The sequence below is a fragment of the Alsobacter soli genome (assembly GCF_003004785.1).
Taxonomy (GTDB): domain Bacteria; phylum Pseudomonadota; class Alphaproteobacteria; order Rhizobiales; family Beijerinckiaceae; genus Alsobacter; species Alsobacter soli.
Genome location: NZ_PVZS01000005.1, coordinates 55,235 through 110,035, shown reverse-complemented (window position 1 = coordinate 110,035; position 54,801 = coordinate 55,235). Strand labels below are relative to the sequence as shown.

Annotated in this window: 54 protein-coding genes, 1 tRNA gene and 1 pseudogene (1 of these 56 running past the window's edge); 31 read left to right on the top strand and 25 right to left on the bottom strand. The window is 69.3% G+C overall.

Annotation, left to right across the window (positions count from 1 at the left end; translation table 11 throughout):
* Positions 1-73: 73 nt before the first annotated feature.
* Together SLNSH_RS06050 and SLNSH_RS06045 are read left to right on the top strand one after the other, a co-directional pair.
* Entirely contained in the window at positions 74-490 is a 417-nt protein-coding gene (locus SLNSH_RS06050; protein WP_106335776.1) for a hypothetical protein, read from the top strand.
* Positions 491-559: 69 nt separating this feature from the next.
* Positions 560-799, top strand: coding sequence for a hypothetical protein (locus SLNSH_RS06045; protein WP_158266691.1), 240 nt, complete (start codon positions 560-562; stop codon positions 797-799).
* Between the two features lie 594 nt (positions 800-1,393).
* Here the strand turns inward: SLNSH_RS06045 and SLNSH_RS06040 are convergent.
* A tRNA-Ser gene (locus tag SLNSH_RS06040) sits at positions 1,394-1,483 on the bottom strand.
* 350 nt (positions 1,484-1,833) lie between these two features.
* Here SLNSH_RS06040 and rplU point away from each other — a divergent pair.
* The 4 genes from rplU to SLNSH_RS06020 all read left to right on the top strand — a co-directional run bounded on the left by rplU (position 1,834) and on the right by SLNSH_RS06020 (position 4,112).
* A complete protein-coding gene (rplU, locus tag SLNSH_RS06035) occupies positions 1,834-2,238 on the top strand; it encodes a 50S ribosomal protein L21 (RefSeq protein WP_106335774.1) in 405 nt (134 codons plus the stop codon).
* Positions 2,239-2,353: 115 nt separating this feature from the next.
* Complete coding sequence (gene rpmA / locus SLNSH_RS06030) at positions 2,354-2,620, top strand: 50S ribosomal protein L27 (protein WP_106335773.1); 267 nt, start codon at positions 2,354-2,356, stop codon at positions 2,618-2,620.
* A gap of 194 nt (positions 2,621-2,814) precedes the next feature.
* Positions 2,815-3,456, top strand: a complete 642-nt coding sequence (locus tag SLNSH_RS06025) for a GNAT family N-acetyltransferase (protein WP_106335772.1) — start codon at positions 2,815-2,817, stop codon at positions 3,454-3,456.
* Positions 3,457-3,578: 122 nt separating this feature from the next.
* On the top strand, positions 3,579-4,112 hold the full coding sequence (locus tag SLNSH_RS06020) for a DUF3833 family protein (RefSeq protein WP_106335771.1): 534 nt from the start codon (positions 3,579-3,581) through the stop codon (positions 4,110-4,112).
* A gap of 67 nt (positions 4,113-4,179) precedes the next feature.
* On the opposite strand, the gene SLNSH_RS06015 is transcribed toward SLNSH_RS06020, so the two are convergent.
* The gene (locus tag SLNSH_RS06015; RefSeq protein ID WP_106335770.1) at positions 4,180-5,406 is read right to left on the bottom strand and encodes a vWA domain-containing protein; all 1,227 of its coding nucleotides are present in this window, start codon (positions 5,404-5,406) and stop codon (positions 4,180-4,182) included.
* 291 nt (positions 5,407-5,697) lie between these two features.
* Between SLNSH_RS06015 and purL the strand changes: the two genes are divergently transcribed.
* From purL to grxD, 3 genes are all read left to right on the top strand, one after another.
* Positions 5,698-7,923 (top strand): phosphoribosylformylglycinamidine synthase subunit PurL, encoded by a 2,226-nt coding sequence (purL, locus tag SLNSH_RS06010; protein WP_196240217.1) that lies wholly within the window; start codon positions 5,698-5,700, stop codon positions 7,921-7,923.
* Between the two features lie 14 nt (positions 7,924-7,937).
* Positions 7,938-8,174 (top strand): BolA family protein, encoded by a 237-nt coding sequence (locus SLNSH_RS06005; protein ID WP_106335769.1) that lies wholly within the window; start codon positions 7,938-7,940, stop codon positions 8,172-8,174.
* A gap of 148 nt (positions 8,175-8,322) precedes the next feature.
* A complete protein-coding gene (gene grxD, locus SLNSH_RS06000) occupies positions 8,323-8,661 on the top strand; it encodes a Grx4 family monothiol glutaredoxin (RefSeq protein WP_106335768.1) in 339 nt (112 codons plus the stop codon).
* A 168-nt stretch (positions 8,662-8,829) separates the two neighbouring features.
* Here the strand turns inward: grxD and SLNSH_RS25555 are convergent, their stop codons facing one another.
* The 3 genes from SLNSH_RS25555 to SLNSH_RS05985 form a co-directional block, all read right to left on the bottom strand.
* A complete protein-coding gene (locus SLNSH_RS25555) occupies positions 8,830-10,401 on the bottom strand; it encodes a L,D-transpeptidase family protein (protein WP_280954457.1) in 1,572 nt (523 codons plus the stop codon).
* 84 nt (positions 10,402-10,485) lie between these two features.
* Positions 10,486-11,439, bottom strand: a complete 954-nt coding sequence (locus SLNSH_RS05990; RefSeq protein WP_196240216.1) for an acetyl-CoA carboxylase carboxyltransferase subunit alpha — start codon at positions 11,437-11,439, stop codon at positions 10,486-10,488.
* 107 nt (positions 11,440-11,546) lie between these two features.
* Positions 11,547-12,317 carry a class I SAM-dependent methyltransferase gene (locus tag SLNSH_RS05985; protein ID WP_106335766.1) on the bottom strand — a complete coding sequence of 257 codons (771 nt, stop codon included), beginning with the start codon at positions 12,315-12,317 and terminating at the stop codon, positions 11,547-11,549.
* A 139-nt stretch (positions 12,318-12,456) separates the two neighbouring features.
* Here SLNSH_RS05985 and gloB point away from each other — a divergent pair, with 139 nt between their 5' ends.
* The 3 genes from gloB to SLNSH_RS05970 are packed head-to-tail and all read left to right on the top strand — an operon-like array spanning position 12,457 to position 14,474.
* Positions 12,457-13,224, top strand: a complete 768-nt coding sequence (gene gloB / locus SLNSH_RS05980; RefSeq protein WP_106335765.1) for a hydroxyacylglutathione hydrolase — start codon at positions 12,457-12,459, stop codon at positions 13,222-13,224.
* 9 nt (positions 13,225-13,233) lie between these two features.
* Positions 13,234-13,686, top strand: a complete 453-nt coding sequence (locus SLNSH_RS05975) for a cupin domain-containing protein (RefSeq protein WP_106335764.1) — start codon at positions 13,234-13,236, stop codon at positions 13,684-13,686.
* A 20-nt stretch (positions 13,687-13,706) separates the two neighbouring features.
* The gene (locus SLNSH_RS05970; protein ID WP_106335763.1) at positions 13,707-14,474 is read left to right on the top strand and encodes a GNAT family N-acetyltransferase; all 768 of its coding nucleotides are present in this window, start codon (positions 13,707-13,709) and stop codon (positions 14,472-14,474) included.
* Here SLNSH_RS05970 and yddG read toward each other — a convergent pair.
* Positions 14,459-15,346: an aromatic amino acid exporter YddG gene (gene yddG, locus SLNSH_RS05965; RefSeq protein ID WP_280954456.1), complete on the bottom strand. Its 888-nt coding sequence runs from the start codon at positions 15,344-15,346 to the stop codon at positions 14,459-14,461. The two genes, SLNSH_RS05970 and yddG, sit on opposite strands and share 16 nt — an antisense overlap.
* A 336-nt stretch (positions 15,347-15,682) precedes the next feature.
* On the opposite strand from yddG, the gene SLNSH_RS05960 reads away from it, so the two are divergent.
* Positions 15,683-16,162 (top strand): hypothetical protein, encoded by a 480-nt coding sequence (locus tag SLNSH_RS05960; RefSeq protein WP_106335762.1) that lies wholly within the window; start codon positions 15,683-15,685, stop codon positions 16,160-16,162.
* Position 16,163: 1 nt separating this feature from the next.
* Here the strand turns inward: SLNSH_RS05960 and phbB are convergent, their stop codons facing one another.
* Positions 16,164-16,889 carry an acetoacetyl-CoA reductase gene (gene phbB, locus SLNSH_RS05955; protein ID WP_106335761.1) on the bottom strand — a complete coding sequence of 242 codons (726 nt, stop codon included), beginning with the start codon at positions 16,887-16,889 and terminating at the stop codon, positions 16,164-16,166.
* Positions 16,890-16,993: 104 nt separating this feature from the next.
* Entirely contained in the window at positions 16,994-18,172 is a 1,179-nt protein-coding gene (locus SLNSH_RS05950) for an acetyl-CoA C-acetyltransferase (RefSeq protein ID WP_106335760.1), read from the bottom strand.
* 251 nt (positions 18,173-18,423) lie between these two features.
* Here SLNSH_RS05950 and phaR point away from each other — a divergent pair, with 251 nt between their 5' ends.
* Entirely contained in the window at positions 18,424-19,017 is a 594-nt protein-coding gene (gene phaR / locus SLNSH_RS05945; protein WP_106335759.1) for a polyhydroxyalkanoate synthesis repressor PhaR, read from the top strand.
* A 24-nt stretch (positions 19,018-19,041) separates the two neighbouring features.
* On the opposite strand, the gene SLNSH_RS05940 is transcribed toward phaR, so the two are convergent.
* Complete coding sequence (locus SLNSH_RS05940) at positions 19,042-20,781, bottom strand: bifunctional diguanylate cyclase/phosphodiesterase (RefSeq protein ID WP_158266690.1); 1,740 nt, start codon at positions 20,779-20,781, stop codon at positions 19,042-19,044.
* A gap of 446 nt (positions 20,782-21,227) precedes the next feature.
* Positions 21,228-21,413, bottom strand: a complete 186-nt coding sequence (rpmF, locus tag SLNSH_RS05935) for a 50S ribosomal protein L32 (RefSeq protein ID WP_106335757.1) — start codon at positions 21,411-21,413, stop codon at positions 21,228-21,230.
* A gap of 200 nt (positions 21,414-21,613) precedes the next feature.
* On the opposite strand from rpmF, the gene SLNSH_RS05930 reads away from it, so the two are divergent.
* Positions 21,614-22,756, top strand: coding sequence for a glycosyltransferase family 4 protein (locus SLNSH_RS05930; RefSeq protein WP_106335756.1), 1,143 nt, complete (start codon positions 21,614-21,616; stop codon positions 22,754-22,756).
* Complete coding sequence (locus SLNSH_RS05925) at positions 22,753-23,430, top strand: class I SAM-dependent methyltransferase (RefSeq protein ID WP_245422086.1); 678 nt, start codon at positions 22,753-22,755, stop codon at positions 23,428-23,430. The genes SLNSH_RS05930 and SLNSH_RS05925 overlap by 4 nt, the downstream gene beginning before the upstream one ends.
* Positions 23,431-23,484: 54 nt before the next feature.
* Here the strand turns inward: SLNSH_RS05925 and SLNSH_RS05920 are convergent, their stop codons facing one another.
* Positions 23,485-23,697 (bottom strand): Rdx family protein, encoded by a 213-nt coding sequence (locus tag SLNSH_RS05920; RefSeq protein WP_146140197.1) that lies wholly within the window; start codon positions 23,695-23,697, stop codon positions 23,485-23,487.
* Positions 23,698-23,774: 77 nt separating this feature from the next.
* Positions 23,775-24,812: a patatin-like phospholipase family protein gene (locus SLNSH_RS05915; protein ID WP_106335754.1), complete on the bottom strand. Its 1,038-nt coding sequence runs from the start codon at positions 24,810-24,812 to the stop codon at positions 23,775-23,777.
* A 112-nt stretch (positions 24,813-24,924) separates the two neighbouring features.
* On the opposite strand from SLNSH_RS05915, the gene SLNSH_RS05910 reads away from it, so the two are divergent.
* Both SLNSH_RS05910 and ispG read left to right on the top strand, forming a co-directional pair.
* The gene (locus SLNSH_RS05910; protein ID WP_106335753.1) at positions 24,925-25,476 is read left to right on the top strand and encodes a Fur family transcriptional regulator; all 552 of its coding nucleotides are present in this window, start codon (positions 24,925-24,927) and stop codon (positions 25,474-25,476) included.
* 56 nt (positions 25,477-25,532) lie between these two features.
* The gene (gene ispG, locus SLNSH_RS05905) at positions 25,533-26,819 is read left to right on the top strand and encodes a flavodoxin-dependent (E)-4-hydroxy-3-methylbut-2-enyl-diphosphate synthase (protein WP_106335752.1); all 1,287 of its coding nucleotides are present in this window, start codon (positions 25,533-25,535) and stop codon (positions 26,817-26,819) included.
* Positions 26,820-26,935: 116 nt separating this feature from the next.
* Here the strand turns inward: ispG and SLNSH_RS05900 are convergent, their stop codons facing one another.
* On the bottom strand, positions 26,936-27,646 hold the full coding sequence (locus SLNSH_RS05900) for a DUF1345 domain-containing protein (protein ID WP_245422084.1): 711 nt from the start codon (positions 27,644-27,646) through the stop codon (positions 26,936-26,938).
* A complete protein-coding gene (locus SLNSH_RS05895; RefSeq protein ID WP_106335751.1) occupies positions 27,643-28,563 on the bottom strand; it encodes a polyprenyl synthetase family protein in 921 nt (306 codons plus the stop codon). The genes SLNSH_RS05900 and SLNSH_RS05895 overlap by 4 nt, the downstream gene beginning before the upstream one ends.
* A 211-nt stretch (positions 28,564-28,774) precedes the next feature.
* On the opposite strand from SLNSH_RS05895, the gene mtgA reads away from it, so the two are divergent.
* Complete coding sequence (gene mtgA, locus SLNSH_RS05890; protein ID WP_425352981.1) at positions 28,775-29,506, top strand: monofunctional biosynthetic peptidoglycan transglycosylase; 732 nt, start codon at positions 28,775-28,777, stop codon at positions 29,504-29,506.
* Between the two features lie 301 nt (positions 29,507-29,807).
* Here mtgA and SLNSH_RS05885 read toward each other — a convergent pair whose 3' ends face one another.
* The 7 genes and pseudogenes from SLNSH_RS05885 to SLNSH_RS05855 form a co-directional block, all read right to left on the bottom strand.
* The gene (locus SLNSH_RS05885; RefSeq protein WP_106335749.1) at positions 29,808-30,665 is read right to left on the bottom strand and encodes a CHAD domain-containing protein; all 858 of its coding nucleotides are present in this window, start codon (positions 30,663-30,665) and stop codon (positions 29,808-29,810) included.
* Positions 30,666-30,716: 51 nt separating this feature from the next.
* Complete coding sequence (locus SLNSH_RS05880) at positions 30,717-30,956, bottom strand: hypothetical protein (RefSeq protein ID WP_146140195.1); 240 nt, start codon at positions 30,954-30,956, stop codon at positions 30,717-30,719.
* Positions 30,957-31,079: 123 nt separating this feature from the next.
* Positions 31,080-31,553: pseudogene (locus SLNSH_RS05875) on the bottom strand (GNAT family N-acetyltransferase); the annotation flags it as partial.
* Positions 31,554-31,792: 239 nt separating this feature from the next.
* Positions 31,793-33,928, bottom strand: coding sequence for a DUF6600 domain-containing protein (locus SLNSH_RS05870; RefSeq protein ID WP_106335746.1), 2,136 nt, complete (start codon positions 33,926-33,928; stop codon positions 31,793-31,795).
* A gap of 61 nt (positions 33,929-33,989) precedes the next feature.
* Entirely contained in the window at positions 33,990-34,433 is a 444-nt protein-coding gene (locus SLNSH_RS05865; RefSeq protein ID WP_106335745.1) for a response regulator, read from the bottom strand.
* Positions 34,434-34,549: 116 nt separating this feature from the next.
* Positions 34,550-35,731: a sensor histidine kinase gene (locus tag SLNSH_RS05860; protein WP_106335744.1), complete on the bottom strand. Its 1,182-nt coding sequence runs from the start codon at positions 35,729-35,731 to the stop codon at positions 34,550-34,552.
* Positions 35,732-35,786: 55 nt separating this feature from the next.
* Positions 35,787-38,135, bottom strand: coding sequence for a Tex family protein (locus SLNSH_RS05855; protein WP_106335743.1), 2,349 nt, complete (start codon positions 38,133-38,135; stop codon positions 35,787-35,789).
* 204 nt (positions 38,136-38,339) lie between these two features.
* On the opposite strand from SLNSH_RS05855, the gene SLNSH_RS05850 reads away from it, so the two are divergent.
* Positions 38,340-39,752, top strand: coding sequence for an FAD-binding oxidoreductase (locus SLNSH_RS05850; protein WP_106335742.1), 1,413 nt, complete (start codon positions 38,340-38,342; stop codon positions 39,750-39,752).
* 110 nt (positions 39,753-39,862) lie between these two features.
* The gene (locus SLNSH_RS05845) at positions 39,863-40,075 is read left to right on the top strand and encodes a hypothetical protein (protein ID WP_106335741.1); all 213 of its coding nucleotides are present in this window, start codon (positions 39,863-39,865) and stop codon (positions 40,073-40,075) included.
* A 93-nt stretch (positions 40,076-40,168) separates the two neighbouring features.
* Here SLNSH_RS05845 and SLNSH_RS05840 read toward each other — a convergent pair whose 3' ends face one another.
* Positions 40,169-41,299 (bottom strand): hypothetical protein, encoded by a 1,131-nt coding sequence (locus SLNSH_RS05840; protein ID WP_106335740.1) that lies wholly within the window; start codon positions 41,297-41,299, stop codon positions 40,169-40,171.
* 84 nt (positions 41,300-41,383) lie between these two features.
* The gene (locus SLNSH_RS05835) at positions 41,384-42,109 is read right to left on the bottom strand and encodes a phosphatase PAP2 family protein (RefSeq protein WP_106335874.1); all 726 of its coding nucleotides are present in this window, start codon (positions 42,107-42,109) and stop codon (positions 41,384-41,386) included.
* A gap of 102 nt (positions 42,110-42,211) precedes the next feature.
* Here SLNSH_RS05835 and SLNSH_RS05830 point away from each other — a divergent pair, with 102 nt between their 5' ends.
* The 4 genes from SLNSH_RS05830 to SLNSH_RS05815 all read left to right on the top strand — a co-directional run bounded on the left by SLNSH_RS05830 (position 42,212) and on the right by SLNSH_RS05815 (position 47,041).
* The gene (locus SLNSH_RS05830; protein WP_106335739.1) at positions 42,212-43,468 is read left to right on the top strand and encodes a DNA topoisomerase IB; all 1,257 of its coding nucleotides are present in this window, start codon (positions 42,212-42,214) and stop codon (positions 43,466-43,468) included.
* Positions 43,469-43,534: 66 nt separating this feature from the next.
* Positions 43,535-44,581: a GTPase ObgE gene (gene obgE / locus SLNSH_RS05825; protein WP_106335738.1), complete on the top strand. Its 1,047-nt coding sequence runs from the start codon at positions 43,535-43,537 to the stop codon at positions 44,579-44,581.
* The gene (proB, locus tag SLNSH_RS05820) at positions 44,578-45,726 is read left to right on the top strand and encodes a glutamate 5-kinase (RefSeq protein ID WP_106335737.1); all 1,149 of its coding nucleotides are present in this window, start codon (positions 44,578-44,580) and stop codon (positions 45,724-45,726) included. The genes obgE and proB overlap by 4 nt, the downstream gene beginning before the upstream one ends.
* 25 nt (positions 45,727-45,751) lie before the next feature.
* Positions 45,752-47,041, top strand: coding sequence for a glutamate-5-semialdehyde dehydrogenase (locus tag SLNSH_RS05815; RefSeq protein ID WP_106335736.1), 1,290 nt, complete (start codon positions 45,752-45,754; stop codon positions 47,039-47,041).
* Positions 47,042-47,058: 17 nt separating this feature from the next.
* Here SLNSH_RS05815 and eutC read toward each other — a convergent pair whose 3' ends face one another.
* Together eutC and SLNSH_RS05805 are read right to left on the bottom strand one after the other, a co-directional pair.
* The gene (eutC, locus tag SLNSH_RS05810) at positions 47,059-47,862 is read right to left on the bottom strand and encodes an ethanolamine ammonia-lyase subunit EutC (RefSeq protein ID WP_106335735.1); all 804 of its coding nucleotides are present in this window, start codon (positions 47,860-47,862) and stop codon (positions 47,059-47,061) included.
* Positions 47,859-49,244 (bottom strand): ethanolamine ammonia-lyase subunit EutB, encoded by a 1,386-nt coding sequence (locus SLNSH_RS05805; protein WP_106335734.1) that lies wholly within the window; start codon positions 49,242-49,244, stop codon positions 47,859-47,861. Before SLNSH_RS05805 ends, eutC begins: the two co-directional genes overlap by 4 nt.
* Positions 49,245-49,365: 121 nt before the next feature.
* On the opposite strand from SLNSH_RS05805, the gene SLNSH_RS05800 reads away from it, so the two are divergent.
* The 6 genes from SLNSH_RS05800 to SLNSH_RS05775 form a co-directional block, all read left to right on the top strand.
* On the top strand, positions 49,366-50,016 hold the full coding sequence (locus tag SLNSH_RS05800; RefSeq protein WP_245422083.1) for a nicotinate-nucleotide adenylyltransferase: 651 nt from the start codon (positions 49,366-49,368) through the stop codon (positions 50,014-50,016).
* A 103-nt stretch (positions 50,017-50,119) separates the two neighbouring features.
* On the top strand, positions 50,120-50,527 hold the full coding sequence (gene rsfS / locus SLNSH_RS05795) for a ribosome silencing factor (protein ID WP_106335733.1): 408 nt from the start codon (positions 50,120-50,122) through the stop codon (positions 50,525-50,527).
* Positions 50,528-50,547: 20 nt separating this feature from the next.
* Positions 50,548-51,036, top strand: a complete 489-nt coding sequence (gene rlmH / locus SLNSH_RS05790; protein WP_106335732.1) for a 23S rRNA (pseudouridine(1915)-N(3))-methyltransferase RlmH — start codon at positions 50,548-50,550, stop codon at positions 51,034-51,036.
* 114 nt (positions 51,037-51,150) lie between these two features.
* On the top strand, positions 51,151-52,557 hold the full coding sequence (locus SLNSH_RS05785; protein ID WP_196240215.1) for a murein hydrolase activator EnvC family protein: 1,407 nt from the start codon (positions 51,151-51,153) through the stop codon (positions 52,555-52,557).
* On the top strand, positions 52,557-53,900 hold the full coding sequence (locus tag SLNSH_RS05780) for a S41 family peptidase (protein WP_106335731.1): 1,344 nt from the start codon (positions 52,557-52,559) through the stop codon (positions 53,898-53,900). Before SLNSH_RS05785 ends, SLNSH_RS05780 begins: the two co-directional genes overlap by 1 nt.
* Positions 53,901-54,152: 252 nt before the next feature.
* Positions 54,153-54,801, top strand: partial view of a divergent polysaccharide deacetylase family protein gene (locus SLNSH_RS05775; RefSeq protein WP_245422081.1) — the 5' portion only. It continues 494 nt past the right edge of the window; the window shows 649 of its 1,143 coding nt (coding positions 1-649); its start codon is at positions 54,153-54,155; its stop codon lies off the right edge, out of view.

The following is a 54,801-nucleotide window of genomic DNA, read 5'->3' as shown; positions in this document are numbered from 1 at the left end:
TCGGGTATTCAGGATTGCTGGCTAACTGTCCTCCGACGAGGCGGCCCCTTTGATCGCTCCAGCGATCGCGGCAATGGTGGGCGCCTATCGTTCCTCTCCAGCCCCCGTGCAGGAGCACTTCTATTTCGTGCTGAAGCACGCCGCCCGAGACCTGGAGCGTTTCGTCGTTCCGCGCGTCTCCCGGGCCGCCCAGGCTCAAGCCGATGAAGACGGCATCGGGGCCCTGCGCCATTACCACTGGCTTGACCAGACCGGGGCCATGAAGGATCCCGAGCGCGCGATCTACCACTGGGAGCACGTCGTCCCGGCAGCGGATATCGTCAAAGCGCTTCTGGCCCTGGAGGCGCCCACTGTTGCCCAGATCGCCGAAATCTTGAAAACCGCCCAGATCGCCTGGATCCTGAAGCATGAGGATCGGAAGCTCGTTCCGAGCAACCGGCCGGATCCCGAGGCAATCTATCGAGCCGCCGGAATAGAGCTTATGCCCTAGTGGCTGTGGAGAACGGGGATGCGCGGAAACTGATCTGGCGCATGCCCGAGGTCTCCGTATGTTCTCTCGATGTTCCCCGATATGACCATCGCCGGCCTGGAGCGAGACGGCCTTTCCCACGCCGAATACGAGTGCTGCGGCGTGCGCGTCGTGGTGCCTTGGCGCATGCTGGACGCCGCGCCGGAGGAGACCTTCCACGAGGTGGCAGAGCGGCTCGTCTGCAGGCGCTGCGGCGAGCCTCCGAACCCGGGCGGCATTCGGCCGTGGGGTCAATGGATGTGCGACGGCTGGGTGGACACCTTCCGATGACTGCCAAGTACGCAAACGAACTGTTGGTAGCGGCCCTCGCTAGCACCGCAACGCGTCAAATGAGACCTTGAACCGAGCCGGGCGCGTGAAGCTCCCCACGAGCGGAGCTTGCACGGACTTTTTTTTTGTTTGGCTCGATCGCCCCGGTATAAGTGCTGCCTGGGTCTGTGTACGTGATCCCCCCAGCCAGGCCTTCCCTGGAGCCGCTTGTCGCTCGGGCTAATGGAAGCCATCGAGACAATCTCAGAGGCGGAGTTCCGCCGCCGCTTCGAAGGCTGGGGGCCCTGCCGCCTTTCCCCGGCGCCCACAGGCAAGCGAGCAAGCCCTAGGACCCGCCCAGCCCCCGGTCTAAACGGGATCGGCGCGGTCGCTCGGCCATGGGCGGCCCGAAGCCTGTCGGTGAGAGCAACTGCTCGAAATCCATCCGATGCGGGTTCCTCGCGGAACTCCTCCCGCGCTAGCGGGCCTCAGGGGTCGGGATCGGCGCGGAGCCACCTTGACCGCGATGGAGTTCGGGCCGTCCCGGCGGAAGTGGGGCCGGAAGTGGGGCCCGCCTCATCCCGGGCGACTAACAAATTGAAAACTAATAGAAATTGGCGGAGAGGGGGAGATTCGAACTCCCGATAGGGTTGCCCCTATGCCGCATTTCGAGTGCGGTGCATTCAACCACTCTGCCACCTCTCCGCAGACTGAGGCGCGGCCGCGGGGGGCTGCGCCGCGGGGCGGGCGCCCCGGTGGTTGGCGGGGCCAATAGCATGGGCTTCGTGGATCCACAAGCGCCAGGGACGGGGAAAGCAGTCGGTCACGACACGCGCGAGCGTGCGATGGCGGCTTCGCGTGCGCCGTTTCCCTTGACTTGCCCCCGCCCCCCTTTTATGGAAGCCGCTTCGCGCGCGGGCCGAAGGGTCGGCGCGCGGCTTCGTGCTGGCGCCTACCCGGAAGCCTGCGCGGGATCCACGCCGGATCGCAACTGCCAAAAAGACGGCCGTTCGCCCCTGGGGCGGGCAGAGCCGGACGAACACGAGGACAAACAGATGTTCGCAGTCATCAAGACCGGCGGCAAGCAGTACAAGGTTGCCGCCAACGACGTCATCACCATCGAGAAGCTCCCCACGCAGGCGGGCGAGATCGTCGCATTCGACCAGGTTCTGATGGTCGGCGACGAGGTCGGCGCCCCCGTCGTGGCGGGCGCCTCTGTGGCGGGCGAGGTGGTCGAGCAGACCCGCGGCCCGAAGACGATCTCGTTCAAGAAGCGCCGCCGCCAGAACTCGAAGCGCAAGCGCGGGCACCGTCAGGAACTGACGGTCGTGCGGATCACTGAGATCCTCACCGGCGGCGCGAAGCCGTCCGCGAAGGCCGCCGAGGGCGAGGCCAAGCCAAAGCGCGCTCCCCGGGCCAAGAAGGCCGAGGGCGACGCCGCCGAGGCGGCCCAGGCCTGATGCGAACGCCCTCCCCGGAGGGCTCGCGCGCAACGGATGAGACGGTCGGGCCCGCAGGGCCTGACGCAGCGGAATTTTTCGGGTATAAGGCCCGCAACGGTTACGGAGCACCATCATGGCTCACAAGAAAGCAGGCGGTTCCTCGCGCAACGGGCGCGATTCGGCTGGCCGCCGCCTTGGCGTGAAGAAGTTCGGCGGGGAGCGCGTGATTCCCGGCAACATCATCGTGCGTCAGCGCGGGACGAAGATGCATCCCGGCGCCAATGTCGGCATCGGCAAAGACCATACGCTTTTTGCGACGGCCGCCGGCGTGGTCGAGTTCCACGCCAAAGCCAACGACCGAACCTTTGTGGTCGTACGAGCCCAAGAGGCTGCTGAATAACGGCGCAGGTCAGGACGAAGGACCTCCGCCGGCTCCCACGAGACCCGGCGGACCCCAAGTCGCGATAAGCGAGCCAAGTCCGAGAGAGCCAGGAGAAATCCTGGGAATCGACCGGGGAAGTGGGAAACCGCTTCCCCTTCGTCGTATCCGGGTCACGATTCACCGTGACTCTCCCTCGGACCGGAGGCTCGGTCATGTTCCCAGAGATCACCCGCGACGACGTTTTCAGGCTCGAAACGCGCCGCCTGTGGCTGCGCTGGCCACGGGCGAACGATGCGCAAGCCGTAGCCCGAATCGCCGCCCGCAAAGAGGTGGCGGACATGACGGCCAATATCCCGCATCCCTACCCCGCCGGCGCTGCCGACGCCTGGATCCTGGACGCGCGCACGCGCAACGCGGCCGGGTCGCAGCTCACGCTGCTCGCCACGCTGAACCGTGGCTACCGTGAGCCGGTCGGCTTCGTCTCGGTGAAGTGGGAGCCCGACGACACGGTCGTGCTCGGCTACGCCTTCGCGGTGGAGCACTGGAGCAAGGGCTACGCCACGGAGGCGGTCCAGCCGGTGGTGGACACCGTCTTCAGCCTGACGAAGACAGAGGCCGTCACCGCCCAGGTCCGCGTGATCAACCCGGGCTCCCAGCGCGTGCTGCGCAAGGCCGGCTTCTCCTACGAGAGCTCCGGGCTGGTGGAGATGAAGGCCCGCGGCGGCCTGTTCCCGGTGGACCGGTTCCGGCTCGATCGGAAGGTTTGGCGCAGCCTGAAGGGCTGGGGCGAGCCGCGTTTCCAGCGGGGCGAACCTGAGCCGAGCTTCGGACTCGAGCCCGCTGGCTGCGTCTGAGCCATGACCGATGCCCCCGGCTCGCCGGGGGCGCTTCGCCGCAGCGACTAGGGCGACGGATCGTGGTCCGGGACGCGGACTGAGCCGTAGGCTTCCCGGGGGAGTGACTGCCCGGAGGCTTCATGGTTGCCCGTTTCTGTCTAGCTGGCTTGGCGCTGGCCGTTTCCGTCCAGGGGTCTTCTGCTGCGGCCGTGCAGGTCCGCCCGTACCCATCGAAGCTGGTGCTGGAGGATTTTTTTCGCGGCCCGCTGCGGGCGGAAGGCGTCTTCTTCAACACGCGCGACGGTTCGCGGCGAGGCATCGAAGTAGCCATGCGCGGCCGCTGGGATGGGCGGACGCTGACGCTGCGCGAAGACTTTGTCTATTCCGACGGGGAGCGCGACCGCAAGACGTGGCGGTTCACCAAGACGGGAGACGGCGTTTATGTCGGGACCCGCGAGGATGTGATCGGAACGGCTGATGTCCGCCAGGACGGCGACGCCGTGAAACTCTCCTATACGGCGCGGGTGAGGACGGCCGCCGGCTCGAGCTACGACATCCGCTTTGCAGACCTGCTCCGCAAGACGGGACCACGCGCGGTGATCAATACGGCCGACCTGTCCTGGCTGTTCTTCCCCGTGGGCAAGGCCGAATTGCGCATACGTCGCGCGCGCTGAGAGCTACGAGAACGACTGCGGCCCCGGCATGCAGGCCGGGGCCGCGATCCTCCCCACCGATACGCAGTTACATGGTGAGGCGGATGGACGTGATGTCGCTGGCGATCTTCTTGAAGACGCCGTCGAGCTGGCTTGCCGACGTGACATCGAAATACTTAGAGGAGTCGCTCGCGCAGCTCTTCAGCAGCGTGGCGTTGCCATTGATCACACGCACCGTGTAGAGGGTGATCCCGTTGCTGGACTTCTTCACCTCGTCGCACGCCGTCTTGGTGCGCTGGTCCATCTGGTAGACGGTGTCGCCGAAGCGGTTCTGCGTGTTGTCGCCGTCCGTCAGCAGGATCATGAACTTCTCCACGTCCGCGCTGCCAAACGCCGCCCCGCCGGTGAGCGGCGCCCCGGGCGACAGGGCCGCCAGCCCCCAGGCGAGCCCGATGGTGATGTTGGTGTTGCCCACCGCGTTCATGGAGTCGATCGCAGTGCGCATGGCTGCGAAATCCGTCGAGAGCGGCTTCACCAGGGCGAGCGCGGTGCCCCACTGGCAGGACTTCACGGCGGGGTACTTGGCGAGCGGGTTGTCGTTGGTGTCATAGCCGCTGTTGCGGTCGGCGATGCAGCCGTCCCAGGCCGACTTGTTCACCCCGAAGGTGGAGAAATCGAGCCAGGTCTCGTTCTTCCACGCGGTATCGACGTGCACCTGCGTGTTGAATGGCACCAGCGCGATCTTGACCTGATCCGGCTCCTTCGCGACGCCCTCGAGCGTCGTGACCAGGTTCTTGGCCGCCTTCTTCAACTCGGTGATCTTGTTGGAACTCGCCATTGAGCCCGTGTTGTCGAGCACCAGGGCGACCTCGATCTTGCGCACGCCCCAGGCGGCCTGGCCGGAGGCGGCGATGTCCATCTGGGCCTTGCCGGCCATGCGCATGAAGGTGGTCGGGTAGGCGCCGCGCACGTCCACGACGACCTTTTTGTCGGCCGTCTTGGTGATCGCGAGCGCCGTGCGCACGAAGCCCTGCGAGACGCGGTTCGCGCCGGCGTCCGTCCACGCAGCCGCGAGCGCGCCCTCGAAGTAGCTGGCGCCCTTGGTCTGCAGGTCCGCGTCGCTGAGGTCGCCCGCCTGGCGCGCCATGGCGAGCGCCGTGGCGTCCGCGGCGGCCTGAATGCGGGCCCGCATGGCCGTGGCGCGGTCGTAGTCGACCGCCGACCCCACGGCGAGCAGCATCGGCAGGGTGGCGACGGCGAAGATGGGGGCGACGGCGCCACGGGTTTCGGAAGCGAAGCGTTTCAGAATGGACATCGCAGCGGCCTCACGGGGATGCTGCAACTCCAGATTTCAAATTCGAGGCCACAGGTTGCGTGTCCGAGAAGTGCGTCAACCTGGATCACAACCCTAGCTTGCAGCATCCCGCGTGGTCAGGCTTTCAGCAGGAGCCTTCCCCTTGTCCCGAAACAGGACGCCTGCACCGAGGTGGGTACGGTTGCGGATTGCCTTGGCGCGTGGGGGCCTTTATGCGAAGGGCGAAACGCGGACGGGCCTGCCCGGGCCCGGCGCCGCTTGCCGCCGACCCCTGACCGAGAGAGGGCGACCGTGATCCCCAACAGCGTCAAGATCACCCCCGAACTCGTGGCCGAGCATGGCCTGAAGCCCGACGAGTACGAGCGCATCCTGAAGCTGATCGGCCGCGAGCCGACCATCACGGAGCTCGGCATCTTCTCGGCCATGTGGAACGAGCACTGCTCCTACAAGTCGTCGCGCCTCCATCTGAAGACGCTGCCCACCAAGGCCCCGTGGGTGATCCAGGGACCGGGAGAGAACGCCGGGGTCATCGACATCGGCGATGGGTTGGCCTGCGTGTTCAAGATGGAGAGCCACAACCACCCAAGCTACATCGAGCCCTACCAGGGCGCGACCACCGGCGTGGGCGGCATCCTGCGCGACGTCTTCACCATGGGCGCCCGGCCCATTGCCTGCCTTAACGCGCTGCGCTTCGGCGACCCGTCGCATCCCAAGACCCGCCACCTGGTGGCGGGCGTGGTGGCTGGCATCGCCGGCTACGGCAACTCCTTCGGCGTGCCCACGGTGGGCGGCCAGATGGGCTTCCACACCCGCTACGACGGCAACATCCTGGTCAACGCCATGGCGGTCGGCATCGCCAAGGCGGACGAGATCTTCTACGCCGCCGCCACCGGGGTGGGGAATCCGATCGTCTATCTCGGCTCCAAGACCGGCCGCGACGGCATCCATGGCGCGACGATGGCCTCGGCCGAATTCGACGACAAGTCGGAGGAGAAGCGCCCCACCGTGCAGGTCGGCGACCCCTTCGCCGAGAAGCTGCTGCTGGAGGCCTGCCTGGAGCTCATGCAGACGGGCTCGGTCATCGCCATCCAGGACATGGGCGCGGCCGGCCTCACCTGCTCGGCCGTCGAGATGGGCGCCAAGGGCGACCTGGGCGTCGAGCTGGACCTGGACGAGGTGCCCTGCCGCGAACCCGGCATGTCGGCCTACGAGATGATGCTCTCCGAGAGCCAGGAGCGCATGCTCATGGTGCTCGACCCCGCCAAGGAGGAGCAGGCCAAGGCCATCTTCGTGAAGTGGGGGCTGGACTTCGCGGTGATCGGCAAGACCACCGACACGCTCCGCTTCGTCGTGAAGCACGGCGGCGAGGTGATGGCCGATCTCCCCATCAAGGAGTTGGGCGACGAGGCCCCGGTCTACGACCGGCCCCACATCGCCAACACCTACCAGCCGACGGTCGCGGCCGAGAGCGTCTCGGCCCCCATGTCGAACGCGGACGCGCTTCTGAAGCTGGTCGGATCGCCGGACCTCTGCTCCAAGCGCTGGGTCTGGGAGCAGTACGACCACCTGATCGGCGGCAACACCGTGCAGCAGCCTGGCGGCGACGCCGCGGTTGTGCGCGTGCTGGACGGACCCAAGGGCCTGGCCCTCACCTCGGACGTCACGCCGCGCTATTGCGAGGCCGATCCGGTCGAAGGCGGAAAGCAGGCCGTCGCGGAAGCCTGGCGCAACATCACGGCCGTGGGCGGCCAGCCGCTCGCCATCACGGACAACCTGAACTTCGGCAATCCCGAGCGGCCGGACGCCATGGGCCAGTTCGTCGGCTGCATCCGCGGCATCGGCGAGGCCTGCAAGGCGCTCGACTTCCCGGTCGTGTCCGGCAACGTGTCGCTCTACAACGAGACCAACGGCCGTGGCATCCTGCCGACCCCCACGATCGGCGGCGTCGGCCTGCTGGACGACGTCACCGTCAACGCCTCAGTCGGCTTCAAGGCCGCCGGCGAGGCCATCCTGCTGGTGGGCGAGACCGCCGGCTGGATTGGCCAGTCCGTGTGGCTGCGCGATGTGGCCGGCCGCGAGGAAGGCGCGCCTCCCCCGGTGGACCTCGCCGCCGAGAAACGCAACGGCGATTTCGTCCGCGGCCTGATCCGCAACTGGGGCGTCCGCACCGTTCACGACCTCTCCGACGGTGGCCTCGCCGTGGCCTTGGCCGAGATGGCGATGGCCAAGGGCGTGGGCGCCACTGTCGACGCCCTTCCGGCCGGACCGGCCCACGCCGTCCTCTTCGGTGAGGATCAGGCGCGCTACCTGCTGGCCGTGAAGCCCGACCAGGCCGACGCGGTGCTGGCCCAGGCGAAGGCGGCTGGCGTCCCCGTCCAGCGCATCGGCGTGACGGGCGGCGACGCGTTGATTCTGCCGGGCGAGAAGCCCATATCGGTCCAGGCCTTGCGGTCGGCGCACGAGTCGTGGCTGCCGAACTACATGGCGGGCCACCCCACCACGGCCGAAGCGGCCTGACGGAGACATCCCCCATGGCCATGGACGCGCGCGAGATTGAGCGCCTCATCAAGGAAGCCCTGCCGGACGCCAAGGTCGAGATCCGCGACCTCGCCGGCGACGGCGACCACTACGCCGCCACGGTGGTGTCTTCCGCCTTCAAGGGGAAGACGCGGGTGCAGCAGCACCAGCTGGTCTACGGGGCCCTCAAGGGCAACATGGGCGGCGTGCTGCACGCGCTTGCGCTGACCACGTCAGCGCCGCAAGAGTAAGGACCTACGACCGTCATTGCGAGCGAAGCGAAGCAATCCGGACCCTCCGCGCTGCGCCTCTGGATTGCTTCGTCGCTCCGCTCCTCGCAAAGGACGATCACAAATCCGCAACGGCGCGCCTTGACCGCGCACGAGGAAGGACCGGACCATGAGCATCCAGGACACCATCAAGAACGAGGTCACCTCCAACGACGTCGTCCTCTTCATGAAGGGCACGCCCCAGTTCCCCATGTGCGGGTTCTCGGGCCAGGTCGTGCAGATTCTCGACTACATCGGCGTGCCGTATAAGGGCGTCAACGTCCTGGAGGACGAGGCCATCCGCCAGGGCATCAAGGACTACGCCAACTGGCCGACGATTCCGCAGCTCTACGTGAAGGGCGAGTTCATCGGCGGCTGCGACATCGTCCGCGAGATGTTCCAGTCCGGCGAGCTCCAGTCGCACCTCGCCGCCAACGGCATCCCGGTGAAGCAGGGCGCCGGCGCCTGAACAGGTTCCGAGCGCATTCCACGCTCGGCTGCGTTTGGATGCTGCGTCGTCCCCGGCGCCCGCGCAACGGGCCGGGGATGACGAGCGATCTGTCGACTCGTAGGCGCTGTCAAAATGAAAAGGCCGGCTGAAGAGCCGGCCTTTCTTGTCCTAGATCCCGCGGTTCGGCTACTGCGCGGTGGCGGCGCTCGCCACCACTGCGGGCGCCAGCGCCGCCTGGTGCTGCGGCTTCTGGGCAGGCTCGCTCGCCTTCGCCTGGCGGCGGGGCGGCAGCGGAACCTTGGCGGGCTGCGGAGCAGCCGGCTCGTCGGCGACCGGCGCGGCCGCGGGCTCATCCGAGCCGCCGAGCCAGCGCTTGTAGAAGGGTTTCGCCTCGGACGAGGCCGAGGCGGCCTCCACCGGCGCGTCCTGCTTGCTCTCCCGGGACTTGCCGAACAGCGACCCCAGCGCGCTGAACGCGCCGGTCGGCTCCGGGGCCGGCGCCAGCGCCGTCACGTTGGCCGGCACGGGTTGTGCTGCGGCGACCACCGGCGCGGCCTTGCCCGGCTTGCCCTTGGCCTGGACGGCCGCAACGACCGCCGGCTCCTGCTTCGCCGGTTCCGCCTTGGCGACCGCGACCGGAGCGACCTTGCGGTTGCCGCGCTCGTCCACGGCGTATTCCTCGACCGCGTCCAGCGCCTCGGGCCGGCTGATGTCTCCGAGGAAGGCCATCTTGGCCGGAGTCATGGTCGCACCCGCGTAGCGATCGTCACCGCCCGTCGCCATGGCGTATTGCCCACGACGGAAGCTCATGTGCTGCCCGCCGTCCGCGTACTGCACCCGCACGGCCGGCGTGCCCTTCTGGACGAGCTCCGCGACCTTTTCCTCGTCCTGCCGCTCCTTGGCGGCCACGGCCTGGGCGATCTCGGGATCCGCCTTCAGCGCCGGGCACGGCGCCGTGGGGTCGACGCGGCTGGTCCCGTCCGCGTCGAACACGTACTTGCCGCCGCAATACCCGACCTTCGGTTCGAGCTTCGTGACCTCGAAGTGGTCGGAGCCTTCCTTCAGGTTCTTCCAGAAGGACATGTTCGGGTCGTGCCGGAACTTGGCGAGGTTCTCGGCCGTCATCCGGAACGGGTAGGACTGGAACTGAACCGCCTTCTGGCCGCCGTTGAAGGCTTCGCGCATCACGGCGTAGATCTCTTCGATCTGATCGTTCGTCATGGCGAAGCAGCCGCGCGACGAGCACGTGCCGTGCACCATGATGTCGCCGCCGTTGCGGCCCATGGCCCGCTCCATCGGGTTCGGGTACCCGACGTTGAACGACAGCCAATAGGCCGAGTTCGGGTTCATCTGCGCCGTCGTGACGGTGTAGAAGCCTTCCGGAACCTGCCGGTCGCCCTCGCGTTTCTTCGGACCGAGCTGCCCCGACCAGCGGCAGACTGGATAGGTCTTGATGTGCTCGTACTTGCCCGAGGCGGTCTGCTTCCAGACCTCGATCTCGGATTCCTTCTTGTAGGCGCGGATCAGGACCGGCGAACTGCGCGTGGCGCCCTTGGCCGTCATCAGGGCCAAGGTGTCGGATGGGATCGGCGCGAAGGCGCGGGCCGGATATTTCGATGCCTCGTTGCAGCCCGTCAGGGCTGCGATGACGACGGAGGCGTATGCCAATCGGGCGAGCGGAATACGGGACAGCATCATCGACATCAGGCAACCCTCGAGATCGTCGTTGCGACCCCTGTGCTCGATTAAAACCGTCAACCTTTACGGATCCTTACGGGCGGGCGCCGCTCCCCGCCTGCATGGTGAACCGAGTCTTTACAGCCTGGCGTCTGCGCGCCTCGGCTAAAGCTTCCGCCCGATGGCGAGAAACTTCTCTGCACGTTTCGCACGAATCTCGTCGCGCGAAAAGCCCGCCCACTGCGCCAAAGCCGCCTCGATCGCGGAGCCCGCGGCTTCCACGGCCTGCTCGGGAGCGCGATGGGCGCCGCCGCTCGGCTCGGGCACGATCCCGTCGATGATGCCGAACTTGAGCAGGTCCTGGGCGGTGATCTTCATGTTGGTGGCGGCGTCCTGCGCCCGGGCGGAGTCGCGCCACAGGATGGAGGCGGACGCCTCCGGCGAAGCCACCGTGTAGATGGCGTGCTCCATCATGAGCACCGTGTTGCAGCTCGCGATGGCGACGGCGCCGCCCGAACCGCCCTCGCCGATGACGAGGGCGACGTTGGGCGATCCCAGCGACAGGCAGGCGTCGGTCGAGCGCGCGATGGCCTCGGCCTGTCCGCGCTCCTCGGCGCCGATGCCCGGATAGGCCCCGGCCGTGTCCACGAAGCTGAGCACCGGGATCTCGAAGCGGTCCGCCAGCTCCATCAGGCGCGCCGCCTTGCGGTAGCCCTCCGGCATGGCCATGCCGAAATTGTGCTTCAGGCGGGTCTCGGTGTCCGAGCCCTTCTCCTGCCCGAGCACGCAGACCGAATGTCCCCGGAAACGCCCGAACCCGCCGATGATGGCCTCGTCCTCGCCGAAGGCGCGGTCGCCGGCCAGCGGCGTGAAATCCTCGATCAGGGCGGCCAGGTAATCCACGAAGTGCGGCCGCAGCGGGTGCCGCGCCACCATGGTCTTCTGCCACGGCGTAAGGGCCCCGTAGAGCTCCTTCAGCTGCGCGGCGGCCTTGGCCTCGAGCTGTTCGATCTCCTTGGCCAACGCCGGAGAGCCGCTGCTCTCCGCGACCCCACGCAGCTCGTCGGCCTTGGCCTCGAGTTCCGCCACGGGCTTTTCGAAGTCGAGATAGCTACGCATGGCTTGGATGGCGGGCGCCTTCGCTGGAGGCGGCGCAAAGCCGCCGGCTGAAATGGGCCCGCGCTAGGAGCCGCAGGGCGGCCGGATAAGTGGCCTCTTGCGCCGGCTTAGTCAAGCGAAGCCATGAATCCGCAGCCTGCCGCCCCATGCGGCGCACGCCGCGCGGGCACGAGCACGGGCCTCAGCTGGGTGGCCACGCGCCGGGCCGGCCGGATGGCGACAGGACGGTAAAGCGTCTTGGTGGCCTCGATGATGTGCACCCCCGCGAAGGGCAGCGACAGCGTCGTGCCCACCCGCTCCCACGCCACCGCGGATCGCAGGAACGTCCGGCGCGGGATCGGCGGCACATAGAGGGCCTCGGCCCAATGGACCGGCGAGAACAACGCCTCCCGCAGCACGGATGTGAGCTGCCCGCGTGAAAACGGCTGCCCGTGGCCGAACGGCGTGGTGTCCATGCGGGCCCAGAGGCCTCTTCTATTCGGGGCGACGATGATGAGCCGCCCGCCGGGAGTCAGGATGCGCCACATCTCTGAGAGGAGCTCTCGCGGGCTCTCCCCGGTCTCCAGCGCGTGGACCACCAGAACGCGATCCATGCTGGCGTCCGGGAGGGGCATCATGTCGAGGTCGCCCAGCGCCGTGGCGGAGAGCCCCCCGGAGGGCCAGTTCACCACGCCCTGAGCCGCAGGCATCACGGCGATGGCGCGCTCCGCCTCGCCCGAGAACAGGTCGAGATAAGGGGTGGCGTATCCCACCCCCAGCACCGCCAGGCTCGTGACGTTGCTCCACCGCGCCCGGATGGCGCGCCCGAGCAGGCGCCGGGCCACCGCGCCGAGCGGTCCGGAGTAAAACGTGCGCAGGTCGACGACGTCGAGGCTCATGCGGTGGGCTTGATGCGCGTTGCGGCGGGAGCCGCCATGAAGCAGAACGCCATTGCCCAGCGCAAGGCGCCACCCGAGAATAGGGTCAACGCCGTTTCATCCGGCCGGCCTCGCGCCGGTCCTTGCGAAGGTTCACGCCATGCCAGCCGAAGTCCGCCAGTTCATCGTCTCCTCTGACAACTTCGCCGTGCTCCTGCACGATCCGGAGACGGGCGCCACGGCCTCCATCGACGCTTGCGAGGACGCCCCGATCCTCAAGGTGCTGGACGAGACTGGCTGGAAGCTCACCCACATCCTGGTGACTCACCACCATGGCGACCACGTCGCCGGCATCCCGGGCCTGAAGAAGCGCACCGGCGCGCGCGTCATCGGACCGGCGCGCGACGAGGGCCGGATCCCCGGCATGGACCGCGGCCTCAACGAAGGCGACACCGTGATAGTGGGCAACATGGCCGCGACCGTGATCGACACGCCCGGGCACACCGCCAATCACATCGCCTTTCACTTCGGCGGCGAGAAGATCCTGTTCGCCGGCGACACGCTCTTCTCACTGGGATGTGGCCGGCTCTTCGAGGGCACGCCTGCCCAGATGTGGAGCTCGTTGCAGAAGCTCGCCGCCCTGCCGGACGACACGCGCGTCTATTGCGGCCACGAGTACACCCAGTCGAACGCCCGCTTCGCGCTGACGGTGGACCCCGACAATGCGGCGTTGCAGGCCCGCGCGGCCGAGGTGGAGCAGCTTCGCGCCGCCGGCTCCTACACCCTGCCCACCACGATTGGACGCGAGAAGGCCACCAACCCCTTCCTGCGCGCCGGCGATCCGGCGGTCGCGGCGGCGGTCGGCATGGCGGGCCGCCCGGCGCTCGACGTGTTCACCGAGCTGCGCGAGCGCAAGAACAGGGCCTGAGGAGCCGTCATGCCCGAGGCTCTCTCGCCGGACCTGAGCGCCGCCGAGGTCGTGCGCCTGCTCGATCTCGCACCCCATCCGGAAGGCGGCTACTACCGCGAGACCTACAGGGACGAGCGAGCGGACGCGAATGGCCGGTCCGTGTCCACCGCCATCTACTTCCTGCTCGGCGCAGGCGATGTTTCCGAGTGGCATCGCGTCGACGCCGCCGAGGTCTGGCACTGGTACGCCGGAGCGCCTCTCGTGATCACCATGTCGCCGAACTGCCATGACGCCGAAGCGCGCCATCTCGGCCCTCACCTCCGCTCCGGCCAGCGACCGCAACTCGTCGTGCCGGCGGGCTGGTGGCAAACCGCCGTGAGCCTGGGCGCCTGGACGCTGGTCGGCTGCACGGTGGCGCCCGGTTTTCAATTCTCCGGCTTCGAAATGGCGCCCGCGAACTGGCGCCCGACCCCGCGCTGAGCGGGGCAGAAAGGCAGTTGATGAACCCTGAGGACCTGGCGCAGCCCGCCGAAGCGCCCGCTGATCTCGTCTCCGCCTTTGAACGTCACAGCGCCCGCGCCTGGCCGGCGCCGGACGTCATTGACCTGCATGGCTGGGAGTTGAGGCTGACGCCCGGCTCGCGCTCACGCCGCGTCAACAGTCTCAACGCGATCCGGCCCGAGCCCGGCCGCTTCGACGCGGTGCTCGATGCCGCCCGCCGCATCTGCGCCGAACGCGGGGCGCCGTGCGTGGTGCGCCTCACGCCGCTGACGCCGCCCGAGGCGCTCCGGCGCCTCGCAGGCGAGGGCCGCGAGGCCGCGGGGGAGACCCTTGTCTTGCACGCGCCCATCGCTGACGTTCATCCTTCGCCCGGAGGCGAAGTCTCGGCCCAATTGACGCCCGGATGGCTTGCCGGCATGGCGGCTTCGGGGGCGGACGCAGCCGAGCGCGCGCTGATCGCCAGGCTGCTCGCCGCCGTCCCGATCCAGCAGGGTTTCGGGGTCGCGCTGGACGACGGCAGGGCCCTCGCCTTCGGGCGGATCGCCGTCGAAGACGGGATCGCGGGCGTGTTCCACGTCGCCACCGCGCCCGAGGCGCGTCGCCGGGGCCTGGCGCGGCGCCTTATGGCAGGCTTGTTGGCCTGGGCGCGCGAGCGGGGCGCCGAAACGGTTTATCTGCAGGTCGTCGCCGAGAACCATCCGGCGATCGCGCTTTATCGGGCCTGCGGCTTTCGCGAGGCTTATCGCTACGCTTACTTGACGGCCTGAGCCGCCACCCTGCGGCGTATTAGGGCCTCCGAGGAGGCCAGGAGGGCGCCTGCGACGATCAGGAGCGTCGCGACGCCCAGCGACTTCGTTGCCTCCGCATAGCCCGCGGCGACCAGGATCATGGTGGAAAGCACAGGCGCCGCATAGGACGCCACGCCCAGAAGCTTGATGTCGCCGCGCTTGACGCCGTGGTCCCACAGGTAGAACGCCGCGCCGACCGGCCCGAGGCCGAGCCCCACCACGGCGAGCCACTGGCTGGCGCCCACAGGCCAGACCGTCGTCTCGAACAGCGCGTGGCAGATCGCGGCCAGAACCGAGGTCACGATGCAGAAGCCCGCGACGGCGTCCGTCGGCACCGCCCCGAATCGGCGCGAGAGCACCGAGTAGCCCGACCACACGAAGGCGCACGCGAAGGCGAGCGCGTAGCCGGGCGTGTAGCGCGCGTCGAGCGACAGCCCCCCGGTCCGCCCGGTCACCAGCACCAGCACCCCTGCAAGACCGAGAAGGGCCCCAATGACGTGGACGGCCCTCAGCCGCTCACCCGGAAGAAGTGCGGAGAAGAGCACGATGAGCAGCGGCCACAGATAGGCGATAAGCCCGGCCTCGGCCGGTGGCGCGAGACGCAGCGCCGCGAAATAGATCGCGTGATAACCGAACAGTCCCCCGACGCCCAGGAGCCACACCGGCCAGGGTTGGACCAGGCTGCGGGCTGCGCCGGGCCGCACGATCCAACTCAGCGCGCCCAGCGCGCCGCCGACCGCGAATGTCATGGCCGCCAGCTGGAACGGCGGGATCGCGCCGGACGCCGCGGTCATGAGCGCCAGCGCCGACCAGAGGAGGATCGCTCCAAAGCCGCAGATCGTCGCAATCAATGAGGCGCTCCGAAATTAGGGACAGCGCCGGCGGGCCGGCGAATGCCCGACATGTAGATGAGCCGGCGTGGAGCGTAAACTCGCCCATTGCGTTGTGGAGCGACGAGGGACCGTGAAGGCCGAATCACGATCCGAAGTCCACCGCGGATATGGACTCGGCAGGAATTTAGATGCACCTCGCGCGAAAAGGAGCTGGGTTGAAACGCTGATGCTGAAGTTTGACGGGTTTGACTTTGATAAGAGTAGAAATTGCGCGACGTTAAGGAACATCAATTTGCGTCGGGCAAGAAATGATATATTCTGATATTCATTGCAATTTAGATTAAGTGAAACCCCATGAAGGACGTCGTGAAAGCACTGTCGGATCTCATCGACGGCCTCCGATCGAATCTGATGAATTCGTCTGAGGAATATAGGCTTCTCGTGGCCCTCGAGAAAACGATGGCCGAGCTTCGCACGGAAAAACCGAAGTCAGGGGAGCGTCAAACAGTTCAGATTCCCTCCGCCCTGCAGGCGAAGATCGCCACGCATGCTGCGCCTTCGAAGTCGCTGCGGACCTCCGTTTATGAAATCCTGTCCGAATCGGACCAGCCTCTGCCAATCGGCGAGATCCTGCACAGGCTTACCGAGAAGGGCGTCGTCCTAAACTCACGCAACCCGCGGGCTGCTCTCTCCTCGAACTTGTCGCAGGACGAACGGTTCGAGAACGGCTTCGTCGACGGGCGGCCGATGTGGCGTCTGAAAGAAGAAGCGCCGCAGGATGCAGAGCCTGCGGCGCCGGTCCGTTCGCGTCCCGAAAAGGCGAAGACGCGCTAGGTCAGATCATCGCCTGGCCGCCATTGGCCGCGATGGTTGATCCGGTGATGAAGCCCGCTTCGTCCGACGCGAGGAAGACGACGATGCGGGCGATCTCCTCCGGCTCGCCCAGGCGGCCGACAGGAATCTGCGGCAGGATCCGGGTCTTGAGCACGTTCTCGTCGATAGCCTTCACCATCTCCGTGCCGATGTAACCGGGGCAGATTGCGTTCACCGTGATGTTCTTGGCGGCGCCCTCCTGGGCCAGCGCCTTGACGAAGCCGAGGTCGCCCGCCTTGGAGGCGGAGTAGTTCACCTGGCCCATCTGCCCCTTCTGGCCGTTGATGGACGAGATGACGACCACGCGCCCGAAGCTGCGGTTGCGCATGCCTTCCCAGACAGGCCGGGTGACGTTGAACAGTGAATCCAGGTTGGTGCGGATCACCGCCTGCCATTGGTCCTTCGTCATTTTGTGGAAGAAGCCGTCGCGGGTGATGCCCGCATTGTTGACCAGGACGTCGATGGGCCCGACATCGGCCTCGACCTTGGCGACGCCGGCCGCGCTCGCGTCGTAGTCGCCCACGTCCCACTTGAACACCGGAATGCCGGTCTCGGCCTTGAAGGCCTGCGCGGCCTCGTCGTTGCCGGCGTAGTTCGCCGCCACCTGATAGCCGGCCGCCTTCAGGGCATTGCTGATCGCGCCGCCGATGCCGCGCGTCCCCCCCGTGACCAGTGCAACCCTCGCCATGTCGTCTCCCCTTCCATGGATCTTTGCGCGCAGGCTCCCGAGGACCTGCGCTCACCGAGAAAAAACGGGCGCCCAGACGGCGCCCGCTGCATTGTTTCCGGGGATCAGCGCTCGATGCAGAGCGCGATGCCCATGCCGCCGCCGATGCACAGCGTGGCCAGGCCCTTCCTGGCGTCGCGCCGCTTCATCTCGTGCAGCAGGGTCACGAGCACGCGCGCGCCGGACGCCCCGATGGGATGCCCGATGGCGATCGCGCCGCCGTTGACGTTCACCTTGTCGGTGTCCCAGCCCATGTCCTTGTTGACCGCGATGGCCTGGGCCGCGAAGGCCTCGTTGGCCTCGATCAGGTCGAGGTCCCCGACCTTCCAGCCCGCCTTCTCGAGCGCCTTGCGGGAAGACGGGATCGGGCCCGTGCCCATGATGGCGGGATCAACGCCCGCGGTCGCCCAGGCGGCGATGCGGCCGAGCGGCGTGAGCCCGCGCCGCTGCGCCTCGGCCTCCGTCATCAGCACCACCGCGGCGGCGCCGTCGTTGATGCCCGAGGCATTGCCGGCCGTGACGGTGCCGTCCTTGGAGAACGCCGGACGGAGCTTGGCGACGGCGTCATAGGTCGTGCCAGGGCGGATGTACTCGTCCTGGTCGACCACGATGTCGCCCTTGCGGCTCGGCACCGTGACGGGCGTGATCTCGTCCTTGAAGCGCCCCTCCTTCTGGGCCGCTTCGGCCTTGTTCTGCGACGCCACCGCGAAGCGGTCCTGCTCCTCGCGGGTGAGTTGCCATTTGGAGGCCACGTTCTCCGCCGTGTTGCCCATGTGGTAGCCGTGGAAGGCGTCCAGCAGTCCGTCCTTCAGCATGGTGTCGATGAGTTTGAGTTCGCCCATCTTCTGGCCGGAGCGGAGGTAGGCGGCGTGCTGCGACTGGGACATGGATTCCTGCCCGCCGGCCACGATGATCTTCGCGTCGCCGTTCGCGATCTGCTGCATCCCGAGCGCCACCGCGCGCAGGCCCGAGCCGCAGAGCTGGTTGAGCCCCCAGGCGGTCTTCTCCTGCGGAACCCCCGCCTTCATGGCCGCCTGGCGCGCGGGATTCTGGCCCTGGCCGGCGGCCAGGATCTGCCCGAGGATCACCTCGTCGACCTCCTCGCCCGCCACGCCGGCGCGCTCCATGGCCGCCTTCACGGCCACGGCCCCGAGCTCGTGGGCCGGGAGCGTGCCGAAGACCCCGTTGAACGAGCCGACCGCCGTGCGCGCCGCGCCGACGATGACGATGTCGTTTGCCGCCATGGTTTTCCTCCTCAAAAACGAAGTCGGCCAGCCGGCCGCCGCCGGGGCGCCGCGGGCTGGATGTCGAAGGCATCTTTCGCCCGGGTCGGAGGAGCGTCAAGCCGCCGGCGCCTCCGGAGCCTCAGCCTTTGGTTGCGATTCCGCCTGCTTATTGACCAAAGTCTCATGAATCGGGTTGTGCCCTCCGCAGAACCGCTTATCGTTCCGTCAATGCGCCGGCCTCCGCTCGAGGCGCCCAGTTTTCGAAGACCATGGCGAACGAAAAGCAACCGACCGTCATCAAGAAATACGCGAACAGGCGCCTCTATCACACCGGGACGAGCACCTACGTCACGCTCGATGATCTCGCCAGCATGGTGAAGAAGGGCGAAGATTTCGTCGTCTTCGACGCAAAGACAGGCGAAGACATCACCAGGTCTGTCCTGACCCAGATCATCTTCGAGCAGGAAGGCAAGAGCGGGCAAAATCTCCTGCCGATCACCTTCCTGCGCCAGCTCATCCGTTATTACGGCGATAGCATGCAGGCGCTCGTTCCCAGCTACCTGGAGCACTCGATCCAGATGCTGACCGAGAATCAGCAGAAGTTTCGCGAGCAGATGAGCCAGGCCTTCGGCTCCAACGCTTTCGGATCCGCGGCCTTCACCGCCATGGAGGACCAGGTCCAGAAGAACATGACCGTCTTCCGGGACGCGCTGAAGATGTTCAATCCCTTTGGCTTGCCGACCGAGGGCGAGGCGAAGGCCGCCGGACAGCCCGGCGCAAAGGAAGGCGAGGCGGCAGAGCTCGACGAGCTGAAGCGCCAGCTCTCGGAAGTGCAGAAGCGCCTGGACAAGCTGTCCGGGTGAGCGGGAACCCGCGCCGGCGCGGGTTCATAGCAATGAAGCGGACGTCCTCCGCGGCTCATGCAGGGTCGCGGGCCAGATCTCGTCTCCGAACAATTCTCCCTGCAGATAGCTGACGCCCCAGCTCTCCAGGATGCGGGCGGTCTCCTCGTCCTGCACCCACTCGGCGACCGTGGGAACGCCGAGGTGCTGGGCGAGATCGACCAGCGTGCGGACGAAGAAACGGTCGTCCGTGGATCGGCCCAGGTTCTGCACGAAGGCGCCGTCGATCTTGATCAGGTCGGCCTGCAGGTCGCGCAGGTGCCTGAAAGACGTGTGCCCCGACCCGAAGTCGTCGATCGCGATGCGGACCCCGAGGGCGCGCATGCTCTCGATGGCGCGCTTCGCCGCCTCGAGGTCCTCGATCGCCAAGGTTTCGGTCAGCTCCACGACGAGGCGGCTGGCCAGTCCGGAGTCGCCGAGCAGCGCTCCCGTGAGCGCCTCGATCCATTCCGGCTGGCGGATGGTGGCGCTCGACAGGTTTATGGAGATCTTCGCGTGGGGCGAGGCCTGCAGTTCGGCGACCGCCATTTCCAGCATGCGGTGGTCGATCAGAGGCGCGAGCCCCAGCTTTTCGGCCGCGGGCACGACCTCCGAGGCCGGCAGCAGGGCGCCGTCGCGTCCGATGATGCGCACCAGCGCCTCATGGTAGGCCAGCCGCCGGCTGCCTGCCTCCACGATGGGCTGCAGCGCCATCGTGACCCGGCGCTCGTTCAGCGCGGTCACGATCTCGTCGGTGAAGCGGCGGTTGCTCTGGCGCCGAACGTCCTTGCGCCGGTCCGGCGCGAAGGCCACGAAGGCGCGCGTGGGCGACTGCTTGGCGTCCAGCAGCGCTTCTTCCGCGTGCTGCAGCGCCTGTGCGGCGGTCTGCCCGAAACGGGGCAGCATGACGCCCCCGATCCGCACGGCCCCTTTCAACGGGCCCGCGCCGGTGCCGATCGGCAGGTCGCGCACGCTTGCGATGAAGCGGTTGGCCGCGATGGGCAGCTGCTCTTCGGCGCAGCCCATGAGCACCAGCGCGAGCTTGTTGCCCGTGTAGCGGGCCATGCAGTCGCCGCGCCGCATCACTGATCGGAGGCGCCGCGCCACGCCGGCGATCAGTTCGTCCGCGGCGTCCAGCCCATAGGCCTCGTTGATCTCGGCCAGGCCTTCCACGCCCACGAGCGCGACCGCCAGCGTCCGCTGCTGGCGACGCGCCAGCGCTATTTCGGCGTCGAGGAGTTCCGTGAGCTGCGTGCGCGTCAGGGCTCCTGTGAGGCCATCGGAGGCAGTTGAGGCCTGCTCGGCCTCCGGAGGCTTGGAGACGACCCTCACCACGCCGTGCACGCGCACCGCCCGGCCGTCCTGTCCCCCGAACCAGCGGCCGGTGTCCTGGATCCAGAGGGGTTCCGCCCCGAGCTGCCGGATGGCGTAGACGGTCTGGAACGGCGTGCCGTGACCGGCGTCCCGCTGGCCGGACTGCGCAACGGCGTCATAACGGCTCTGGCCGGAATCGGGCAGAATCAGCCTGGCGTAGCCGCGGCCGGTCCGCAGCGCCGCAAGATCCTCCACCCGCAGCACCGATGCGGCGTTGCCGCCCCATGTCAGCGCGTCCGACGCGATGTCCCAGGTGTAGAGCGTCTCGCCGATCGAGTTCAGGATGGCGCGCAGGTCGGCCAGCGTCGCGGCCACGAGGTCTTCTGTCCGCGGCTCCGGTGCTGCTGGCGCCTCGCTGGTCCGGTCGGCCATGAAGTCGGGATCCCCGCATGCGCGGCTGTCCACGAGGGACATGCCGGGTGGCGATTGCCCGACGAGGGTGCTTTCGGCGTGGTTAAGGGAACGTTAAGAATGGCGCGGGCCGTGCAACGAAACCCGCGTTGACGCGACCGCGTTTCGTTTTGGCGCCCAGGAAGCCCCGAATGGCACAAGATGTTCAACCGACGCGTGTTTTAGCCGTTGTGCCGACGGCCGACGGCGCGCGCGAAGGGGCGAATCGCGGACCGGGCGCTTCGCGTTCAGAGGCGCCCTTCCTGGCCCAGTTGCTCGCCATGCGCGCCGGTCTTCCGTCGCAGCGCGGCAAAAGAAGAGCGGCGCCGGAGGCCGGCGCCGCTGCTTACGAGACGTCTCGGATGTTGAAACGGCCGCCCCAGCGGCCGGATCTCGACGTCGTGGCCTAGGCCACGGCGAAGCCAGCCTTACTCGGCCGACTTCACCTTCAGCACCTGGCGACCACGGTACATGCCGGTCTTCAGGTCGATGTGGTGCGGGCGGCGCAGCTCGCCGGAGTCCTTGTCCTCGACATAGGTCGGCTGCTTCAGGGCGTCCGCCGAACGGCGGAAGCCGCGCTTCATGGGGGACGTCTTTCGCTTCGGAACGGCCATGGAACTCTCCGATGGATAGGCTTGGGCGATCGGGCATGAACCGGCCATCGGCCGCCAGCCGCAAATTCGAAGCCGGGCTAATACAGGAAACCCTCGCCGATGACTAGTCCGGCCGAGTCGGAATCTTCGCAGGCGCGAAAGGCTGGCTCCCGCCCCGCGCCGTGCTATGCGAGGCCCGCGCTGTTGTCCAACCCGAAGCCATGACCCGCCCCAAGCCCAAGCTTCTCTACGTGGCCACGGAAGACTGGTTCTTCTGCTCCCACTTCCTGCCGATGGCCCGCGCCGCCCGGGACGCAGGCTTCGAGGTCGTGGTCGCCTGCCGCGTCCGGGACCACGGCGAAGCCATCGAGCGCGAGGGCTTCCGGCCGGTCGCCGTGGATGCGGAGCGGCGGGACCGCGGCCCAGCGGACGTTTGGCGTTATGTGCGGATGCTGGCCGGGCTGCTGCGCCGGGAGCGCCCCGACATCGTCCATCTCCTCGCCATGCAGCCCGTGATCCTGGGCGGGATCGCGGCCCGCTTGGCGGGCGTCCCCCGCCGGGTCTGCGCCGTGACGGGTCTGGGTCCCGTGGGCGGCTCGCCTTCGCCCAAATGGCGCGCGGTCCGCGCCGCCATCCGCGCCCTGTTCGCCGGCCCGATCGGCGGAAGAGGGTCGATCTTCCTGTTCGAGAACAGGGACGATCCTCCCGCCCTCGGGCTCGACCCCGCGGACCCGGACGAGGTGGCCGTCGTCAATGGCGCGGGCATCGATCCTGCCGCTTTTCCGGCGGCCCCCATGCCGCCCTGCCCGCCCCTGCGCGTCGCCACGGTGGCGCGCATGCTGTGGACGAAGGGTGTCGACACGGCCGTGGAGGCCGTGCGGCTCGCCCGCGCCGGCGGGGTCGACGTCGAGCTCTCCCTCTACGGCGCACCCGACCCGTCCAACGCGACGACGATCGACGAGGCGACTCTGCGCGAATGGTCGGCGCGCCCCGGCGTGCGCTGGCAGGGCCCCACCCGCGACGTGGCGGGCGTCTGGCGCGACCACCATGCGGCCGTGCTGCCCTCCCACGGCGAGGGCATGCCCCGTTCACTGATCGAGGCTGCCTGCTGCGGCCGGCCCCTCCTGGCCACCGACGTGTCCGGCTGTCGCAGCCTCGTCCGCGACGGCCACAACGGCTTTCTCACGCCGCTCGGCGACGCGGCCGCGCTGGCGGATCGCTTCGCCCGCCTCGCACGGGATCCCGCCCTGCTGGCGCGCCTGGGCGAGGCGGCGCGGGCCGACATCCTCGCGGGCTACACGGAGCATCACGTCGCCTCGACGGTGCTCGCCGTCTACCGCCGCCTTCTGGAGCGCCCGTTGTGACAGGCAGGCTGACCATCACGGATCCGGAGGCGTTCATCCGCGCCAACACGGAGCTCACGCCTACCCCGCACGCGCCCGAGGTGCGCCTCCATGTGGCGACCGAGTCCACCGAGCTCTGGCGCAAGACGGAGGAAGAGCTGGGCGAGATCGGGCTTCCGCCCCCCTTCTGGGCCTTCGCGTGGGCCGGGGGCCAGGCGCTCGCCCGCTGGCTGCTCGACAACCCGGAGGCCGTGCGCGGCCGTCGCGTGCTCGATTTCGCGTCCGGCTCCGGACTCGCCGGCATCGCCGCCGCGCTTGCGGGCGCAGCGCCCGTGGAGACCGTCGACATCGACCCCTTCGCCCTTGCGGCGATCCGGCTGAACGCGCAGGCCAACGGCGTCGCCCTCACGGCGACCCGCGAGGACCTCGTCGGGCAGGATCGCGGCTGGGAGGTCGTGCTCGCCGGGGATGTCTGCTACGAGCGCGACATGGCCCGCGCGGTCACCGACTGGCTCGAGGCCCTGGCCCGCCGGGGCGCCCTTGTGCTCGTTGGAGATCCCGGCCGCAGCTACCTGCCGCGCGAGCGCCTGCAGGCGGTCGCGACCTATCAGGTACCCACCACCCGCGAGCTGGAGGACAACGAAGTGAAGCGCACCACCGTGTGGCGCTTCGCCGGCCTCGGGGCGAAGAACTGAGGTTTGCGGCGGGAGGGATTTCCCGGCCGTCATGTCCGGCCGGCGCGGCGCGACTCACGGCCGCCGCCCCGCGCCGATCACCTTCGCGAAAGCCGCCTCGGGCTCGCCCGTGCGGGCCCAATGGTCGATCTCGCGATCCATGGGGAAGCGCCCCATGAGGTGCTTGGAATAGAGCAGCGCGCCATCGGCGGTCACGTCGAACTGCCCGGACGTTCCCGGGGCCATCGTGACGTCTCCGACCCCCTGCTGCTGGAGCCTGACCCTCACCCGGAGGGCCTCCTTGTCGTAGCCTCAGGCCCGGCAATAGGCGATGTGCATGGCCATGGTGGTTTCTCCTGGATGGATCAGGCCAACTCGGCTCGCAGGTCCAGCGTTCCCTCCACGCCGATCATGTCGAAATGGGCGCGCAGGAAATCCTGGCCCGCCTTGCGGCCGATCCTGTGCAACTGCTGGAACAAGGCCCAGTCGGCGCTCAGCTTGGAGGCGGAGCCGAACTGGCGCAGTTCGTCCTGCGCGCTGATTCTGTGCATGCGGATGCGCTTGTAGTGCGTTCCGGCCAGCCGGCCCGCATCGATGAGGCGGCGGACGAAGTCGATGGCGCGCAGTTCGTGGAGGAGCGAGGCGTTGAACGTGATCTCGTTCACCCGCTCCAGGATCTCGCTCGACGTGTTGGGCGTCTCCTCCCGCATGATCGGGTTGATCTGCACCAGGATGATGTCCGCCGTGCCCGTCTCCGTGAAGAACGGAAACAGCACGGGGTTGCCCATGTAGCCGCCGTCCCAGTAGGGCACGCCCTCCACCTCGACGGCCTTGAACAGCGAAGGCAGCGCCGCCGAGGCCATCAGCATGTCCGCCGTCAGCTCCTGCCGATGGAACACGCGGACCTTCCCGGTGTGGACGTTCGTGGCCGCGATGAACAGCTTCAGGGCCTCGTAGGCCCGCAGCCGCTCGAAATCGACATGGCGCTCCACCACGTCCCGCAGTGGGTTGATGTCCAGCGGGTTCAAGGCGTAGGGCGACAGGGCGCCAAACTGTGGGAGCCAGTCCGCCGCGCCGGTGGAGCCCAGCTTCCAGGCCCCGAGCAGCGCATCGAACAACGCGCGCTGCGGCCCGCGCAGGTCGCCGTCGATGGCGACCGCCTTCCAGAACCGGGCGAGCTTGCGCCGGGCCGCCTCTGGTCCTCCTTCAGCGATCCCGCAGGCGATGATGGCGGCGTTCATCGCGCCGGCGCTGGTGCCGCTCAGCCCCTCGATCTCGAGCCGCCCGTCCTCGAGCAGGGCGTCGAGCACGCCCCATGTGAAGGCGCCGTGCGCGCCGCCTCCCTGCAGGGCGAGGTTCACCCGCTTGCGGGCGACGGGAGGGATCTGCGCCTGGCCGGACATGCGGGGCTCCCATTTCGGCAGCCGGGATTGTGCGGCGCCGCAACACGGCGTCAAGCCGCCGCGGCCGGGTGGCTGAACCGCGCCGGCGTGCTACATATGGCCTGAGGATCGCATGGCTGAGCGCCTTCACCATCACCCGCACCCCCACGAGCACGCCGACGGCGCGCCTTCGGGCGGCTGCGCCCATGCGCATGACCACGCGGCGCGCCGGCCCCAGGCCCTGGCCGAGGCCGAGACGGCCTGTTCCGAGAAGGGCCTGCGCCTCACGCCCATTCGCCGCCAGGTGCTGGACGCCCTCTACGCCACCCACCGCCCCATGAGCGCCTACGACCTCATCGACAACCTGGCGCCCGCGGCCGAGGCGAAGCGGCTTGCGCCCACGCAGGTGTATCGCGCGCTCGATTTCCTTCAGGAGAACGGGTTCGTCCACAAGCTCGAGAGCCGCAACGCCTTTATCGCCTGCCCTTTTCGCCACGCGCCCGACGACCTGGTGGTTTTCATGATCTGCGAGGCCTGCGGCGGCGTGGACGAGGCCTGCTCGGACGAACTCCGCGGCGCCCTCGCCCACCTCGCGGCCGCGCAGGGCTTCAACCCGCGCGCCAACGTCATCGAGCTCGCCGGCCGCTGCGCCCACTGCGCCGCCCCGGCGCATGAGCACGCTTGACTCGCCTGCCGAGCCGTGGCGCCTCTCCCGCCGACCCCACAGAAACGGAACCTGCCATGACCGCTGCTGACCTCGCCCAGCCTTGCCTGCCGGCCCCGGTCGCCTCCGGCCCCCTGCCGCGGCATCGCTCCGTCGGCGTGCGGGTCGGCAAGGTCCTGGTCGGCGGCGGCGCCCCCGTGGTGGTCCAGTCCATGACCAACACGGACACGGCCGACATCGACTCCACCGTGGGGCAGGTCGCCGCCCTGGCCCGCGCCGGCTCGGAGCTGGTGCGCATCACCGTGGACCGCGACGAGGCCGCGGCCGCGGTCCCGCACATCAAGGAGAAGCTGCTGGCCCGCGGGATCGACGTCCCGCTGGTGGGCGACTTCCACTACATCGGCCACAAGCTGCTGGCCGAGCACCCCGCTTGCGCGGAGGCCCTGGACAAGTACCGCATCAATCCCGGCAACGTAGGCTTCAAGGAGAAGAAGGACCGCCAGTTCGGGGCCATCGTCGAGCTCGCCATGAAGCACGGCAAGGCGGTGCGCATCGGCGCCAACTGGGGCTCGCTCGACCAGGACCTCCTCACCCACCTTATGGACCTGAACGCCGCCAGCCCGGCCCCGCTGGACGCCCGCGCCGTCACTCGCGAAGCGATGGTGCAGTCGGCCCTCCTCTCCGCCGCCCGGGCCGAAGAGATGGGGCTCGGCAAGGACCGCATGATCCTCTCCGCCAAGGTCTCGGCCGTGCAGGAGCTGATCGCCGTCTATCGCATGCTGGCGCAGCGCAGCGACTACGCCATCCACCTCGGCCTCACGGAAGCCGGAATGGGCTCGAAGGGCATCGTGGCCTCCTCGGCCGCCATGGGCATCCTCCTGCAGGAAGGCGTCGGCGACACCATCCGGGTGTCCCTCACGCCCGAACCCGGCGGCGACCGCACCCTCGAGGTCAAGGTCGCCCAGGAGCTGCTGCAGACCATGGGCTTCCGCACCTTCGTGCCGCTCGTGGCCGCCTGCCCCGGCTGCGGCCGCACCACCTCGACCGTGTTCCAGGAGCTCGCCCGGGACATCCAGGACTGGATCTCGACCTCCATGCCGGACTGGAAGGCGACCTATCCGGGCGTGGAAAACCTCAACGTCGCCGTCATGGGCTGCATCGTAAATGGCCCTGGCGAGTCCAAGCACGCCGACATCGGCATCTCGCTGCCCGGCACCGGCGAGACGCCGACCGCGCCCGTCTTCATCGACGGCCGCAAGGCCGCCACCCTGCGCGGGCCGACCATCGCGGCCGAATTCAAGGCCCTCGTCGCCGACTACATCGAGAAGCGTTACGCCGTCGGGACCAAGACGGCCGCCGAGTAGGCCCTCTCACCGCTCGGGTGACGCTCCCCGTCATCCCCGGCCGGAGCCGCGAAGCGGCGGAGGGGAAGGGGATCCACGGGCAGCCACGAATCCGCCCTAGAGGTCGCGCCGACCCCCTAGCCCCCCGGCCCCGTGCCGATGAGCCCCGCTGCGATGTTGATCGTCAGCGCCAGCACCGCCGTGTTGAACAGGAAGGCCACCACGCCGTGGACCAGCACGATGCGTCGCATCGCCCCGCTGGAGACCTCCACGTCGGCCGTCTGCGCCGCGCAGCCGATCACAAAGGAAAAATAGAGGAAATCCCCGTAGTCCGGCCATTCCTCGTCCGGGAACTTCAGCCCGCACCGCCCGGAGCCGGGCTCGCAGAGGTAATACTCGTGCGCGTAGTGCTGGGCGAACACTACATGCGCGAAGGTCCAGGACAGCAGCACCGTCACGCCAGCCAGCAGCATCGGCCAGGCCTGCAGATGGCCGCCCACATGCCCATTCACCAGCTCCGCCACGATCGCCCCGAAGCTCGACACGGTGGCCAGCACGATCAGGATCAGGATGGTGAAGCGGTTCTCGTCATACGCCAGCGCGCGGCTGCGGATGTCCTCGACCTCCGAGCGCTGCATCATGACGGTGACGAGCCCGATATAGAGCAGGACTCCGGCGTCCCAGGCGAGCAGCAGCCGCGTGCTCACGCGCAGGCTTCCCGGCATCAGCAGCCCCGCCACGAGGCCGAGCGCGATGCTGATGAGCAGCCGCGCGCGTCCCCGGGCCAGGTTGCGCAACGACCGAAGGGCGCGCTCGCCGAGGGGCCTGGTCTTGGCGGCCCCGCTCACGAGCGCCGCTCGACGACGAAGCGGGCCGCCGCCCGCAGCACATCGGCCTCGGACCCGAAGCCGGAGAGCGCCAATTCGGCCGCGAGCGCCAGCCGGTCTCGTTCGGCCTTCGCCTCCGCGAGGCCCAGCGCCCCGACAAGCGTCGCCTTGCCCTTGGCCGCATCCTTGCCGGTGGCCTTGCCCAGGGCCTCGGGGCTCGACTCCACGTCGAGCACGTCGTCCGCCACCTGGAAGGCGGCTCCCAGCGCCCGCCCATAGGCCGTCATGGATGCGCGGTCATCGTGATCCGCGCCGCCCAGGATCGCTCCCGCCTCCACAGCGAAGGCCAGCAGCGCGCCCGTCTTCATGGCTTGGAGCCGCCGCACGTCCGCCTGCCCCAGGGGTTCGGACGCGCCGTAGCGTCCTTCCGCCTGCAGGTCGAGCATCTGGCCTCCCGCCATGCCGCCGAGCCCGGACGCGCGCGCCAGCCCGACCACCAGCGCCATGCGGATGGCGGGATCCGGGTGCGTCGCCTCATCCGCCATCACGTCGAAGGCGTAGGTCAGCAGGGCGTCGCCGGCCAGGACGGCCGCCGCCTCGTCCAGGTGCCGGTGGAGCGTGGGGCGCCCACGTCGCAGGTCGTCGTCATCCATCGCGGGCAGGTCGTCATGCGCCAGCGAATAGCAGTGCACCATTTCGAGCGCCGCCGCGGCCCGCAGGGCCCCCTCGCCTTCGTGCCCGCAGACCCGGGCGCTCTCCATCAGCAGGAAGGGGCGCAGGCGCTTCCCGCCGCCCAGCGCCGCATAGCGCATCGCCTCCAGCAGGCGTTCCGGTCGCGCGATCTCGCCCGCGAGCGGCTCGGGGCCGAGCAGCGAATCCAGGGTGCGTTCGATGGCCTCCGCGCAGGCGCCCAGGCGGGCTTCGAAATCCGCTTGCATGGCGGCCTCCGGTTTTTGGGTCGCGCCGACGCGCGAGCCGGGGCATCATAGCCCCAATGGGAACGCAGCGTGACCTTCGCGGGTTCAACGCCAGGTCCGGGCCGCTTGCCCCATCGGGACGGGCCGGTCAAGGCTGGCGCCCCCGGCGGAGCGCCGCCCTGCCGCTCCCACGCGAGCATTCGGTCTCCTGTCCCGCCGGGTGAGCGCCGCCGTGACCACAACCGAGGCTCCCCCGATCGGACGTCGAACTTCCTCCCTGGGCTGGCTGGCCACGCCCCTGCGCTGGGGCTTCTGGCTGGCCGTCGGCCTCGTCGTCTTGCTGGTTGGCCTGACTGCGCTGTACGCCGTCGCCCCGCCGGTCTCCACCCTGATGCTGGGTCGCTGGGCGACCCTGCAGCCTGTCGACCGCCGCTGGACCCCGCTGGAAGGCATCTCGCCCAACCTAGTGCGTGCGGTGATCCTGTCGGAGGATGCCCGCTTCTGCTCGCACGACGGCGTCGATTGGGGCGCTCTGCGTTCGGTGCTGGACGACGCGGAGGAGGACGGTCCCTCGCGGGGCGCGTCCACCATCACCATGCAGACCGCCAAGAACCTCTTCCTTTGGCCGTCCCGTTCCTACGTCCGCAAGGGACTCGAGATCCCGATGGCCATGTGGCTGGATCTCGCCTGGTCGAAGCGGCGGGTCATGGAGGTCTACCTCAACATCGCCGAATGGGGCCCCGGCCTCTTCGGGGCCGAGGCGGCCGCCCGCAAATACTTCAACAAGCCCGCGTCGGAGCTGACCGTGCGCGAGGCGACCCTGCTCACCAAGGCCCTGCCGAACCCGATCAAGCGCAACCCCGCCAAGCCCAGCCGCGGCCTCCAGCGCCTTGCCTTACGCCTCGCCGGCCACCTCGCCGCCGCAGACCCATGGGTGCAGTGCGTGAAGGTGAGCCGGCGCTGAGCCCAGCCGACTCGATCATCGCGAAAGTCGGAGCATTCCAGGAATCCGGCGCTCTCCGGGTCAAGGGTGGCCCGCCTCCCTGGCCGTCATCCCCGGGCCTGTCCCGAGGATCCACGCCCTGCACGGCGCCGTGGATGGCGGGGACAAGCCCGGCCATGACGGATTTTCAGTCCGTCCTTGCGAGGAGCGCCGCGACGAAGCAATCCAGGGCTGCAGGCCTCTGCCCTTGAGGGCTGCGCCCGGAGGGCTCTGGATGGCTTCGACTTCGGCTCGCAAGGACGGCTAAAATGAGCAAGCTTTGTCACCCGCCCAGCTTGCGCGCCAGTCGCTTGCGGAGCGCCTTGGGCTTCCGCCGCAGCGCGGAGTCAGCCTGCGCGGCCGCCAACTGCGACAGCCCGTCGGCGCGCTGCTCCACAGCCTGGAGCAGCCGGCTCTTGATGCGCCCGGGAAGGTCGGAGAAGCCGATCCGCTTGTCCAGCTCGGCCATGTCGTGGTGGTCGCCCAGGGTTTGCCGGAGTCGTCCGGCCTTGCGGCCGAGCCGGCGCAACTTGCCGCCGAGTTCGGGCCCGAGCGCCTGGATCTGGATCTGCAGGCGAACCAGTTCCCGCCGGGCCGCGTGCAGCAGGTCCGCATCGGCGCCGCGAAGCCCCGCCCGCATGCGCCGCCGCGCCTTGCTGTAGGAGCGTCCCATCGCCATCGCGACGTCGCTTCGCGCAGGATCGGTGGGAATGGCCTGGAGATGAGTCGCGATCAGCGCCTCGCTGCGCCGCGCTTGCTCCGGCCCGAGGTGGTCGGAGGCGCTTTCGCGCCGGGCGGCGTCGCCCAGCCACTCCGCCGCGAGCCGTGTCAGGGCCGCGCGCTCGGGCTCCTCTTCGGTTTCCTCGATCAGCGACAGCGCGCAGGCCGCCGCGACCCGCACGTCCCGTGCCGGGGCGAGGGCGTCCGCGAGCGTCTTGAGTTCCTGGTCGAGCGAGGCGCAGGCCGCGTGAAGCTGTTCGGCCGGATCCGCCGGCCACGTCAGCCGCAGAAGCGCCCGCAGCGCCTTGATGGCGCGTCGCGCCCCATGCACGCCGAGGTCGCGGTCTTCGTGCGCCAGCGCGTCATGGAGCGCATCGAGGTGCGCCTGGAAATGAGGAGAAAGGTCGACCGGGCCCGGCATGCCCGATCAGATGGCCTCATCGGCCGGAATTGATCAAGTCGGGAGAAAGCGTCACGCGTGCCGAAGCGCAGGCATGGGCAGAGAGCGGCGGCGCAGGGACGCGGCGCCGACGCGCGCGGGACCGGGCTCGGTCACCACGAAGCTCCGCCTCGCGGCGGCGCTGCGGCGGGACTCATAGCCGGCGGAGGACGCCAAGACGGCGCGCAGAAGCGTCATCCCTTCGGGATCATTCTCCAACGCAGTGGCGCTCAGGACCGTCATGCTCGCCTCCAGGGCCATCGTGACTGTCACGATGGCCTTATTCTCGTGCGTCCGGGGCTCGACCGTTGTGCGCCAGCGCACGATTCGCGATCAGCCGTTAACGGAAAGGTGACCATCCTTTCGGACGCCCGAAAGGCGCAACCTTGTCATGATTCAGGCATTGCCCGGGCCGTTTGAGCGCAAGTCGAGCTCCCAATTTTGGCCGACCAGGTCGGCCCCGAAGCTGTGGTGCCGCTCCTCGGCCACGAGCAGGAATCCCGCCTCCTGGTAAATGCGCCTGGCCGCATGGAGGATGTCGTTGGTCCACAGCGTCAGGGTCTGGTAGCCGGCTACCTTGGCGAAGGCGATGCACTGAGCCACAAGGGCCCGACCCACGCCCAGCCCCCGGGCGGCTGGCTCGACGTAAAGCAGGCGCAGCTTGGCGACGGCCGGCGACTGCTCGACCAGGAATACGGATCCCAGCACGGCGCCGTCGCGCTCGGCCAACCAGCACCGCTCGCGCCCCGGCTTGAACTCCCGGATGAACTGCGCCGCGATCTCGGCGACCAGCGCCTCGAACTCTTCGTTCCAGCCGTATTCCTCATGGTACAGCACGGCCTGCCGATGGATGATCCATCCCATGTCGCCGGGCCGGTGCTCCCGGTAGGTGACTGCCGCCTGTTCCGCCATGCGCTTGGTCCCGTTTTCGCCACATGCCCGGACTGGCCCGCCGTCAGCCCCGGCAGCCGGCCGGAGAGAGGACCAAGGGGACCGGGCCCCATCGGGGCAGCATAGGTTCTTCGGCGCATGAAAAAACCCCGGAGCGCGAAGCTCCGGGGTTGCTACAGGCGGCGGCCCAGCCTCCGCCCTGACTACTCGTGAAGGGCTCAGTCGCCCGAGCCGGAGCCCGGCTTCTTGGCCGCGCCGCCCGCGCCCGAGGCGCCGCCCATGGAGGAGGCGCCGCCAGCCCCGCCGCCGGCATGACCGCCGGCGCCCTCGCCGTGCTGCGCCTTGCCGCGCGTCGTCCCGGTCGTCTCGTCCGAACCGGCCGAGGAGCCGCCCGAGCGGCCCTGGGCCTTTTGCGACGAGGAGCTGCCCTCGCGTTCTGCCGAGGAGGCGTTGGCCTTGCCGCCGTGCTCGCCGGACGAAGCGCTCTCCTTGTTCTCCTTGCCGGCGCCGCTGTGCTCGGCCGCGGAGCTCTTGCGCTCCTCGCCCTTGGTCTCGTTGGCGCCGGACCGCTGGCTCTCGCTCGCCTTGCCGGCCTTGTCCTGGCTCTCCGCCGTGGACGGGTGCTTGGCCCCGGAGCGTTCGGCCGAGGACGGCCCGGACTTGGCCTTGTCCTCCGCGGCGGACGACTTGGACGCGGGCTCGTTGGCGTTGCGGCCGCGCTCGGCCGTGGCGCCGCCCTTGTCGGTCTTCTCGCCGGCCCGCTCGGCCTGCGTCTTCTTGTGGTCCTGGCCGCCGCGGTCGGCCTGGCCCTGCTTCTTCGGCTCGTTCGGGTTGGCCGTAGAGGCGGCGTTGGACTTCTGGTCCTCCGCGCCGCTCTTGTTGGCCGTGGCGCCGGTCTTGTCCTCGCCCTTGCCGGTCGAAGCCGCGTTGGCGCGATTGTTCGGCGCAGGCGCCGCAGCGGTCGTGCCCGACTTGTCCTCGGAGGGCTTGCCTGTCGAGGCGCTCGACGCCGGCTTCTCGGTCGGCGAGGTCTTGTCGGTCGGGGCCGCCGCCGAGCCGCTCGGGGCCACGTTGGGCTGCGTCTGGTTGCGCTCGCCCTGGGCCGAGCCCGTGGCCGGCGCGCCGGTCGTGCGCTGCTGGTCCGTGGTGGCCGAGGTCGACGTCGACGACGAGCCCGACGTGGTGGACCGCGTCTCGGTCGCGATCGACCGCACCTGGGCCGGCACCGGCACGGCATCCGCCCGCGGCAGGTTGCGGGATTCGATGCGGATATTGGTCTCGCGCTCGATCACGGTCGGCTGGATCGCGAAGTTCACCGCGAAGGAGCCGCGCCGCTCCACCCGGCCGATCGGGCGGGTCTCGGTGTAGATCTCGGTCACCTTCTCAGGCCGCACCTCCACTTCCGAGATGCGCTCGGACGTGATGTTGCGCGTTTCCACGAAGGTCCACTCCTCCTCCACGGAGGCGCTGGAGCCGCCGCTGCGCTTGGTGGTGGTGGTCTTGGTCGTGGTCTTGGTCGCCTTCGGGGCGTTCTCCGGCGGCAGCGGGCGCCAGCCCACATACTGCTTGCTGCGCCGCCACTCGACCCAGGCCGGCGCCCACTCGGTGTCGGCCACCCAGACCCAGCCCTGGTCCGGATCCTCGTACCAGCGACCGTAGTGGTACGTCACCTCGGCCCACGGCTCGCTCGACTCGAAATACCAGCCGACCTTGTCGTTGAAGATCCAGCGGCCATTGGAATAGGGCTTCCAGTCCTTGTCGACGCCGCGCGGCTTCCACACCTCGCCGAGCTTGTCCACGTGGGTGAATTCGCCGTCGCTGCGGACGCGGTCGCGCAGCTCGTCGGCTGAGACCTTCACGTTCGCCTGGGCGCTCATGTCGCCCGAAGCCGAGGCCGAGGAGCCCTGCGAGTAACCCTGCGAGGAACCCTGGCGGCCGCCCTGGTCGGTGGTGGACTGCGCGCTGCGGCCCGTCTCGTCCTGGCCCTTGCGCAGATCCTGCGCCTGGCCGGTGCGCTGCTGATCGGCCTCGCCGGCCCCGCGCTGGCCCGTCTGGTCGTGGCCGCCGGACTGGGCGCTGCGGCCGGCGCCCTCGGATTCGCCCTTGCGGCCGCTGTTCTGGCTCATGTCGGAGCCGGAGCGCCCGGCGCCCTGGCCCATCTGTTGGTCATGACGGCGCGGCTCCGAGGCGCCGCCGGCCTTGCCGCCCGCGCCCGAGGGGCTCGCCGCGGACGAGGCGCCGCCGGCGGAGGAGCCCGTCTGCGCCTGCGCGCCCATTCCGGGCGCCAGCACGACCGCGGCGGCGGTCACGAGGGCGGCCAGGGCCGCGCCGGAGAAAAAGTCGCTGCGTTTCACGGGGGCTCTCCTCCTGCAAAGTCTGTCGGCCCACCAACGCGACTTTGCGAAGGTTGTTCCATTAAATGAATCGGCGCGAAACCGTTTCTCTGCTCTTGTCAAGAGCCTTCCTCGCCGCAGCGATCAACTCTTGCGGCGCATAGGGCTTGGGAACGAACGCGGATCCGGGCGCGCGCTCGGCCGGATCCAGGCTGGCGCGGCCCGACGCGTAGATCACCGGCAGCCCGGGATAGGCGAGGACGGCATAGCGCGACAGCTCGAAGCCGTCCGGTCCGGGGCCCAGGTCGATGTCCGTCACCAGCAGGTCGAAACGGTGCCGCACCAGCAGCCGGAACGCGCTCGCCGCGTCCTCGGCCTCCGTCACGGCGTAGCCGGCGTCCGCCAGCATGTCGGCGGCGTGCCAGCGCAGCAGGCCGCTGTCCTCCACCAGGAGCACGCGTGGCGTTTCAACAAAGGGGCGCGGGGCGGCTCTCAAGCCCTCGGCGCTGCGATGAATGGCGATCATGGAGCCCTCCTGCGCGGCGATAGCTAGCGACGATCGGATCGTCGCAAGGTCAACTCGGGCCCCCTCCCGCCGTTCGGCAGGATGATTAAACTTGTAATGATACGGTCAATGAAGGGTTAACCCCCCGCCGCCGTCGCGCCCTGCCGCCCCGCCGGGCTGGCCGGCAGGGTCACGCGGAACAGGGCCCCGGCTCCGCCTCTGGCTGGTTCCGCGGCGATCGTTCCCCCATGGGCGGCCACGATATTACGGCAGAGGGCGAGTCCGATGCCGGTCCCGGCGCCCGGCCCCTTGGTGGTGAAATACGGCTCGAAGATGCGCTGCGCGATCGCGGGCGGAACTCCCGGGCCGTTGTCCTCGATCTCCAGGACCACGGACCCGCCATCGCGCCGCGTGCGCAGGCTGAGAAGCCGCGCCCCGTCCAGCGAAGAGAGCGCCTGCTGGGCGTTGAGCACCAGGTTGGACACGACCTGCCCGAGCAGGTCGGCATCCGCCTCGATGGACGGAAGATCAGGATCGAGGTGCGTCTTTACCGTGACGCCTGCGCCCCGCAGGCCGTATCCCATCATGTCGAGGGCGGCGCGGACGATCTCGTTGAGCTGCGCCGGGCGGCGCGTGGGGGCCGCCTCGCGGGCCATCCCCAGGAAGCTGCGCACGATGCGCCCGGAGCGCTCCGCGGCCGCCTGGATGCGCTCGGCCCGCGCCCGCACGTCCTCCGTCGTGGCCCGTTCCACGAGCAGCGTCGACTGGGCGAGCACGATGGCGAGCGGGTTGTTGAGCTCGTGGGCCACGCCCGCCAGCAGGGCCCCCATGGCGGACAGTCGCTCGATGTCGGCGATGCGCGAGCGCTGCCGTTCGATCTCGGCTTCCGCCAGCTTCAGGTCCGTGAGGTCGCGCCCGAACGCGATGTTTCCTTGCGGCGCGCCGCCGCCCGGCGAGTAGGGCGTATAGGTCTGCTGGACATAGCGCCGCCCCGCGCTCGCATAGGTGATCCACCCTTCCCAGCGCACCACCTCGCCGGCCCGGATCCGCTCGTTGTAGACGCTGACCTGCCGGTAGGCGGCTTCCCCGAGGACGTCCCGGACGTGCCGGCCGATCACCTGGTCGGCTGTGCGGCCGTGGAAGGCCAGGAATTCCCGGTTCACGTAGACGTAGCGATTGGCGAAATCCACAAAGGCGACGCGTCCGGGGATGCTGTCCAGGATGGTGCGCAGCAGCGCCAGGTCCGGCTCTCGCAGCGCGCTGGTGTCGCCGGCGCCGGCTTCGGGGATCCGGCTGTCGAAGAGCGCGCTGTCGGCCATGGTCCCCCTCCGCCGGCCGATGATGGGCGCCCGCGGAGGGTCCGGTCAAGCGAAGCTAGCGCCGGCCCGTCGGCCCGCGGTCCAGCCCAGCCTTGCGGAAGGCGTCCGCGAACGGGTTGGAGCCCGCCGCAGCCCCGCCCCTGTCGTGGCGGTTCGGCCCTGCTGCAGCACGCCCGCCCCGGGCCGGCTCGGCCCCGCGGTCCCGCGCGGGCCGCGCCTCGGCGGCGTCGTCCAGCCGCATGGTCAGCGAGATGCGCTTGCGGGCCTTGTCGACCTCCAGCACCTTCACCTTCACGATCTGCCCTGGCTTCACCACGTCGCGTGGATCCTTCACGAAGGTCTTGGCGAGGGCGGAGATGTGCACCAGCCCGTCCTGATGCACGCCCACGTCCACGAAGGCCCCGAAGGCGGCCACGTTGGTCACCACCCCTTCCAGGATCATGCCGGGCTTGAGGTCGTTGAGCGTCTCCACGCCCTCCTGGAAGGTCGCCGTCTTGAACGCCGGGCGCGGGTCGCGGCCCGGCTTCTCCAGCTCCCGCAGGATGTCCGTCACGGTCGGCACCCCGAAGGTCTCGTCCGTGAACTGCTTGGGCTGCAGCCCGCGCAGGACGGCGGCGTTGCCGATCAGCACCTTGATGTCGCTCTTGGCAGCCTCGATGATCCGCCGCACCACCGGATAGGCTTCCGGGTGGACGCCCGAGCGGTCGAGCGGGTCGTCCCCGTCCGGGATGCGCAGGAAGCCCGCGCACTGCTCGAAGGCCTTCGGCCCGAGCCGCGGCACCTGCTTCAGCTGCGACCGCGTGCGGAAGGGCCCGGTCGCGTCGCGGTGCGCCACGATGTTCTGCGCCAGGGTCTCGCCCACTCCGGACACCCGCGCCAGCAGCGGCGCGGAGGCCGTGTTCACGTCGACGCCCACGGCGTTCACGCAGTCCTCCACGACGGCGTCGAGCGAGCGGGACAGCTTGTGCTCGGCGAGGTCGTGCTGGTACTGGCCCACGCCGATCGACTTCGGGTCGATCTTGACGAGCTCGGCCAGGGGATCCTGCAGGCGCCGCGCGATGGACACCGCGCCGCGCAGGGAAACGTCCAGCTCAGGCAATTCCTGGGACGCATAGGCCGACGCCGAGTACACGGAGGCGCCGGCCTCCGACACAACGATCTTGGTGAGCTTCATCTCCGGAAATTTGGCGATGAGTTCGCCCGCCAGCTTGTCCGTCTCACGCGACGCCGTGCCGTTGCCGATCGCGATCAACTCGACCTTGTGGCGCGCCGCCAGCGCGGCGAGCGTGGCGATGGCCTCGTCCCAGCGCCGCTGCGGCTCGTGGGGGTAGATCACGCCCGTGTCCACCACCTTGCCGGTGCGGTCCACCACCGCGACCTTCACGCCCGTGCGGAAGCCCGGGTCCAGCCCCATGGTGGGGCGCGCGCCGGCCGGGGCGGCGAGCAGCAGGTCCCGCAGGTTTCCGGCGAAGATCTTCACCGCCTCGTCCTCGGCGGCCTGCCAGAGCCGCATGCGCAGGTCGAGCCCGACATGGACCTGGATCTTGGTGCGCCAGGCCCAGCGTACGCAGTCCATCAACCATTTGTCGGCCGGGCGGCCGCGGTCGGCGACGCCGAACTGGCGCGCGATGGCGAGTTCGAACGCGCCGGGCTGGCGCTGAGACATCGGGACGGTCTGCTCCTCCTCGGCCTCGAGCTTGAGGTCGAGAACCTCCTCCTTCTCGCCCCGAAACAGCGCCAGGATGCGGTGCGAGGGGAGCTTGGAGAGCTTCTCCTTGTACTCGAAATAGTCCGAGAACTTGGCGCCCTCGGCCTGCTTGCCGTCGCGCACGGTGGAGACGGCCCGCCCCTCGCGCCAGAAGTCCTCGCGCAGGCGCCCGATCAGCTCGGCGTTCTCCGAGAACCGCTCCACCAGGATGGCGCGGGCGCCCTCGAGCGCCTCCTCCACTGTGCTGACGCCCTTGTCGGCGCTGACGTAGGTCTCCGCCTCCCGGCGCGGATCACGCTGCGGGTCGGCCAGGAGGTTGTCCGCGAGCGGCTGCAGCCCTGCTTCGCGGGCGATCTGCGCCTTGGTGCGACGCTTGGGCTTGTAGGGGAGGTAGATGTCCTCCAGCCGCGCCTTGCTGTCCGCCTCCTCGATCTGCTTCTGCAGGGCGGCGTCGAGCTTTCCCTGCTCGCGGATCGAGTCGAGGATCGCCTTGCGCCGGTCTTCCAGCTCCCGCAGGTAGCGCAGCCGCTCCTCGAGCGTGCGCAACTGGGCGTCATCGAGCCCACCCGTGACCTCCTTGCGATAGCGGGCGATGAACGGCACCGTCGCGCCCCCGTCCAGCAGGGCCACCGCCGCCTCCACCTGCCGCTCCTGGCACTGGATGTCCTGCGCGATGCGCTGGTTGATCGACAGCATCGGTGTCTCCTTCCGGGAATCGCCCGTCCGCCAAACCGGGGCCGGGTGTGTAGCCCGAGCCCCCCGCCAGGGTCAAAGGGACGCTCCGAGCGCGCCATGACGCCGCCGTGAAGCGGCGTCGCGCCGGCCGGCCTTGCCAAGTCCAGGCCTCCCGCTTACGCGGAAAGGGCCGCAACCGGCCAAGACACGACGAGGGATACGCCCATGGCCCAGCAGGTTCAGCGCCGCAGACTGTCGGAAGAGCGCACGGCCGCGCTTGTCGACCGCCTGAAGGCGCTTCTTGGCGACCGCTGCACCACCTCCGCTTCCGAGCGCGAGCACCACGCCCATGGCGAGTCCTACCACGCGGACGCGCCGCCGGACGCCGTCTGCTACCCGACCTCGACCGAGGAGGTGAGCGCGATCGTGAAGCTCTGCGCCGAAGCAGGCGCGCCCATCGTGGCCTTCGGGGCCGGCACCTCGCTGGAAGGCCACGTCTGCGCGCTCGAGGGCGGGATCACGATCGACCTCAAGCGCATGAACGCGGTCCTGGAGGTCAATGCAGAGGACCTCGACGCCACCGTCCAGGCCGGCGTGACGCGCAAGCAGTTGAACGCCTACCTGCGCGACACGGGCCTGTTCTTCCCCGTCGACCCTGGCGCCGACGCCACCCTCGGCGGCATGGCGGCCACGCGGGCCTCGGGAACCAACGCCGTCCGCTACGGCACCATGCGGGAGAACGTGCTGTCCCTCACCGTCGTGCTGGCCGACGGCCGCGTGGTGAAGACCGCGAGCCGCGCCCGCAAGTCCTCGGCCGGCTACGACCTCACGCGCCTGTTCGTCGGCTCCGAGGGCACCCTCGGCATCATTACCGAGGTGACCGTGAAGCTCTACGGCATCCCGGAAGCCACGTCGGCTGCCGTCTGCGCCTTCCCGGATGTGGGCTCCGCCGTGCAGACAGCCATCGAGACCATCCAGTCCGGCATTCCGATCTCTCGCGTCGAGTTCCTCGACGACCAGGGCATGATCGCCGTGAACCGCTACTCCAGGCTGAGCTACCCGGAGCAGCCCACCCTGTTCTTCGAGTTCGTGGGGACCGAGGCCGGGGTCGCCGAGCAGGCCGAACGCGTGAAGGAGATCGCGCTCGCCAACGGCGGCGCGCAGTTCCAGTGGGCGACGACGCCGGAGGAGCGCAGCCGTCTTTGGCAGGCCCGTCACGACCTCCACTACGCCACCCTGGCCATGCGCCCCGGCGCGAAGGCCTGGAGCACGGATGCGTGCGTGCCCATTTCGCGGCTGGCCGAGCTCATCGTCACCATGCGCGAGCACACGAAGGACGTGCCCTTCTATGTGACGAGCCTCGGCCATGTCGGCGACGGCAATTTCCACATGGGCTTCGTGATCGACCCGAACGACCCGGTGGAATTCGCCGAGACCGAGCGCCTCAACGCCATCCTGTTGGAGCGCACCCTGGCTCTCGGCGGCACCTGCACGGGCGAGCACGGCGTCGGCTCCGGCAAATCGAAATACTTGCGGGCGGAACACGGCGATGCTGCAGTCGACCTGATGAAAACCATCAAGGCCGCGTTGGATCCTGCCAATCTTCTGAACCCGGGCAAGGTCCTGCCCTCCAACTAAGCTGAAGCTGAGCTTTTATACTGGCTGAAATTCAGTCCGGTACGGCTTTGTACTAATAGCGTCGCAGCCAGATGTCGCTAAATCTGCGGCGTGTTCTTCGGAGAGTACTCGTGAGCAGCAAGCACCCCTCGGGCCGCCCCATCGGCAAGCGCAAGTTCGGCGTGTCGACCCATGTGCGCTGGCCGCGCGAGGGCTTCGTCAACCCGCGCATCGGCCAGACCCGCGAAATGGCCGGCGGCTTCGGCTTCCGCCTGCCGGAAGCGGCGCACGAGCACCTGCACCACGTCGCGCTGGCCAAGGCCAAGCGGCAGGCCGACAATTAACGATTTCGCCGTTTCGTTCCCGTTTGGCGGGGGCGCCGGGGCCATCAGCCCGCGTTCGGATACCGGACGCGGGCTGATGTCGTTTCCGGACCCTCAGCCGCCCACCACGCCGCGGCTGGTGACCACGACCCAGCTCTTGCCCTGCCGCTCGATCGAATCGATCCGCCCGATCCCCGGCAGCACGTCGCCGCGCGCGACTTCGTAGGTGCCGTTCGGGCCTTCGAGCAGCGCGACCCCGTTGAACACACCCCGGATGGCCCAGCCCTTGACGCCCTCTGGCCGCGCGCCGGCCTTGGCTTCAGCCGGCTGCGAGGGAGCGACCGTCGCCACGGCCGCAACCTGGCTCGGCGGGGGCGGGGGCGGGACGACCGCCGCAACGGCCGGCGTCGGCGCCGGGGCCGGAGCGGGCGTGAAGGACGCGGTGGTGACGGGGCCTGTCTGACGCTCGAGCCGGTCGAGCTTCTCCGCCATTGCGGCGATCCGCGCCGCCGGCTCCCGCTCGGCCTGCTCGAGGCGGGCGATCTGGGCGCCCAGTTGCCCCATGGCGGCGGCCGAGTCGGCCTTCGCCTTCTCGACCTGGGCGGCCGTCTCGGCGCGAGCCTTGTCGAGCGTGTCACGCAACCCGGCGACCTTCTTCTCCAAGGCGCGCACCTCGTCGCTTCCGGCCGTGCGCTCCACCGAGGCTCGGACCACGTCCACGGAAGCCCGCAGGGCGCGCAGGTCGGCGGAGAGCTTCTGCTGGTCGCGTGCCGAGGCTGCGGACGCGCCCGTTCCCTTCCACTGCATCATGGCCATGACGGAGCGGGCCTGCTCCGCCTCGCGATGCGCCGCCGCCACAGCCCGGCGCTCCAGCCTTGCGGTGACGAGCGCGCCTCCCAGGGCGCCGAGCCCGACGGCCACCAGGACGGCGGCCGCCACCGGCCAGTGGCGGCGCATGCCGCCCGGCGCGGTCACCGCCGCGGCTGTGGCCCGGGCCCGCGCCCGCATCAGCGCCGCTTGGGCGGCCAACACCGTCTGGGGCACGTCCTGGGCGGCAGGCTTTGCGTCCGACTTCGCTTCCGGGCGAACCTCCGGCGCCGCCATGCCGTCCAGCAGCGGCAAGGGCTCCGCCTTGGCCTGGACGGCGGGCGCGGATCTTGCCGCGCGGCCCCGGCCCGGAGCCTGGGCCGGCTTCTCGGAAGATGCGGCTTCGACCGCGGCGGACGTCTCGGGTGCGGTGCTCATGGCGGCGTCTCGGGATGGGACCTCCACCATTCGGTAACCACGATTCTTTACCCGTTCCTTACCAACGGGGCTGTTCGCTCCATCTCAGGTTGCAGACTCTGGGACGCCCTCCTCCGGCTCCCGCTCCACCGCGCCCCGCCGCTGGAGCATGCGGGCGACCTCCCAGCACAGCATGGCCCAGGCCGCCCCGACCGCCCATCCGGCGAGCACGTCGGTCGGCCAGTGCACGCCGAGATAAATTCGGCTGGCGCCCACCACGACGGCCAGCAGGATGCCGAGCCCCACGATGAACACCTTGATCCGCCGCTTGGCGCTCACCCGCGCCAGCAGCGCGCCGAGCGTGATGTAGGTGACGGCTGACATCATCGCGTGGCCGCTCGGGAAGCTGAGCGTGTGCACGTCCACCAGATGGGCCACGAGGTCCGGCCGCGGTCGGTCGAAGCTCATCTTCAGCAGCCCGGAGAGCAGGGTCCCGCCCCCGATGGAGGCCGCGGTGAGGGCGGCCGCGCCTCGCTTGCCGTCCAGCACCAGGTACAGGATCGCCGAGAGCGTCAGGATCGTGAGCACCGTGAAGCTGCCGAGGCTGGTGAGGTCCTTCATCACGCCTTCCAGCCAAGGCGGCCCGATCGGGTTCGCCAGGTCGCCCGGGGTGCGCAGCGCGAGCAGGATCTTCTGGTCAAAGCCGTGCGTGTCGCCTTCCACCACCTCGTCGGCGATCCGCACGAACACGAACAGGCCCGCCGCGATCACGGCGAGCGCCAGAACCGAGCCGAGCTCCAGCTTGAACCGGGAGCGGATGTCGTCGAGCATCAAGGCGTGGTCCTCCAACGCGCGCGGCGGGTCTGCGACTCTTGCTCCGGGAACCCGGGCTCAGCGCCGCGGGTTGCACCAGCCCGCACCTGGACGCCCACCATGGATTCTCAAAACCAAGACGACCCGCGCCGCTCCGCGCAGAATGACGCGGAATTGGCCCGCAACGCCAGTGAGGCCCAGCGCGAGGCGGCAGAGCAGGCCGGCCTGGTCTATGTCTCGGACGAGGAGCCCGGGATCCGGCGACGCAAGTCCGGCAAGGGGTTCAGCTATATCGCCCTGGACGGCAGGGCCGTCCGCGACCCGGCCGTGCTGGAGCGCATCCGCAAGCTCGCGGTGCCGCCCGCCTACACGGATGTGTGGATCTGCCCGGACCCGAACGGCCACATCCAGGCGACCGGCAGGGACGACAAGGGCCGCAAGCAGTACCGCTATCACCCGCGCTGGCGCGAGGTCCGCGACGGCGACAAGTTCGAGCACATGCTCGAGTTCGCCAAAGGCCTGCCGGCCCTGCGCGAGCGCATCCAGGCCGACATGGGCAAGCGCGGCCTGCCGCGCGAGAAGGTGCTCGCCACTGTGGTGCACCTGTTGGAGAGCACGCTCATCCGGGTCGGCAACGCCGACTACGTGAAGCAGAACAAGAGCTACGGCCTCACCACCCTGCAGGACCGCCACGTAAAGATCGACGGCGGCGAGCTGCGCTTCGCCTTCAAGGGCAAGAGCGGCAAGACCTGGAAGCTCAAGGTGAAGGACCGCCGTATCGCCAAGCTGGTCAAGGCTTGCCAGGATATCCCCGGCCAGCACCTATTCCAGTACTACGACGAGGACGGTGAGCGGCAGCCGGTCACTTCCGCCGACGTGAACGCCTATCTCAAGGAGGCGACCGGCCGCGACATCACCGCCAAGGACTTCCGCACCTGGGCCGGCACCGTGCTGGCCGCCATGACGTTGCGCGAGTTCGAGCTGGTGGACAACCAGGCCCGCACCAAGAAGACCATCAAGGCGGCTATCGACCGCGTTGCGACCCGGCTCGGCAACACCCCCACCATCTGCCGCAAATGCTACGTCCACCCAGAGGTATTCAACGCCTACCTGGATGGCGGCCTCGTCGAAAGCATCGAGGAGGAGGTCGACGCCGAACTGAGCGAGAATCTGGAGAAAATGAAGCCGGAAGAGGCCGCCCTGCTGGTCCTCCTCCAGCGGCGCCTCAAGCAGGACCTGCGCTCCCGGTTGGAGAAGTCCGTCGAGGCGGTCGAGAAGGCCGGGAAAGGACATTCCGAGGCAAAGTCCAGGGGCCGCAAGCCTGTTCGCAAGCGCGTCGCCCGCGGCGACAAGGACCACGGCGCCGCAGCGGCCTGAACGAACCCAAAGGCGGACGGCCGTTCTCCGATTGCCCGCCGCCCGGCGCTCCGGTATCGAAGCGCCATGAAATTTCTCGATCAGGCCAAGGTCTATATTCGCTCCGGCAATGGAGGCGCGGGCTGCGTCTCCTTCCGGCGCGAGAAGTTCATTGAGTTCGGCGGGCCGGACGGCGGCGACGGCGGCAAGGGCGGAGACGTCTGGGCCGAGTGCGTCGAGGGCTTGAACACGCTCATCGACTACCGCTACCAGCAACATTTCAAGGCCAAGTCCGGCATGCACGGCATGGGCAAGAACCGCGCCGGCGGCAAGGGATCAGACGCCATCCTGAAGGTGCCGGTCGGGACGCAGATCCTCGAGGAGGACGGCGAGACCCTGATCGCCGACCTGACCGAGGTGGGCCAGCGGGTGCTGCTGGCGAAAGGCGGCAACGGCGGCTTCGGCAACGCCTATTTCACGACCTCCACCAACCGCGCGCCGCGCCGGGCCAACCCGGGCCAGGAGGGCGAGGAGCGCACGGTCTGGCTGCGCCTGAAGCTGATCGCGGACGCCGGGCTCGTGGGCCTGCCCAACGCCGGCAAGTCGACCTTCCTGGCCACGGTGACTTCGGCCAAGCCCAAGATCGCCGACTACCCCTTCACCACGCTCCACCCCGACCTCGGCGTTGTGGGCGTCCACGGCCGTGAATTCGTGCTGGCCGACATCCCCGGCCTGATCGAGGGCGCCCACGAGGGATTGGGGCTCGGCGACCGCTTCCTCGGCCACGTCGAGCGCTGCCGGGTGCTGCTGCATCTCGTCGATGGCACGTCCGAGCACGCCGGCCAGACCTACAAGGTGATACGGGGCGAGCTCGCCGCCTATGGCGGCGGCCTGGACGAGAAGCCTGAGATCGTGGCGCTGACCAAGGTGGACGCGCTCACGCCCGAGCAACTCAAGGAGCAGAAAGCCCGCCTGAAGCGGGCCGCCAAGCGCGAGCCCATGCTGCTGTCCTCCGCCACCCGACAGGGCGTGCAGGAGGTCCTGGATGCCCTCTTGAAGGTGATCGACAGCGCCAAGGCCGACGAGGTCGAACGCGAAAAGCCCGTCGCCGGCCCGACGGAGTGGCGTCCATGAGCGAGGCCCTGGCCCAGGCCGCCGCGCTGCCCCGGCTGGACCAGTTCCGCCGCGTGGTCGTGAAGGTGGGCTCTTCCCTGCTGGTGGACCAGGAGCGCGGCCGGTTGCGACACGCCTGGCTGGCAGCGCTGGCGGAGGACATCGGCCATCTGCACGCCAAGGGCACGGACGTGATCGTGGTGTCCTCCGGCGCCATCGCGCTCGGCCGCGGGGTGCTGAAGTTGGCGCGCGGGCCGCTGAAGCTGGAGGAGAGCCAGGCGGCCGCAGCCGTCGGCCAGATCGCGCTGGCGCGCAGCTGGGCCGAGGCGCTCGGCCACCAGGGCATCACCACCGCCCAGATCCTGGTGACCCTGGGCGATACGGAGGAGCGGCGCCGCTACCTGAACGCCCGCGCCACCCTGGGCCGGTTGATGGAGCTGCGCGCCGTTCCCGTGGTGAACGAGAACGACACCGTCGCCACCTCAGAGATCCGCTACGGCGACAACGACCGGCTCGCCGCGCGCGTCGCCACCATGGCGGGCGCGGATCTTCTCGTGCTGCTGTCCGACATCGACGGGCTCTACACGGCCCCGCCGCAGCACGACCCCGCCGCCGAGCTCATCCCCGTGGTGCCGCGCATCACGGCCGAGATCGAGGGGATGGCCGGTGGCGCGGCCTCGGAGTTCTCCCGCGGCGGCATGCGAACCAAGGTGGAGGCAGCCAAGATCGCCACCGCCGGGGGCGCCGCCATGGTGATCGCCAACGGCAAGGTGAAGAACCCGCTGGGCGTGGTCGCGTCCGGGGGCCGTTGCACGTGGTTCCTCACCGCGTCGAATCCGGTTGCGGCCCGCAAGAAGTGGATCGCCGGATCGCTGGAGCCGCGCGGCGTGCTGCATCTGGACGAGGGCGCAGCCCGGGCCATCCGCCAGGGCAGGAGCCTGCTGCCCGCCGGCGTGACCCGCGTCGAGGGTGAATTTTCCCGGGGCGACGCCGTGGTGATGCGCGGCCCCGACGGCGGCGAGATCGGCCGCGGCCTGGCCGCCTACGATTCCAATCACGCCGGCTCCATCGCGGGCCGGTCCTCGCGCGACATTGAGGCCATCCTGGGCTATGCCGGCCGCGCCGAGATGGTGCACCGGGACGACATGGCGCTGGCGGTCGAGTAGAGCCGCACGCTTCGGAGAAGGACCCATGCTGCAGGGCGTTCGCAAGGCCGAGGGCGAGGATGTCGCCCACACGATGGCGGATCTGGGCCGGCGCGCCCGCGCCGCCGCGCGCCGGCTTGCGACCTGCCCGCCGGATGCGAAGAACAAGGCCCTGCTCGCCGGCGCCGCGGCCCTGCGGGCGGATGCTGGAACCATTTTGGCCGCCAATCGCGAGGACGTGGCCGAAGCGGAGGCGCGCGGCACGAAGGGCGCCTTCATCGACCGGCTGGTGCTCAACCCCGAGCGCCTGGAGGGAATCGCCAAGGCCGTCGAGGACATCGCCGCCCTGCCGGACCCGGTTGGCCGTGTGCTGGCCGCCTGGGAGCGCCCGAACGGCCTGAAGTTCGAGCGGGTCGCGACGCCCCTCGGCGTTATCGGAGTGATCTTCGAGAGCCGCCCTAACGTGACGGCCGACGCCGGCGCGCTGTGCCTGAAGGCCGGCAACGCGGCCATCCTGCGCTGCGGCTCCGAAAGCCTGCGCACGTCCGGCGCCATCGCGGCGGCGCTAAGGCAGGGACTCGCTGAGGCCGGCCTTCCGCAAGACGCGATCCAGCTCGTCCCGACGGCCGACCGTGCGGCTGTTGGCTTGATGCTGGCGGGCCTGGACGGCAACGTGGACGTGATCGTGCCGCGCGGCGGCAAGAGCCTGGTGGCCCGCGTCCAGAACGAAGCCCGCGTGCCGGTTTTCGCCCACCTGGAGGGCATCTGCCACGTCTACGTCCACGCGGCGGCGGACCTGCAGATGGCGAAGGCCATCGTGAAGAACGCGAAGCTGCGCCGCACCGGCGTCTGCGGCTCGGCCGAGACCCTGCTCGTAGATCGCGCCTGCGCGGCGACCCACCTCGCCCCGCTCGTCGCCATGCTGCTCGACGCCGGCTGCGCCGTCCGCGGCGACGCGACGACCCAAGCCGTCGATGGCCGCGTGACCGCCGCGACCGAGGAGGATTGGCGGACCGAGTACCTCGACGCGATCATCGCCGTTCGTGTCGTTGATGGCCTGGACGAGGCCGTGGCCCACATCGAGACCTACGGCTCGCACCACACGGATTCGATCGTGACGGCGGACGAGGCCGCCGCGGCGCGCTTCCTCGCCGAGGTGGACTCGGCCATCGTGCTGCACAACGCCTCCACCCAGTTCGCCGACGGCGGCGAGTTCGGCTTCGGCGCGGAGATCGGCATCGCCACGGGCCGCATGCATGCCCGCGGACCGGTCGGGGTCGAGCAGCTGACGAGCTTCAAGTACCGCGTCCACGGGACGGGCCAGACCCGCCCCTGATGGCGGCCGGGCTGGGATCAGCCCGGCTCGCCAGCCCCAAGGGCCGCCTGTGCGGGAGCCCCGCCCAAAGCGGGCCCGCTCTCGTCCTTCAGCTCCACGCCGGTCAGGCCGCGCCGCAGCGCCTCGCGGATCAGCCAGGCCGCCTTGTGCGCCGCCGCCCGGTAGGGCAACCCCTCGGTCCGGATGTTGGAGATGCAGTTGCGCTCGGCGTCGGTGCGTCCCGGCCGCGGATCGAAGGTGAGGTAGAGCCCCAGGCTGTCCGGCGACGACAGGCCGGGCCGCTCTCCAATCAGAACGGCCACGGACCGCGCCTTGAGCAGCGCGCCGACCTCGTCGCCCAGCGCGACCCGCGCTTCCCGGGCTACGACGGCCCGGCCAAGCGCGACGCCGGCCTCGGCCAGCTTGGACAGCAGCGCCTCAGCGAACGGAAGTGCGTGGTCGTGCACGGCCCTGGCCGATAGGCCGTCGGCCAAGACGAGCACGAGATCCGAGGCGGGCGCCGCCAGCCGGGACAGCGCCTCCCGCGACTCCGCCGCCAGCCGCCGGCCGAGGTCCGGCCGGCGCAGGTAAACGTCCCGGCTCGGCGCAGCGCTGTCCGCGATCAAGGGGTCAAGCCCCAGCTCCCGAAGCCCTCGGGCGATCGCCTCCGCGTCGAAACACGCGTGGACGGCGTCCCTCGCCTGGGCGTGCGCCAGCGAGAACCGCAGCACCTCTGCGGTCGCAAGCCCAGCCCCGCTTCGACCGAGGCCGATGCGCGCCGGCGTCAGCCGCCGCAGCGCCGCCACGAGGTCGCCCGGCTGGATGTCGGAGGGCTCGCTCATGCGGCGAGCTCGCGCGCGCCCGCGAGCAGCGGCGTAGCCGAGCCCTCCAGGATCCGCCCGTCCTCCCCGGCGATGCCCATCCGCCGCAGCCAGGCCTCGAACTCCGGCGCCCGCTTCAGCCCGAACACCTCGCGCACGTAGAGCGCGTCATGGAAAGACGTGGACTGGTAGTTCAGCATCACGTCGTCCCCGCCCGGGACGCCCATCACATAGGTCACTCCCGCCGCCGCGAGCAGCGTGAGCAGCGTGTCCATGTCGTCCTGGTCCGCCTCGGCGTGGTTCGTGTAGCAGACGTCCACCCCGAGCGGCAGGCCCATGAGCTTGCCGCAGAAATGGTCCTCGAGTCCGGCCCGGATGATCTCCTTGCCGTCGTAGAGGTACTCCGGCCCGATGAAGCCGACGACCGTGTTCACCAGCAGCGGATCGAAGGCGCGCGCCACCGCATAGGCCCTCGCCTCGCAGGTCTGCTGGTCAACGCCGTGGTGCGCGTCCGCCGACAGGGCCGATCCCTGCCCGGTCTCGAAATACATCACGTTCCGCCCGACCGTGCCGCGGTTCAGCGACAGCGCCGCCTCCCTGGCCTCGGCCAGCATCGCGAGGTTCACCCCGAAGGACGCGTTCGCCGCTTCCGTGCCCGCGACCGACTGGAAGACGAGGTCCACCGGCGCGCCCCGGCGGATCAACTCGGTCGTGGTGGTCACATGGGTGAGCACGCAGGACTGGGTGGGGATCCCGAAGCGGCCGATCAGCTCGTCGAGCAGCTTGAGCAGGTCCCCGATCACCGCCACGTTGTCGCTCGCGGGATTGATCCCGATGCAGGCGTCCCCCGCGCCGAGCAGGAGTCCGTCCAGCACGGAGGCCGCGACTCCCTTGGGATCGTCCGTGGGGTGGTTCGGCTGCAGCCGCACCGCCATCGTCCCGGGCAGGCCGATCGTGTTGCGCAGGGCCGTGACCACGCGACATTTCTTGGCGACCAAGATGAGGTCCTGGTTCCGCATCAGCTTGCTGACGGCGGCGGCGATCTCCGGCGTGATGCCCTTGGCCAGTCGAGCCAGCGCCTCGGGGGTTGCCTCGTCCGACAGGAGCCAGTCGCGGAAGCCGCCTACGGTCAGCGACGACACCGGCGCGAAGGCGGCGTCGTCATGGGTGTCCAGGATGAGCCGGGTGACCTCGTCCTCCTCGTAGGGAATGAGCGGCTCGGCCAGGATCTGCTTCAGGGGAGTGTCCGCCAGCGCCATCCGGGCTGCGACGCTCTCTTCCGCCGACTCGGCAGCAATGCCCGCGAGGCGGTCGCCCGAGCGAGGCGGCGTGGCCTTGGCGAGGAGTTCCTTTAGGTCCCGGAACGCCCAGGTCCGGGCGCCGGTCATGATGCGGGTGGGCATGGGCCTGTCTCGCGTTTCAAAGACTATGGCGGGCGGTTCGCCACGCGACAAGCAGGGTCCATGCCGCTCCGGAGCGCGGAAGCCTTGCCTGTTGGGGGCGCGGACGCCATGGTCGGCCGGCATGCCCGCCGCCAAGCTTCTGCCCGCCTCCCGCCCCCTTCCGCTGCTCCCGCTGCACGCGCCGGGCATGCGCATCGGCCTGCTCGGCGGGACCTTCAACCCGCCCCACGCGGGGCACCTGCTGCTGACGCTGACGGCCCTGCGCCGCCTCGGGCTGGACCGCGTGTGGTGGCTGGTGACCCCCGGCAATCCCCTCAAGAACAACGCCGGGCTGCCGTCCCTACCCGACCGGCTCGCCCTGGCCCGCAGCCTCGCGCGCCATCCCCGCATCGACGTGACCGGGGTCGAGGCCGCCATCGGCAAGCGCTACACGGTCGACACGCTCGCCTACCTGCGCGCCCGCTGCCCGGGGGTGCGCTTCGTCTGGCTGATGGGCGCCGACAACCTCGCTGGGTTCCACCACTGGCGCCACTGGCGCCGCATCGCGGAACTGATGCCGCTCGCCGTGATCGACCGCCCGGGCGCGACCCTCAGGGCCACACGCTCGGTCGCCGCCACGGCGCTCGGGCGACGCCGCCTCCGGGAGGTGGAGGCCCCACATCTGGCGGATGCCCTTCCGCCAGCCTGGGCCTTCATTCACGGTCCAAGATCGTCGTTGTCCTCCACGGCCCTGCGCGCGGCGGCCGCCGCCAGACGCGGGCAGGAGGCCTGAGCGACTCTTTTTGGGGCCCACATTGGAACTTCGGCCGGCCTCGACTATATTCTTGTGGTGCGCCGGCGTGGCGCACGATCGACGAAAGGGTCGAACGCTGACAATGACAGCCCCCCGCGAAGTCCTCTCGACTTCGCACCTCGCCGCGACCGGCTCGGTCGAGCCGCAAGATGGCGCGACGCTCCCGCTGGTCCTCGGGCTCCTGGACGACGCCAAAGCCGAGGACACGGTCTCCATCGACCTGACGGGAAAAACCTCACTCGCCGACTCCATGATCGTGACTTCGGGCCGCTCCAACAGGCATGTTGGCGCGATCGCCGATCGCGTCATCGAGGGCCTGAAGGAGCGCGGCCGCAAGGATGTGCGGGTCGAAGGCCTGCCCCATTGCGACTGGGTGCTCATCGACGCCGGCGACGTGATCGTCCACGTCTTCCGGCCCGAGGTGCGCCACTTCTACAATCTCGAGAAGATGTGGGGCGGCGACCGTCCCGCGGAACGCGCGGTCTCCTGATCGCGCACTTCGGTTGAACGGTGCGCATCGTCGTCATTGCGGTCGGCCGCCTGAAGGACGGGCCGGAACGGGACCTCGTCGCGCGCTATGAGGATCGCGCCCGGGCGGCCGGGCGCAGCCTGGGATTCTCCGGGTTCGAGGCGATCGAGCTCGCGGAAAGCCGCGCCGCGCGGCCTGCGGACCGCAAGGCCGAGGAGGCCTCGGCCATCCGGGCGAAACTCGCCGGCCTGCCCGATCCTGTTCTGATCGCCCTCGACGAGCGCGGGGCTTCGCCGACCAGCGAAAGCTTCGCCCAGGCGCTCGCCTCCCGCCGGGATGGCGGCCGCCGCGCCCTGGCCCTCCTCATCGGCGGGGCGGACGGGCTCGACCCGGCTCTGGCCGGCCAGGCCGAGGAGCGGATCGCCTTCGGCCGCATGACCCTGCCGCACCAGTTGGTGCGTGTGCTCGCCGCCGAGCAACTATACCGGGCGATGACCATCCTCTCGGGTCACCCTTACCACCGCGCCTAGGAAGGATACGGCCCCAGCGCCGGAATTCCGCTTCCGGCCGAGATCCTGCCCCATTGCGGGCGCGAACATGCGATATTCGGCCCGCGAATCGAGATCGGGGCGCCCAGGGGCCGAATGCGCCTGACCACCTTCCGCCAAGTCATGATCGCCGGAGCCGCCTTGCTGGCGGCCGTCGGCGCGCGCCCGGCGCTGGCCCTTGACCCGGCCGCGTCGACCCAGGCCGCCCCGGCTGCTTCGCCCCAGTCTCAACCTCAGGCGCCAGATCCCCGCGCAGCCGAAAAGGCCACGCGGCAGCTGGAGCTCGAGGCGACCCAGCGCTTCCTTGACTCGGCCAGCGAAGACCGCAAGCGCCTGGAGGGCGAGGCCGCGGCCCTGCGGTCGGACCGCGCGCGGTTGAACGCTGCGCTGATCGACACCACGAACCGGCTGCGCGCGACGGAAAACAACGTCGGCGCCAGCGAGGAGCGCCTGAATACCCTGATCCAGACAGAGGACGCGATCCGCCGATCCCTGGACGGCCGCAAGGGCGTGATCGTGGAAGTGCTGGCCGCGCTCCAGCGCCTGGGCCGCAGCCCCCCGCCGGCCGTCCTGGTGCGCCCGGAGGACATGCTCCAGGCGGTCCGCACCTCCATGCTGCTCGGCGCCGTGCTGCCGGAGCTGCGGCAGGAAACGGAGGCGCTCGCCTCCGATCTGGCCGAAATGGTGCGGTTGCGCACCGCCACGGCCGCCGAGCGCGAGAGCCTGGCCAAGGAGGTCGGGAGCCTCGTGGAAGACCGCCAGCGGTTGGCGGCCCTGGTGGACGCCCGCCAGCGTGAGATCGCCGGCGCGGAACGCAACCTCGCGCAGGAATCCGAGAAGGCGGCCGGACTGGCCGCCAAGGCGCAGTCTCTCAAGGATTTGATCGGCAAGCTCGAGACAGAGATCAACGCCTCCGCCCGCGCCGCCGAGGAGGCCCGTAAGGCGGCCGAAGCCGCGGCAGAGCAGGCCCGCCTGCGGCAGGAGACCGAAGCGAAGGAGACCCGCGACAAAATCGCCGCCCTCGCCTTCAAGGATCCGGCCCGGCTCGCGCCGAAGCTCGCGTTCGCGGACGCCAAGGGTCTGCTGCCGCTTCCTGTGAGCGGCAGTTTGCTCAAGAAATTCAACGCGCCTGACGCGGTCGGCGGCTCGCTCAAGGGAATGGCTTACGCCACCCGGGCCGGCGCCGTGGTGTCGGCCCCCTGCGACGGCTGGATCGCCTACGCGGGACCCTTTCGCACCTACGGGCAACTCTTGATCATCAACGCCGGGGGCGGGTACTATCTGCTTCTGGCTGGCATGGATCGGATCAATGTCAGCCTGGGCCAATTCGTCCTGGCGGGGGAACCTGTCGCCGCCATGGGCGAAGGATCTCAGGCGACGGCGGCATCGGTGGGTGGCGAAACATCGCAGCCGGTGCTCTATGTTGAGTTCCGGAAAGACGGAGTGTCGATCGATCCCTCGCCTTGGTGGGCGGCGTCGACGAATGAGAAAGTTCGCGGATAATGCGCAAATTCCCCATGCTCATGCTTGGTGTGGTTCTCGGAGCCGGCGCGGCGACGCTGGCGACGAACACCCGCCTGCTGTCGACGACCAGCGCGAACGCCGCGGCGTCCGACACCTACCGCCAGCTCAACCTGTTCGGCGACGTCTTCGAAAAGATCCGATCCGACTACGTCGAGAAGCCGGATGAGTCGAAGCTGATCGAGAGCGCCATCAACGGCATGCTCTCCGGCCTCGACCCGCACTCCAGCTACCTGGACGCCAAGAGCTTCCGGGACATGCAGGTGCAGACCCGCGGCGAGTTTGGCGGCCTCGGCATCGAGGTCACCATGGAGGACGGGCTGATCAAGGTCGTGTCCCCCATCGACGACACGCCGGCCTCCCGCGCCGGCGTCCAGGCCGGCGACGTGATCACGGCCATCGACGACGACCCAGTGCAGGGCCTCAGCCTCAACCAGGCCGTCGACAAGATGCGCGGCGCCGTGAACTCGCAGGTGCGCCTGAAGATCACCCGGAAGGGCTCTTCCGACCCGCTCGAGCTCAAGCTCACCCGCGACGTCATCCGCATCAAGTCGGTGCGCTCGCGCAGCGAGACGGACCTCGGCTACATCCGCATCACCCAGTTCAACGAGCAGACCTTCGACGGCCTGAAGAACTCGATCGAGCAGATCAACAAGGACCTCGGCGCCGACAAGGTGAAGGGCTATGTGATCGACCTGCGCAACAACCCCGGCGGGTTGCTGGACCAGGCCATCGCGGTGTCCGACGCGTTCCTGGAGCGGGGTGAGATCGTCTCCACCCGCGGCCGCAACGCCGACGAGACACAGCGCTACAACGCCCGGCCGGGCGACCTGACCAAGGGCAAGCCCGTGATCGTGCTGATCAACGGCGGCTCGGCCTCGGCTTCGGAAATCGTCGCCGGCGCCCTGCAGGACCACAAGCGCGCCACCATTATCGGCACGCGCTCGTTCGGCAAGGGCTCGGTCCAGACCATCATCCCGCTGGGCTCGAACGGTGCGATCCGCCTGACCACCGCCCGCTACTACACCCCCTCCGGCCGCTCCATCCAGGCCAAGGGAATCGATCCTGACGTCCAGGTCATGAACGAGGTCCCGGCCGAGCTGAAGGGCAAGGACGAGACCAAGGGCGAGGCGAGCCTCAAGGGCCACCTGAAGAACGGCGACGACGAGCAGGGCGGCAGCTCGGCTTACGTCCCGCCGGATCCCAAGAACGACAAGCAGCTGAACTACGCCTTCGACCTGCTGCGCGGCGTGAAGGTCAACGACGCAGGCAACAAGGCCAAGGAGCCCGGCGCCGGCGACGCGGCCCAGAAGGCCCCGAACTGACGGCCATACCCCTTCGGGATGGAGAAAAAAGAGGCGGCGATGCCACACGGGCTCGCCGCCTTTCTTCTTTCGTGAGGAAGCGGACGACGCTCGCGCCAAGTTGCGCTATGATTCGTCTGGTGTTCCGGTGCGTTCGGCCCAGCCGTTTCCGGACGAGTTTCCCGCGAATTCCTGAGATCCCGCGTGACATTGGGCCACGACGAACTGACTCGACCCTTGGGCCTCGAGACCGCCCAACGGCCGCAGCGCCGCATGGCCGCCGTCTGGGGGCACCTGTTCGTCGCGACCGTGGCGACGCTCTTCCTGTTGCTCGCCGGATACCTCGTGATCGTGAAGGATCCCTATGGCGGCGAGCCTTACGCCATCGCCACGGTCACGCGCAGCCCGGTCGAGCCTGCGGCGCCGTCCGGCGGCAGTCAGATTAAGGATGTCGAACCGCGCGTCGTGGAAGGCGCGCCTCCGGAACTCCCGCCCAACGCACAGTCCGTCGCCGACATCGAGAAAGCCACGGGCGTGCGGGTGGTGCGCGGCACGGGCGAAAAGGCCGGCGGCGTGGTGATCCAGGTTCCGCAGGCGCCTGTGCGCCTGGCGGTCGCCCCGGACAAGCGACTGGTGGAGCGGTCCCGCCACGGCGTCCTGCCCAAGGTCGGCGCCGACGGCTCCCGCCCCGCGGACGTCTACGCCCGGCCCGCGCCCGTCCTGCCGCCGAAGACGCTGGGACGCGTGGCGATCGTGATCTCGGGCATGGGTCTCAGCCAGGCTTCCACCTCCGATTCGATCGTCCGCCTTCCGCCGGACGTGACCCTCGCCTTTGCTCCCTATGGGGCCGAACTGGAGCGTCAGGTGGCGCGCGCCCGCGAGGACGGGCACGAGGTGCTGCTTCAGGCGCCCATGGAGCCCT

Bases quoted from the DNA above. Each gene is read 5' to 3' on its own strand.
- SLNSH_RS06050 (WP_106335776.1), top strand. From the start codon at position 74: ATGGTGGGCGCCTATCGTTCCTCTCCAGCCCCCGTGCAGGAGCACTTC.
- SLNSH_RS06045 (WP_158266691.1), top strand. From the start codon at position 560: ATGTTCCCCGATATGACCATCGCCGGCCTGGAGCGAGACGGCCTTTCC.
- rplU (WP_106335774.1), top strand. From the start codon at position 1,834: ATGTTCGCAGTCATCAAGACCGGCGGCAAGCAGTACAAGGTTGCCGCC.
- rpmA (WP_106335773.1), top strand. From the start codon at position 2,354: ATGGCTCACAAGAAAGCAGGCGGTTCCTCGCGCAACGGGCGCGATTCG.
- SLNSH_RS06025 (WP_106335772.1), top strand. From the start codon at position 2,815: ATGTTCCCAGAGATCACCCGCGACGACGTTTTCAGGCTCGAAACGCGC.
- SLNSH_RS06020 (WP_106335771.1), top strand. From the start codon at position 3,579: ATGGTTGCCCGTTTCTGTCTAGCTGGCTTGGCGCTGGCCGTTTCCGTC.
- SLNSH_RS06015 (WP_106335770.1), bottom strand. From the start codon at position 5,406: ATGTCCATTCTGAAACGCTTCGCTTCCGAAACCCGTGGCGCCGTCGCC.
- SLNSH_RS06005 (WP_106335769.1), top strand. From the start codon at position 7,938: ATGGCCATGGACGCGCGCGAGATTGAGCGCCTCATCAAGGAAGCCCTG.
- grxD (WP_106335768.1), top strand. From the start codon at position 8,323: ATGAGCATCCAGGACACCATCAAGAACGAGGTCACCTCCAACGACGTC.
- SLNSH_RS05990 (WP_196240216.1), bottom strand. From the start codon at position 11,439: ATGCGTAGCTATCTCGACTTCGAAAAGCCCGTGGCGGAACTCGAGGCC.
- SLNSH_RS05985 (WP_106335766.1), bottom strand. From the start codon at position 12,317: ATGAGCCTCGACGTCGTCGACCTGCGCACGTTTTACTCCGGACCGCTC.
- gloB (WP_106335765.1), top strand. From the start codon at position 12,457: ATGCCAGCCGAAGTCCGCCAGTTCATCGTCTCCTCTGACAACTTCGCC.
- SLNSH_RS05975 (WP_106335764.1), top strand. From the start codon at position 13,234: ATGCCCGAGGCTCTCTCGCCGGACCTGAGCGCCGCCGAGGTCGTGCGC.
- SLNSH_RS05970 (WP_106335763.1), top strand. From the start codon at position 13,707: ATGAACCCTGAGGACCTGGCGCAGCCCGCCGAAGCGCCCGCTGATCTC.
- SLNSH_RS05960 (WP_106335762.1), top strand. From the start codon at position 15,683: ATGAAGGACGTCGTGAAAGCACTGTCGGATCTCATCGACGGCCTCCGA.
- phbB (WP_106335761.1), bottom strand. From the start codon at position 16,889: ATGGCGAGGGTTGCACTGGTCACGGGGGGGACGCGCGGCATCGGCGGC.
- SLNSH_RS05950 (WP_106335760.1), bottom strand. From the start codon at position 18,172: ATGGCGGCAAACGACATCGTCATCGTCGGCGCGGCGCGCACGGCGGTC.
- phaR (WP_106335759.1), top strand. From the start codon at position 18,424: ATGGCGAACGAAAAGCAACCGACCGTCATCAAGAAATACGCGAACAGG.
- SLNSH_RS05940 (WP_158266690.1), bottom strand. From the start codon at position 20,781: ATGGCCGACCGGACCAGCGAGGCGCCAGCAGCACCGGAGCCGCGGACA.
- rpmF (WP_106335757.1), bottom strand. From the start codon at position 21,413: ATGGCCGTTCCGAAGCGAAAGACGTCCCCCATGAAGCGCGGCTTCCGC.
- SLNSH_RS05930 (WP_106335756.1), top strand. From the start codon at position 21,614: ATGACCCGCCCCAAGCCCAAGCTTCTCTACGTGGCCACGGAAGACTGG.
- SLNSH_RS05915 (WP_106335754.1), bottom strand. From the start codon at position 24,812: ATGTCCGGCCAGGCGCAGATCCCTCCCGTCGCCCGCAAGCGGGTGAAC.
- SLNSH_RS05910 (WP_106335753.1), top strand. From the start codon at position 24,925: ATGGCTGAGCGCCTTCACCATCACCCGCACCCCCACGAGCACGCCGAC.
- ispG (WP_106335752.1), top strand. From the start codon at position 25,533: ATGACCGCTGCTGACCTCGCCCAGCCTTGCCTGCCGGCCCCGGTCGCC.
- SLNSH_RS05895 (WP_106335751.1), bottom strand. From the start codon at position 28,563: ATGCAAGCGGATTTCGAAGCCCGCCTGGGCGCCTGCGCGGAGGCCATC.
- SLNSH_RS05885 (WP_106335749.1), bottom strand. From the start codon at position 30,665: ATGCCGGGCCCGGTCGACCTTTCTCCTCATTTCCAGGCGCACCTCGAT.
- SLNSH_RS05865 (WP_106335745.1), bottom strand. From the start codon at position 34,433: ATGATCGCCATTCATCGCAGCGCCGAGGGCTTGAGAGCCGCCCCGCGC.
- SLNSH_RS05860 (WP_106335744.1), bottom strand. From the start codon at position 35,731: ATGGCCGACAGCGCGCTCTTCGACAGCCGGATCCCCGAAGCCGGCGCC.
- SLNSH_RS05855 (WP_106335743.1), bottom strand. From the start codon at position 38,135: ATGCTGTCGATCAACCAGCGCATCGCGCAGGACATCCAGTGCCAGGAG.
- SLNSH_RS05850 (WP_106335742.1), top strand. From the start codon at position 38,340: ATGGCCCAGCAGGTTCAGCGCCGCAGACTGTCGGAAGAGCGCACGGCC.
- SLNSH_RS05840 (WP_106335740.1), bottom strand. From the start codon at position 41,299: ATGAGCACCGCACCCGAGACGTCCGCCGCGGTCGAAGCCGCATCTTCC.
- SLNSH_RS05835 (WP_106335874.1), bottom strand. From the start codon at position 42,109: ATGCTCGACGACATCCGCTCCCGGTTCAAGCTGGAGCTCGGCTCGGTT.
- SLNSH_RS05830 (WP_106335739.1), top strand. From the start codon at position 42,212: ATGGATTCTCAAAACCAAGACGACCCGCGCCGCTCCGCGCAGAATGAC.
- obgE (WP_106335738.1), top strand. From the start codon at position 43,535: ATGAAATTTCTCGATCAGGCCAAGGTCTATATTCGCTCCGGCAATGGA.
- proB (WP_106335737.1), top strand. From the start codon at position 44,578: ATGAGCGAGGCCCTGGCCCAGGCCGCCGCGCTGCCCCGGCTGGACCAG.
- SLNSH_RS05815 (WP_106335736.1), top strand. From the start codon at position 45,752: ATGCTGCAGGGCGTTCGCAAGGCCGAGGGCGAGGATGTCGCCCACACG.
- eutC (WP_106335735.1), bottom strand. From the start codon at position 47,862: ATGAGCGAGCCCTCCGACATCCAGCCGGGCGACCTCGTGGCGGCGCTG.
- SLNSH_RS05805 (WP_106335734.1), bottom strand. From the start codon at position 49,244: ATGCCCACCCGCATCATGACCGGCGCCCGGACCTGGGCGTTCCGGGAC.
- SLNSH_RS05800 (WP_245422083.1), top strand. From the start codon at position 49,366: ATGCCCGCCGCCAAGCTTCTGCCCGCCTCCCGCCCCCTTCCGCTGCTC.
- rsfS (WP_106335733.1), top strand. From the start codon at position 50,120: ATGACAGCCCCCCGCGAAGTCCTCTCGACTTCGCACCTCGCCGCGACC.
- SLNSH_RS05785 (WP_196240215.1), top strand. From the start codon at position 51,151: ATGCGCCTGACCACCTTCCGCCAAGTCATGATCGCCGGAGCCGCCTTG.
- SLNSH_RS05780 (WP_106335731.1), top strand. From the start codon at position 52,557: ATGCGCAAATTCCCCATGCTCATGCTTGGTGTGGTTCTCGGAGCCGGC.